The organism is Armatimonadota bacterium, assembly GCA_031460175.1.
In the GTDB taxonomy this organism is placed as follows: domain Bacteria; phylum Sysuimicrobiota; class Sysuimicrobiia; order Sysuimicrobiales; family Sysuimicrobiaceae; genus Sysuimicrobium; species Sysuimicrobium tengchongense.
This window is the reverse complement of record JAVKGW010000001.1, coordinates 1-56664: the sequence shown is the minus strand read 5'-3', so window position 1 is coordinate 56664 and position 56664 is coordinate 1. Positions and strand designations below refer to the sequence as shown.

Genomic DNA, 56664 nt, shown 5'->3' with positions numbered 1-56664 from the left:
CGCTGCCACCCGGCTCCGAAGTAAGCGCTCAGCACTTCAGGACGGTCGAGGAGTTCCTCCCGAGTTCCGGAGAGCACGAGGGCGCCGCTTTCCAGCACGTATCCACGGTCCACCACGGGGAGGACCGCACGGGCATACTGCTCCGCCACCACCACGGACACGCCCTGCCCTCGGATGTCCCCGATGGTCCGGACGATCTCCCCCTGCAAGGCCGGGCTCAGACCCAGGAGGGGTTCGTCCAGCAGGAGCCAGCGGGGCCGGGCCACCAGCGCCATGCCGATCGCCACCATCTGCTGCTCCCCCCCGCTCAGCATGCCCGCGGGCTTCCGCCACAGCCTCCGCAGGGGGGGCATCAGTTCGCAGGCGAAGGCGATCCCCTCCTCCACCTCCCTGGCCGACCGGAGGTACCCGCCCATCCGGAGGTTCTCCCCCACGGTGAGATCCCGGAACACCGCGTGGCGTTCCCGGCACAGGACGAGACCTCTTCGTACCCGCTCGGGGACCTCCCACTCCGTGATGTCCTGTCCGTCCAGGCGCACTGAGCCCACCACCGTGACCCGAATCCCGCCCCGCCGCTGCTCCCGGCGCCCGTACACGAGGGTCAGGCCTGCCACGGTGCTCAGCAGGGTGGTCTTTCCCGCCCCGTTGGATCCGAAAACCCCCACCACCTCCCCGGGCCGGACTTCCAGGCTCACCTCGTTGAGCCCCAGGGCGTTCTCGTAGAACACCACCAGACGCTGGACCTCAAGCAGGGGCCGTCACCTCCCTTCCCAGGTAGGCCCGTCGAACCTCCTCGTGCACCATGATCTCTGCGGGAGACCCTTCCGCGATCTTCCGGCCGAAATCGAGGACCACCACCCTCCCGACCACCTGGAACAGCTCCGCAAGCCGGTGCTCCACGAGGACCAGGGAGCGTCCCTCCTCCGTGAGCCGGAGCAGCACGGGGACGAGGCTGCTGGCTTCCGCGGGACTCACACCGGAAAACAACTCGTCGAGCAAGAGGAGTTCCGGGTCCAATGCGAGGCACCGCGCCAGCTCGAGTCGCTTCAGGTACCCGTGGGGGAGCTCCACCGCGGGTTTGTACAGCAGCGCCGCGTCCCGCTCGAACCCCACCTCCTCCAGGAGATCCAGCGCCACCTCCTCCCGGCGCCCGTAGCCACTCCCCAGCCGCTCCCGGGCTCTCACCGAACAAAGCGGGATCACCGCGTTCTTGAAGGCGGGCAGATGGTAGAAAGGACGGGGCATCTGGAAGCTGCGGGCGATCCCCAGCCGCACGCGGGCCTCGGGAGGGAGCCGGGTGATGTCGCGGCCCCGGTAGAGGATCCGTCCGCGATCGGGCCGCCCGAAGCCGGTGATGAGGTTGATGAGGGTCGTCTTGCCGGACCCGTTGGGGCCGATGATCCCCACGGCTTCGCCGGGTAGTACCTCCAGGCTCACCCCATCCAGAGCCCGGACTCCGCCGAAGCGCTTGTGGAGGTCCTCTACGACGAGCACAGGCTCCATGAAGGCTTCAGATGGGCACCCATCGTTCGAACTGGTGATACCTCCTCCGCGCCAGGGCGAACACCCCCTCCGGGACTCCCACGAGGACCGCCACGAGCACAAGACAGTACGCCACCACCCGCAGGGTGCCGAAGGCACGCAGCACTTCCGAAAGGGGGACGATGAGCGCGGCTCCCACCGCTGCCCCTGCGACCATCTCACTTCCACCCAAGACCGCAGCGGTCAGGGGGAGGACGGAGTACTCCAGGGAGAAGGCGGACATCCCCACCACGTGGTAGTGCGTGGCCAGGACGCTGCCCGCGAAGGCCGCGGGCAGCGTCCCCACCAGGACGGCCCAGAACTTCCACCGGTCCACGGGGATTCCAGAGGCCCTCACCCCCACATCGTTGTCCCGGATGGCCCGGAGCACGAGCCCGTAGTCGCTGTCCAAGAGACGCTGGAAGGCAAAGGCGGTTCCCAGCAGGGCGAGGACCAGCAGATATTGCCGGGTGGGGAGAGCGCCCAGACCGGGCACTCCCGCGAACCCCTCCGTGCCCCCCAGGATCTTGGTGGCCTCGATGATCCGGGCGAAGAGGAGGGGCAGGGCGAAGGTCACGAGGCTGAAGTACACGCCCCGCAGTCGGAGAACGGGTGCCAGCAGCAACGCACAGGCGACAGCGCCTGCGACGGTGCCGAAGAGGACGGCGAAAAAGGAAGGGAGCCGGAGGTAGACCGCGCCGATGGCGGTGAGATACCCCCCCACGCCAAAGAAAAAACTCTGTCCCAGGGAGACGAGCCCCACCCGCTCCAGGAACGCCCAGCTGATGGCCAGGAGCATCATGGCCACCACGATGAGGAAGACCGTCTGCCAGTACGCTCCCGTCCAGGGTGCCAGCAGGGGAAACCCAAGGAGGGCGATCGTCGCCGCCAGCCGCGGGCCCGCGAGGTACAGCATCTCCCGCCCGGACACCAGCACGAAGACGTCGTCGGCCCGCACCTTGATGCCCCGATCCAGTCGTTCCCGACGGTAGCCCGATTGCCTCATACGCGCTCTTCCAGCTCCTTGAACCGCCCCAGGATCCCCGAGGGCCGCACCGCCAGGACCACCACGATGGCCAGGAGGTAAATCACCTCGCTCCAGTGGGGTCCCAGCACCATGCTGGCGATCACAGTCCCCATCCCCACGAGGAGGGCGGCTACGATCAGGCCCGCGGTCCGTTCCGTTCCTCCCACGACGGTGAGGGCGAGGGCGATGAGGATGGCATCATAGCCCAGGTTGATGGAGATGATGCCGAGCGGGAGCACCAACACCGCGGCTACCGCGGCCAGGGCGCTCCCGAGGGCCACGCTGATGGCCGCCATGCGGTCCTCCTTCACCCCCATGGCCAGGGCCGTGTACTCCTCCTGGGCCAGGGCCCGCAGTGCGAGCCCCGTGCGGGTGGCGCGGCCAAACCACCAGAGGGACACGCCCAGACCCGCCGCGGCGCCCACGATCACCAACCGGTGGCGATCCATGGTGACTCCACCGATGGTCAGGGATCCGGGAAGGATGGGGGGGGAGGTTGAACTCGTATGTGACGAGACCCATCCACCGGAAGAGCTCGAGGAACGCGACGCCCACCGCGAAGGTCGCCAACACCTCCGCGAGGGTCAGGCGCCGCACCGGCCGGATCACCAGCCAGTACAGCAGCGCCCCGAGGGCGGCCGCGAGGATCACGGTGGCGATCACGGCCGCCGGGTAGGGCCATCCCGCTACGCGCAGGAGGTACCAGCAGGCAAACCCCGAGAGGATGTAGATCCCCCCGTGGGCGAAGTTGGGGATCCCGGAAATACCAAAGGTCACGCTGAAGCCCAGCGCGATGAGCAGGAGCACCGCGGACTGGACGAGGCCGTAAAGCAACACACTTAAAACTTCGAACATAGAAGGCCCGCGACCTCCGGGCGATGAGCGTGCCTATCGCTTCAATTCCGCCGGCAGGCGGATTTCGTCCTCCGCGGCGATCTCCGGCCACACCACCACCCGTCGACCCGGAGCTCGCCACTGGAAGGCCAGGCTGATGGCGGTCTGGTGAGGTAAGCCCCCGTACACCACCTGGTGGCGATCGTTGAACCGGATCCTCCCGATCACCCCCTCCATATCCGTCCTGCGGATCTCCTCCGCCACCCGGTCCGGATCCAGGGTGCCGGCCCGCTCGATGGCTTGGGCCACCACGTACACCGCGTCGTACGAAGGCCCGGGGCCGTGCCCACCGAGGCGGAGGCGGGCTTCCTCCCCGTACTTCTGACCGTACGCGCGGTTGAAGTGCACGGACTTCGGCAAGGCCTTCACGGCAATGGCCCCCGGCTCGTGCAGGAATTGCACGAATCCGTCCACGGCCCCTTCAAAGGTCTGCCAGGCAGTTCCCGGGACCACGGGGACCACGTACCCCACCATCAGGACGGGGAGTCGGGTGGTTTTCACCTGCTTGACCAGGATTCCGGCCTGAGGCATGTCGAACACGGGCACGATGATCTGCGCACGGCCACTCTGTGCCCGGACCACGGTGGCGGAGAAGTCCGTAGCGCCGGTGGGATACGCGTCGCTGCCCACCACGGCCCAGCCCGATTGCCGGGCCCAGGTCTCCAAGATGCTCACGGTCCCCTTGGCCCACAGCACGTCCTGGTAGGCGAAGTGGACCCGGGAAAGTCCATACCGCGACTTGACGAATCCCAGCACCCGGGCCAGGTTGCCCGCGAAGTACTCGCTCTGCAGGCCCATGCGGAACAGGTACCGGTACTTCCCTGGATCGCTCGCGATGCGCTGCTCAAAGAGAGGGGTCATGGCGATGGTGACGATGTAGGGGATCCGGTAACGGGCGATCACGTCCATGGCCGCCAGCAGCACCTCGGACCGGAAGGCGCCCACCACGATGGCGTGGGGTCGTCGTTCCGTGATGAGCTTCTCCAGGGCCGCAAGGGCATCGTGGATGGGGATCCCGGGCTCGTGCTCCCGGGTGTCGATGGAGACCACCTGGAGGGGACGTCGCACGCCGGCTACCCGCACGCCCCCGCGGGCGTTGATCTCCTCCACGGCCAGCTGCACCGCCCGCAGGGAATCCGCACCGTCGGAGTGTCCCAGGGCGGTAGGGACCCCCAGGACGATGGGCTCCACAGGGCCTCCCAGGGCGGAGGGGATTCCCACCAGGACCGCAAGGACGAATCCCCAAAGCATGAGCCCCGCTCGAGGACAAGTCATCCCCGCACCTCCCGGATCCGGTCAGAACTGCAAACACCGACCTCCAGGCGCCCGCCGTGCCAGTTCCAGCCAAGGACGGCCCTTACTCCTCCGTCAATCCGCCGTTTGCACGGGTTCGGTTGGGCCCCCTGGCCGGGGATCCCCGCGGCTGGAAATTCTGGGTCCGGTTGCGCGGCAGGGCCGGAGGTGGTTTGCTAGGCACGGGATGGAGGGTGCCGTGCTCCCGCAGCTGCTCGCCACGGCGGTGGCCCTTCTGGTGGCGGCCACCGCGCACGAGTATGCCCATGCCTCCGTGGCCGTGCGGTTGGGGGACCCCACGCCCAAACGCCTGGGCCGCCTCACCCTGAATCCCCTCGCGCACCTGGACCCCTGGGGGACCCTCCTCCTGTTGCTGGTCGGGTTCGGGTGGGCAAAGCCCGTTCCCGTAAACCCGGTCTACTTTTCTGATCCCAGACGGGGGATGCTGCTCGTGGCCGCGGCCGGTCCTGTGGCCAACCTGACCCTGCTGGTGACCCTGGGATCGCTCTCCCGGGTGGGCCTCTCCCCGGAGCCCGGGTGGATCTGGGAGCTGTGGCTTCGCCTGCTCTACGTGAACGCGGTGCTGGCGGTCTTCAATCTCCTTCCCGTGCCACCCCTAGACGGCTCCCGCATCCTGTGGGCGTTCCTTCGCGGCGGAGGGGAAGCCCTCTATCTGCGCCTCCAGCCCTACGGCCCGCTGGTGCTCCTCGGGCTCGTCCTCCTGGGATGGCTCGATCCCGTGATCCGGGCGCCGGTCCTGTGGCTTGTCCGCTGGGCCGCGGGCGGGGGATGACCTAGGCCCACAGGGCGAGGAGCGCGGTGAGGGTCGCGAAGCTCCCGAGGGTGGAGACCACCACCGCGCTCGCCACGAATCCGGGGTCGCACCGGAACTCCGAGGCGTACAGGAACGCGTTCACCGCGGAGGGCATGGCCGCTTGGAGGATGGCCACCCGGCGGGCAAGGCCTTCCAGGCCCATCGCGTGCGCGAGGCCCGTGGCAAGGAGGGGTGAGGCCACCAGGCGCAGGAACACGGCGAGCCCCAGCGGCCAGGACCACCGGAGGGCGCGGGTCTGCGCGAGCTGGATGCCGAGGGTGACGATGAGGAGGGGAATGGCGCCGGAGGCGAGCACCCGGACGGCGCGCTGGATGGGCTCCGGGGGGGTCCATCGGAAGAGCAGGGCCAGGAGGGCTCCCGTGGCCGCGTACACCACGGGGAGCTCCAGCACGCTTCGGATGGCGCGGCGCATCTCCCCGTTCGCCCCCCAGGCGGCCACGAGACCTCCCAGGAACGTCCCCACGGTGCCCGTGGTGACGAACACCACGAGGGCGAGACGCAGTCCTTCTTCCCCGAAGGTCAGGAGGTTCAGAGGGAGACCGTAGTTGCCCGCGTTGTACATCACCACGGGAAGGAGGAACGCGCTCTTCTGCACCCTTTCCAGCCGCAGGAGCCGGGCCGCGGTAGCTCCCACGAGGAGGAGGGTGAGGAGGTGGAGGACCACGGTCACAAAGAGGGGGAGGGCATGGCTCGCCAGGGAGCTGGACCGCAGCAGGGAGTCGAAGACGAGGGCCGGGCTGAAGAGGTACATGGAGACCGCGGAGAGGGATCGGACGTCCACGGGCCGGCGCCGCCCAAGCCAGGCGCCGAGGCCCGTGAGCAGGGCCACGGGGAGGACCACCTGGAGGAGCATGGGCCGCCCTACGGGGAAGCCGGGGCGTTCGCGGGACGGGCGCCTTTCCTGCGCTTCCGGGCCCGGGCTTTCTCTCCGGGGGAGCCGTTGCCCGGGGGTGGCAGTTCCTCCTCCCAGGTGACGATGCTGTGGAAATACACGTGGTCCCCCTCGTCCAGTCCGCGGGTGACCTCCGTGATGTGCACGTTCTTCGCCCCGAACTCCCGGAGGGCGTACTTCACCGCCTCCTCGGGCTGGGCGGTATCCCCGCAGGTGAAGATGTCCAGGGCCACGTATCCCACCTCCGGCCAGGTGTGGACGGAGAGATGGGACTCCGAGATGACCACGACCCCGCTGACCCCCGTGGGCGTGAACCGGTGGAAGGAGATGGCCCAGATCTGTACCCGGGCCACCTGGGCCGCCCGGGTGAGGATCTGTTCTACCCGATCCACCCGGCTGATGACCTCGGGATCACAGCCGGAGGCCTCCACAATGTAGTGGTGTCCCACGGTGTCCACCACGGGCGTTCCTCCCCTGCCCACGGGTTCCCTCCTTCACCGGTTGCGGGTCCGTCTCGGTCTCAACCCCCTAACCTGGGCCTTTGCGGCTCCAAAACACACAGAACCCCGGGTGCCCACGCACCCAGGGGAATCCACGGCCGGAGCACCCCGCAGCGCGCCGCGGGGTGCCCTCACCGCGAACATGCTACGGGATGGGGGGAGGGGGGTCAAGCCCTACCGGAGGAGCCGCAGGCCCTCCACCGCCCCGCTGGAAACCGCGGTCACCGCAAGACCCGCGGTGGCTACCCCGATCGCGATGGCCGCCCAGGCCTTGCCCCGGGGAAGCCCCAGAAGCCAGGCGAGGAGGGTTCCCGCGTAGGCGCCCGTGCCGGGAAGGGGCACGGCCACGAACAGGGCGAGGCCCAGGAGCTCGTACCGGTGCACGTAAGGGGTTCCCTTTTGACGGACCCGGTCCACCTGCCGCTGGACCCATCCGAACCGGGAGAAAAACCGGTGGTAGCAGAGGTCCAAGGCGAGCCATCCGGGGACGATGGCCAGGAGATTCGCGAGGGTGCAGAAAAGGAAGGTCTTGAACGGCGGATGTCCCTGGGCGAGGGCCATGGGGATGGAGCCGCGCAGCTCCACCCACGGAACCAGGCTTAGGGCCGAGATCCACCAAAGGCTCATCTCCGGAGCTCCCGGCGTCGCGGGCGCCGTGTGCGTGATGCCATGGTGGCCGTCCGCCTCAACGGGCGTTCCGGGCCGAACCGGCCGCGGCCTCCAACGGGCTCCACGGCCGGTACCAGGAGGTGATGGGAAGCCGGCGATCCCGCCCGAAGGCCTTGGGCGTGATCTTCACGCCGGGCGGCGCTTGGCGGCGCTTGTACTCACTGCGGTCCACCATCCGAACCACCTTCGCCACGGTCTCCGGATCGAATCCCGCCCGTACGATGTCCTCCGGGGGCGTGTCCTGCTCCACGTAGAGCTCCAGGATGGGATCGAGTACCTCGTAGGGCGGGAGCTTCTCCTGGTCCGTCTGTCCCGGCCGCAGCTCCGCGGTGGGCGGGCGCAGGAACACCCCCTCCGGGATGACGGGGTGCTTGGCGTTGCGGTGGCGGGCCAGGGCGTACACCAGCGTCTTCGGCACGTCCTTCAGCACCGCGAACCCGCCCGCCATGTCCCCGTACAGGGTGGCGTAGCCCACGCTGAGTTCGCTCTTGTTGCCCGTGGTGAGCACGATGCCCCCGAACTTGTTGGTGAGGGCCATGAGGAGGTTACCGCGAATGCGGGCCTGGATGTTCTCCTCCGCCTCGTTGGGCTGGGTTCCCGCGAAAGGCCCCGCGAGGGCCTCCAGGTAGCCCCGGAAGATGTCCCCGATGGGGAGCACCACGAGGCGGATCCCCAGGTTGCGGGCCAGCTCCTCCGCGTACCGCATGCTCTCCCCGGAGGTGTACGGGGAGGGCATGGACACGCCCCAGACGTTCTCCGGGCCCAGGGCGTCCGCGGCGATAACGGCCACGAGGGAGGAGTCGATCCCGCCCGAAAGCCCCACCACCACCTGCTGGAACCCGTTCTTCCGCACGTAGTCCCGGGTCCCCAACACCAGGGCCCGGTACACCTCCTCCAGGTCCGGCAGGGGCTCCGCCAGGAAGGGTTCCACGGGGGGGCGGGGACGGTCCTGTACCCGCTCCACCTCCACCACGGAGACGGGCGGGGCCTGCAGCGGAAACCGGTCGCTCTCCTCCACCCCCGTGCGGCGGGCCCGGAGGCGGCGGGCCCGCGCCACGTCTACGTCGCACACCACCAGAGCCTCCTCGAACTGTGGGCCCCGGGCCAGCACCCGGCCCTCCTGATCCACCACCACGCTGCCGCCGTCGAAGACCAGTTCGTCCTGTCCGCCCACCACGTTCACGTAGCACAGCACCACCCCGTGATCCCGGGCCCGGGTGCGGAGCATCTCCTCCCGCTCCCGCCACTTCCCCCGGTGGTAGGGGGAGCCGTTGATGTTGAAGGCGACCAGGGCTCCGGCCCGGGCCTGCACCGCGAGGGGTCCGTCCGGAAACCAGATGTCCTCGCAGATGTTCACCGCCACAGGGAGGTCCCCCAGCCGGAAGATGGGGACGGATTCCCCGGGCGCGAAGTAGCGCTTCTCGTCGAAGACTCCGTAATTGGGGAGCAGCCGCTTGTGGTACACCCCCGCGATCCGGCCGCCCGCGCACACCGCCGCCGCGTTGTACAGGTAGGTGGCGCGGTCCACGAATCCCACCACCGCCACCAGGTCCGTGGCGTGGGCGGCAACCTCCTCCACCGCCCGCAGGTTTCCCTCCACGAAGTCGGGCTTGAGCACGAGATCCTCCGGAGGGTAACCGGTGACCGCGAGCTCCGGGAAGAGCACCACGTCCGCGCCGAGCTCCCGAGCCTGCCGCAACCGCTCCACCATGCGGCGGACGTTGCCCTCTAGATCCCCCACCACGGGGTTCATCTGCGCGAGGGCGACCCGCAGGGTTCGCACGCCTCTAGGATACGGTACCTCTCACAGGGGCGTCAGGGGCTCCGCCTGAGAAGTCCGGAGGGCCTCCCGGGCGTGGTGGAGGAACCGGATCACCGCCTCCACCCCACCCCACAGGAGGGGGAGTTCCACCTTCTCGTTGGGCGCGTGGAGGTTGTCGTCGGGGAGTCCGAAGCCGGTGACCACCACGGGCAATTTCAAGGTACGGGCCAGCAACTCCACCACGGGCACGGACCCGCCCTGGCGGATGAACCGCACCTCCGCCCCGTATGCCTCCCGCCACGCCCGGGCCGCGGCCTGCACCGCGGGCTGGTGCGGGGAGATGGCCCAGGGCCTCCCCGCGTACAGCTTCCGGATCTCGACCCGGTAAGCGGGATGGGTCTTGCGCAGGATGTACCGCTCGAAAGCCCGGTGGATCCGCTCGGGATCCTGGTCGGGCACCAGACGCATGCTCACCTTCGCGGTGCACCGGGCGGGGAGCACGGTCTTCGCTCCGGGCCCGGTGAACCCTCCGCCCAGCCCGTGGATCTCGAAGGTGGGCCTCACCCAAAGCCGCTCCAGCACCGAGAACCCTTCCTCGCCCACCAGGCCCCGGGCGCCGATCCGGTGCGAAAACTCCGCCTCGTCCAGGGGAAGCCCCTGCCAGGCGCGGCGCTCCTCGTCGCTCGGCGGTCGCACCCGGCGGTAGAAGCCCGGGATGCGCACGCGCCCCCGGCGATCCCAAAGACCTCCCAGCAGCCGCGCGGCCTCATGGAAGGGGTTGGGGGCGGCGCCGCCGTAGAGGCCGGAGTGGAGATCCGTCTGTGGCCCCTGCCAGGTCACCTCCTCGTACAGGATCCCCCGCAGCCCCACGGTGATGGCGGGGATCCCCCGGTCGAAGAACCCGGAGTCCATCACAAGGGCGCAATCCGCGGCGAGCGTTCGGCGGTGTCGGGGCACGTATGCGGAGACCTCTGCACCGCTGCTCTCCTCTTCTCCCTCCACCAGCAGCTTCACGTTCACGGGGAGGCCGTCCGTGGCGAGCAGGGCCTCCAGGGCGGCCACCACCGCGAAGACCTGCCCTTTGTCGTCCGAGGCGCCCCGGGCGTAGAGCCGGTCTCCCCGCACCGTGGGCTCAAAAGGGGGGGAGTCCCAAAGGTCCAGGGGATCCGGGGGCTGCACGTCGTAGTGACCGTATACGAGCACGGTGGGGGCGTCCGGAACGCCCAGCCACTCCGCGTACACGAGGGGGTGGTGCCGGGCAGAGGGGATCACCTCCACCCGCATCCCCACCCTTCGCAACCGCTCACCAAGCCACTGGGCGGCCCGCTCGCAATCCGCGTCGTGCTCCGGAAGGGCGCTGACGCTGGGGATCCGCAACCACTCCCCAAGCTCCTCCAGGTACCGTTCGCGATGCTGGCGGGCGTACGCGAAGGCGCGGTCCACGGTTCGCTTCCTCAGGGTAAGAGGTGTCCCCTCCCGCTATTCGCCGTTCCTCCTTTCTCCCCTGCCGCATGCGGTATGCTGGGATGCGGAACCGTGTCCGCTTTCCTGCACCGACTGGCGACCCCCGATGGCCGCCGCCGGGCCAACCGGTGGCTGGTCGTGGCCTGCGCGCTGGGCTTCGGGCTCTCCGGGGTCGCCTTCGGGTGGGACCGGTGGTTCTTTCTCCTGATGGTGTGGGGGGGAATCGTGTACGTCCCCCTGCGGCTCGCCCTGGAGTGGCTGGGTTCGAGGGGACGCCGGCAGCGCCAGCGGTACCGGGCAAGCCTGCCGGACCGGATCACCCCCAAGAACCTCCCCCTGGCCGTGCAGGCCTTGTGGGACCGGGAGGTGTTGCTCCCTCGCATCGTCCCCCCGCCCCTCGTGGAGAAAGCTCAGCTCGCGGTGGTGGCACTCGGCCGCTGGGCCCTTACCCGGGACCCTTCCGGGGAGGAGATCCGGAGAGCCGCGGTACGGCTCGCCGCGGCCGCGGACGGGTGGATGGCGGAGCTGAGCGCCACGTGGCCGGAGGAGGCGCAGAGCATCCAGGCCCGGTGGCGCGATGTACGCGGGCTGGCCGTCCTCATGGCCACGACCCGGGTCCTGGCCTGCCTCTACGAGGAGGTCGCCCGACAGCCCTTCTACGGGCCCGGGATCAGCGCGGAGGCGCTCCAGACCTTCGTGGACCGCTCCCTGGACTTCCTCGACCGGGCCGCGCTCGACCCCGAGCTGCCCCGCTGGCACGGGGAACTGCTCGGTCTGTGGACTTCCGAGGCGAGGGTCCTGCGGGAGCGGTGGGAGGCGTATTGCGAGGCACCGGGGCCCGCTCCCGGGCGCATGGAGGCCGTGCTGGAGGTGCTGGAGACGTGACCCCGCTGTGGCTCTCTGAGGAGGAGGTGGCCCGGCTGCTCCCGCTTTCGGAAGCCATCCGGGCCCTGGAGGAGGCCTTCCGGGCGAAGGCCGCAGGCGAGGCCGTGAACGTGCCCCGTACCCGGGTGGTGACCCCCGAGGGGGTGCTGCACGTGATGTCCGCGGGCTGGACCTCCGGGGGCGTGATGGGGCTGAAGGCGTACACCACTTCCCGGACCGGAGCGCGGTTCGTGGTCCTGCTGTACGCCACGGATGGGACGTTCCTCGCGGGGATGGAAGCGAACGTGCTGGGGCAGCGTCGCACGGGCGCTGCGAGCGGGCTCGCCACGCGGTACATGGCCCGCCCGGAGGCCTCCGTGGCCGCGGTGATCGGAAGCGGCTGGCAGGCTCGGACCCAGCTGGCGGCGGTGTGCGCGGTGCGCCCCATCCGGGAGGCCCGGGTCTACAGCCGCACGCCCCAGCGCCGCGAGGCCTTCGCGCGGGAGATGTCGGAGCAGCTGGGGATCCCCGTGCGGGCCGTCTCCTCCGCGGAGGAGGCGGTGGAGGGCGCGGAGGTGATCTGCACCATCACCACGGCCCGGGAGCCGGTCCTGTTGGGCCGGTGGCTCAGCCCCGGCGTGCACGTCAACGCCGCGGGCGTGAACTGGCCGGACCGCAGGGAGCTGGACGGGGAAGCGGTGCGGCGGGCCCACCGCATCGCGGTGGATGATCTCGCCCAGGCCCGGCTGGAGAGCGGGGACCTGGTGTGCGCGGAGCGGGAAGGGGTCTTCCGGTGGGAACGGGCGGTGGAGCTCGCGGACATCGTGGCGGGGAAGCTGCCCGGACGCGGGGACGCGCGGGAGATCACGCTCTTCGCCTCCCAGGGGATCGCCCTCGAGGACGTGGCCGTGGCGAAGCTCGTCTACGAGCGGGCCGTGACGGAGGGGATGGGCCGTCCGCTTCCGGGGTGGATGGAGAACAGGAGGGGAGGATGAGGGTCTCGCTCTCCAACGCCCGACCCGAGCAGGTGTCGTGCGATGCCCTCGCGGTCCTGCTGGACGAGGGAAACCTCGCGGGCGCCCTCGGGGAACTGGACCGGGCCCTGGAAGGGTGGGTCGGGGAGGCCATGCGCCTGAGCGGGTTCGAGGCCCAACGGGACCGGGTCCTGTGGCTGTTCACCCATGGAAAGATCCCCTCGCCCCGGGTGGTCCTGGTGGGCATGGGGAGCCCCGGAGACGGATACGCACGCGCGGAGGCCCTGCGCCGGGCCGCGGCGGTGGCGGTTCGGGAGGCGCGTGCCCAACGGGTACGCCGCCTCGGGGTATGGGTCCCGCAGCTGCCCCCGCAGGCCCTGGGGGCCGTGGTGGAGGGCCTGTACCTAGGCTCCTACCGGTACGAGGCCTACAAGACCTTCGAGGAGCCGCAGCTCGACGGCGTGCAGATCCTGGGCGGCACGGATCCCGAGCGGCGAAGGGCCCTGCGCCGGGGGCAGCTGCTGGCCGAGGCCACCTGCTTCGCCCGGGACCTCGTGAACGCCCCGCCCAACGAGGTCACGCCCCTGGCCCTGGCCCGCATCGCCCGGCAGATCGCCCGGGAGCGGGGTCTGGAGGCCCGGGTGTACGGCCCTGCGCAACTCCGGCGCATGGGGGCAGGCGCCATCCTCGCGGTGGGCCGCGGGAGCCGGCAGCCTCCGCAGCTCATCGTGCTGGAATACCGGCCACCCCGCGCCCGACGCACCGTGGTGATCGCGGGGAAGGGCGTCACCTTCGATGCGGGAGGACTTGACCTCAAGACCGCGGAGGGCATGGAGACCATGAAGTCCGACTGCGCGGGAGCCGCCGCGGTGCTGGCGACCATGCGGGTCCTTCCGGATCTCCGGGTGCCGCACCGGGTGGTGGGAATCGTGGGGGCGGTGGAGAACCTGCTCGGGGAATCCGCGATGAAGCCCGGGGACATCGTGCGGGCCATGAACGGCAAGACCATCGAGATCACCAACACGGACGCGGAGGGCCGGGTGGTCCTGGCGGACGCCCTCAGCTACGCGGCCCGGTACCGGCCGGACGCCATCGTGGATCTCGCCACCCTCACGGGCTCCGCCATCGTGGCCCTGGGGTACTACGCGGCCGCCATCCTGGGGAACGACCGGGCCCTCATTCGGGAGCTCATCCGGGCCGGAGAAGCGGCCGGAGAGCGGCTGTGGGAGCTGCCGCTCTACGAGGAGTTCCGGGAAGCCGTGCGCAGCGAGGTGGCGGACCTGCGGAACTCCGCGGGCCGGTACGGCGGCGCCCAGAAGGGCGCGGCCTTCATCGCGGAGTTCGTGGCAGGCTCCCCGTGGGCACACCTCGACATCGCAGGGGTGGCCTTCCTCGATAAGTCCGAGGGTCAGGCCCCGCACCTGCCCAAGGGCGCCACGGGGTTCGGCGTGCGCACCCTCCTCAACTGGCTCGCGCCGCCGGAGGAGGCGTGAGGACTACGCCTTCCACTCCATCACCCAGACCTCTTGGGTGGCGGGCAGCTCCTTGACCTCCACCGTGTGGCCCACCCGCCGCACGTTCTGCTTGTTGGCCAGGAAGGGATCCAGGGGGGAGATGGGCCAGTTCTGGTTCACCTCCGTCCGGTAGTGCATGGGGATCACCACCCGCGGGCGGAGCTGCTCGATCACCCGATCCGCGGCGGCCGCGTCGATGGTGTAGTAGCCTCCCACGGGGACCAGGAAGATGTCCGGGTTCTGGGCCTGCGCCGCGGCTTGCGGATCCAGGACGTGGCCGAGGTCGCCCGCGTGGAGGAGGCGAAGCCCGTCCGCCACCACCCAGAACATGGCGTTCTTGCCCCGCTGGGAGCCCTGGGTCTCATCGTGGTAGGTGCGCACCGTGGACACCTCGATCCCGTCCACCACCTCCCGGACGTCCGCCCAGTCCCTGCCCTCGTCCCGCAGACCCCGGATCACCCGCGGGGATCCGCTGGCCAGGGCCACGTGGTTGTGGTCGAAGTGCTCGTGGCTGACGAGCACGAGGTCCGCGGGCACGGGCTGCATGGGGTAGCCCACCTGGTCGTTGTAGGGGTCCAGGAGGATGCGCTTGCCCGCTTGCGTCTCCAACAGAAAGCACGCGTGTCCCAGATACGTGATCTTCATCCCCTTCCCTCCTCTCTCGTTGACCCGAGGACTTCCACGTGATAGTTTAGCCTAGAAAGCACCTTTAAGTCGGTCCCGTGAGGCCGGCAAGGGGCGCAACAAGATGGGTTCCAGACGCCTTCTTGTCGGCGGCAAGAAGGCGTTTCGCTTGCCGCCGAACCGGCGCCCCGCGACGAAGGGAGGGGGTGTCGGATGAAGATCCTCCACAAGGACCTGCTCGACCTCCGGAGCCTCACCGCCGGGCAGGTCCAGTCTCTGCTCGATCTCTCCCACGTGGCGCTCCAAGGGAGGCTTCCCGCGGATGCCCTTCAGGGCCGTGTGGTGGCCTTGGCCTTCTTCGAGCCCAGCACCCGCACCCGCACCTCCTTCGAACTGGCCGCCCGTCGGCTGGGCGCGGAGGTCTTGAGGTTCGATGTGGCCCACAGCTCCGTGCAGAAGGGGGAATCCCTGCTGGATACGGCCCGCACCCTGGAGGCGATGGGGGCGGATGCCCTCGTGCTGCGTCACAGCGCCTCCGGGGCCCCGCACTTCGTCGCGCGGCACGTCCGCTGCAGCGTGGTGAACGCGGGGGATGGGATGCACGAGCACCCCACCCAGGGTCTGCTGGACCTCCTCACCATCCGGGAGGCCAAGGGCCGCCTCGCGGGGCTACGGGTGGTCATCCTGGGCGACATCCTCCACAGCCGGGTGGCCCGGTCTACCGCGTACGGGCTGGGGCTGTTGGGCGCCCGGGTGGTGCTGTGCGGTCCAGCCACCCTGCTGCCCTCCTCCCTGGACATCCCGAACGCCGTCTGGACCACGCGGGTCGAGGAGGCCCTGGAGGACGCGGATGTGGTGATGCCCCTGCGGATGCAGGTGGAGCGTGCGGCCGCGGCCTTCGTGCCTTCCCTGGGCGAGTTCGCACGGCTGTACGCCCTGACGCCGGAGCGCCTGCGCCGCACCCGCCCGGACGCCATCGTGATGCACCCCGGCCCCATGAACCTGGGGGTGGAGATCACGCCCGAGGTGGCCTACGGACCGCGTTCCGTGATCCTGCGCCAGGTGACGCACGGCGTGGCGGTGCGGATGGCGGTCCTGTATGACCTCCTGAGGCATCCCACCGTCCATCCGGAGCTGCGGCCCGTGGCGCAGCGGGTGACCGCGGGGGTAACCTAGGAGGGATCCGTGGAGCGCCTGTGGATCCGGGGAGGGCGCGTCTTGGATCCCGCCTCCGGGCGGGACGAGGTGGCGGACGTCCTGATCGAGGGCGGCCGCGTCGTCGCCGTGGCACGGGGGATGCGGCCCGAGGGAGCGGGGATCCTCGAGGCGGGGGGTCTGGTGGTGGCCCCGGGACTCGTGGACCTCCACGTGCACCTCCGGGAACCCGGACAGACCCACAAGGAGGACATCGCCTCCGGCACCCGGGCCGCGGCCCGGGGCGGGGTCACAAGCGTGGTGTGCATGGCCAATACCCAGCCCCCTGTGGACGACCCCGTGGTGGTGGAGTTCATCCGCAGCCGGGCCGAGAAGGTGGGCGTGGTGCGGGTGTACCCGGTGGGCGCCGTCACGAGGGGGCTGGAGGGCAAGGAGCTGAGCCCCATCGGGGCCCTCGCAGCCGTGGGGGTGGTGGGCCTCTCGGACGACGGCCGCAGCGTGCCCAGCGCGGGACTGCTGCGCCGGGCCATGCTCTACGCCCGGATGTTCGGGCTTCCCATCCTCGAGCACTGCGAGGACCCCTCCCTCTCCGCGGGCGGGGTGATGCACGAGGGGACGGTGAGCGCCCGGCTGGGTCTGCGCGGAATCCCCCGCAGCGCGGAGGAGGTGGTGGTGGCGCGGGATCTCCTGCTCGCAGAGGAGACCGGGGCCCACGTGCACATCCAGCACGTGAGCAGCCGGGGATCCGTGCGCCTCATCCGGGAGGCCAAGGCACGGGGGGTACAGGTCACCGCGGAGGTCACCCCCCATCACCTCACCCTCACGGACGAGAGCGTGGAGGGCTACGACCCCAATTTCAAGGTGAATCCGCCCCTCCGGACCGCGGAGGACATGGAGGCCCTGCTGGAGGGCCTGTGGGACGGAACCCTGGACTGCATCGCCACAGATCATGCCCCGCACGCACCCGCGGAGAAACTGGTGGAGTACGACGCGGCGCCCTTCGGGGTCATCGGGTTGGAGACGCTGCTCGGCGTGGTGCTCACCCGGCTCGTGTGGCAGGAGGGTTGGCCGCTCATCCGGGCCCTGGCCCTGGTCACGGATCGGCCCGCCCGGATCCTGGGACTCCCCGGCGGCAGGCTGCAGCCGGGTGATCCCGCGGACCTCGTGCTCCTCGATCCCGAGCGGGAGTGGGTGGTGGATCCGGAGCGGTTCCACAGCAAATCCCGCAACACGCCCTTCGCGGGATGGACCCTGCGCGGAAAGGTCCTGGCGACCCTGGTGGGGGGCCGGATTGTGTGGATGGAGGAGGACCTCGGGTCCCGATTGCTCCCCGTGGGAGCGGGTGCGGGATGACCGTGGACCTCTCCGTGGAGATCGCGGGGGTGCGGTTCGCGAACCCCGTGCTCTGCGCCGCGGGGCCTCTGGGGCACGGCCGGGAGTTCGCGCAAGTGGTGGATCTCCGAGCCTTCGGGGGATTCGTGACCAAGTCCATCACCCTCCACCCCCGGGCGGGGAACCCGCGGCCGGATCTGGTGGAGGTGGACGGCGGGTTTCTGAACTCCGTGGGGCTGCGCAACCCGGGCCTGGCCGCTTTCCTCACCAAGGACCTCCCGTTCCTGCGCACCCTGGGCATCCCCATCATCGCCAGCCTCGCGGGACACTCCATCGCGGAGTTCCGGGAGCTCGCCACCTGGCTCGGGGAGGCGGAAGGGATCGCGGCGTTGGAGCTCAACGTGAGCTGTCCCAACGTGGAGAGCGGGCTCGTGTTCGGCACGGATCCGGAGCTCCTCCGGGAGCTGGTGCGGACCGTGCGGGAGGCCGTGCCCCGGCCCCTGTTCGTGAAGCTCACCCCCAACGTCACGGACATCGTCCCTGTGGCCCGGGCCGCGGTGGGAGCGGGGGCGGACGCCCTCAGCCTCGTCAACACCCTCCTCGGGATGGCCATTGACGTACGCACCCGACGGCCCAAGCTGGGCGGGGTCACCGGGGGACTCTCGGGGCCCGCCATCCGGCCCGTGGCGGTGCGCATGGTGTTCGAGGTGCACCGGTCGATCTCCGTTCCCCTCATCGGGATGGGCGGCATCGAGACCGCGGAGCACGCGGCGGAATTCTTCCTGGCCGGAGCGTCCGCGGTCGCCGTCGCCTCCGCGACCCTGAAGAATCCGGGCGTTGCCCGCGAGATCGTGGAAGGGTTGCGGGCGTACCTCCTCAGCCAGGGGATGCGGTCCATCCGGGAACTGGTGGGAGCCCTGGAGCTTCCGCATGCCGCGTGCCCCTGAACTCATCGTGGCCCTGGACGTCTCGGAGCTCCGGGAGGCGGAGCGGCTCGTGCGGCTGTTGCGCCCCGCGGTGGATTTCTTCAAGGTCGGGTCGGCGTTGTTCACCGCCTGCGGTCCCGACGCGGTGCGTATGGTCCGCCACCACGGCGCCCGGGTGTTCCTGGACCTGAAGTTCTTCGACATCCCGCAGGTGGTGGCCGCGGCGGTGCGCCACGCGGCCCGGTTGGGGGTCTCCATGCTCACCGTCCACATCCTGGGTGGGGAGCGGATGCTCCGGGCGGCGGCGCAGGTGGTGGAGGAGGCGGAGAGCCCGCCGCGCCTGATCGGGGTCACCCTGCTCACCAGCCTGGACGAGGAGGAGGTGCGGTCCGTAGGGATCACGGACGGGCTGGCGGAGGCCGTCCTGCGCTTGGGAGCCCTGGCCCGGAAGGCGGGGCTGGACGGCGCGGTGTGCGGGGTGCAGGAGGTGGCCACCCTGAAGCAGCACCTGGGCACAGACTTCCTCACGGTGGTGCCGGGCGTCCGGCCGCGGCCGGTGGAGGGCGACGACCAGGCCCGCACTGGGGATTTCGAGAGCGCGGTGGCCGCGGGCGCGGACTACGTGGTGGTGGGCCGTCCCGTGCTCCGATCTCCAGATCCCCTCGCCGCGGCCCGGACCCTGGTGGAAGCCCTGACCTCGGGAAGACCATGACCTCCGGTCCCGCCGAGCAGGAGGTCCTGGAAATTTTCCGGAAGGTGGGGGCGCTGCTCGAGGGCCACTTCCTGCTCACCAGCGGCCTGCACAGCCCCGCTTACGTGCAGTGCGCCCTGCTGCTGCAGTACCCACACCTCGCGGCCCGCGTGGTGGCCCCCCTGGCGGAGGAATTCCGCGCGGGGGGCGTGGAGGTGGTGGTGGGGCCGGCCTTGGGAGCGATCCCCCTCGTCTACGAGCTCGCGCGCCAGCTCGGGGCCCGCGCCATCTGGGCAGAACGCGCGGATGGCCGCCTGGTCCTTCGGCGGTCCTTCACCGTCGTCCGGAACGAACGGGTGCTGGTGGCGGAGGACGTGGTGACCACCGGCGGGTCCGTGCGGGAGGTGCTGGGCCTGGTGCGGGCGGTGGGGGCGGAGGTGGTGGGCGTGGCGGCCCTGGTGGACCGTACCGGGGGCCATGACCCGGGGTTCGAGGTGCCGTTTGCGGCCGTGCTGCACCTGGACCTCCAGACCTACCCTCCAGAGGCTTGCCCCCTGTGTCGGCAGGGAGTACCGGTAGAGAAGCCGGGAAGCAGGGTGTTCACGAAACCCGAACGATCCGGCTCAGAAGGCTGAGAATCCACGAAGAATCCGGGACCGAACTTGACGCGACCGCGGTGGTTGACTCCCGTTTTCCGTCCCTCTACAATCTCCCGCAAAGGAGCCGCACCGTGGGGCTGCTGGACGACGTGGCGGAGGTGCTGATTCCGGAGGAGGCCCTACAGGCCCGGGTGCGGGAGTTGGGCCGCCGGATCTCGGAGGACTACGAGGGAAAGGAGCCGCTCCTGGTGGGGATCCTCACGGGTGCGGTGTTCTTCGTGTGCGATCTCATGCGGTCCATCACCATTCCCGTGCACCTGGATTTCATGGCCACCAGCGCCTACGGCCGGGGCACGGAGAGCACGGGGGTGGTGCGGATCCTCAAGGATCTCAACGAGAGCATCGAGGGACGGCACGTGATCATCGTGGACGACATCGTGGACACCGGGCTCACCATGGACTACCTGCTCACCACCCTGAAGGCCCGGTATCCCGCGAGCCTGGCCGTGTGCGTGCTCCTGGACAAGGCGGAACGTCGCATTCGGGAGGTTCCCCTGCGGTACGTGGGCTTCCGGATCCCCAACCGGTTCGTGGTGGGATACGGTTTGGACTACGCGGGGCTGTACCGAAACCTGCCGTTTGTGTGCGTGCTGAAGCCGGAGGTGTACCAATGAGGACGCAGACCCCAGAACGGGTCCCGCTGCCGGGAGAGCGGGCGCTCCCGGCGGGAGAAAGCCTCGGGATCGGCCGGTGGGCGCGCCGGGCCTACGGGTACGACGACATCGCCCTGGTCCCTGCCGCGAGTACCCTGGACCCCGAGGACGTGGACACCTCGTGGGAGGTGGGCGGGTTTCGCTTCCGGATCCCCGTGCTCGCCGCGGCCATGGACAGCGTGACGGACGTGCGGGTGGCGGCCCTCCTGCACGAGCTGGGCGGGGCCGCGGTGCTGAACCTGGAGGGGATTCAGACCCGATACGAGGATCCCACGGAGGCCATCGAGGCCATCGTCCAGGCTCCCCAGGAACGGTGCGTGGCGGTCCTGCAGGAGGTGTACCGGCGTCCGGTTCGGGAGGAGCTCGTGGCCCGTCGCGTCCAGGAGCTCAAGCGGGCGGGCGTGGTTGCCATGGCCTCCGTGACGCCCGGGAACGCTCCGCGGCTTGCGCCCATCGCCCGGGAGGCGGGGCTCGATGTCCTCGTGGTGCAGTCCACCGTGGTGACCGCGCAGCACCGCTCCAGCCGGGGCCGAGGGGTCTCCCTCCCCGACCTGGTGGATCGGATGGGGATCCCCGTGATGGCGGGGAACTGCGTCTCGTATGCCCAGGCCATGGGGCTGTTGGAGGCCGGCGTGGCGGGGGTATTCGTGGGCGTGGGGCCGGGGGCCGCGTGTACCAGCCGTCGGGTGCTGGGCGTGGGTGTCCCGCAGGTGACCGCCCTGTGCGACGTGGCCGCCGCGCGGGACGACTATTATGTCCGCACCGGCCGCTACGTCCCCGTGATCGCGGACGGCGGGCTCACGGTGGGGGGAGATCTCGCGAAGGCCATCGCGTGTGGGGCGGACGCGGTGATGCTGGGGAGCGCCCTCGCGAGGGCGGAGGAAGCCCCCGGGCGTGGGTACCATTGGGGCATGGCCACCCCGCATCCCGCCCTTCCCCGGGGCACCCGCATCCACGTGGGGACCACGGGGACGTTGCGGCAGATCCTTCTGGGCCCCGCGCAGGTGGACGACGGGACTCAAAATCTCGTGGAGGCCCTGCGTACGGCCATGGGGATGTGCGGGGCCGCCACCATCCGGGAGATGCATCGGGTGGAGGTGGTGCTGGCTCCCGCCCTCGCCACGGAGGGCAAGGCGGTGCAGTTCGCCCAGCGGGTGGGTCAAGGCCGGACGTGATCGGGATGCAGGCCGAGGAACCTCCTCCTGAGCTCCGCCCGCCCACCTCGGAAATCGTTCTCGTCCTCGACTTCGGCGCCCAGTACACGCAGCTGATCGCCCGCCGGATCCGGGAGCTCCGGGTCTACAGCCTCATCCTTCCCTACGATGTGTCCCTCGCCCGCATCCGGGCCCTCCGGCCCAAAGGTATCGTGCTGTCCGGCGGACCCCGGAGCGTCTACGAGCCCGGCGCCCCGCAGGCAGACCCCGCCCTGCTCTCCCTCGGGATTCCCGTGCTGGGGATCTGCTACGGCATGCAGTGGATGGCCCACGTGCTGGGCGGCCGCACGGGCCCCAGCCCTCAGCGGGAGTACGGCCGCACCCGGCTGGTGATCGAGGAGCCGGGGGCGCTGTTCAGGGGGCTGGAGCGACGGCTCCTGTGCTGGATGAGCCACGGGGATGCGGTGCTGGACCTGCCGCCCGGCTTTGTCCGCCTTGCTCGTACGGACCAGGACGTGTGCGCGGCCATGGCCCATCCCGCCCGGCAGCTCTTTGGCGTGCAGTTCCATCCGGAGGTCTCCCACACCCCGTGGGGCCGGGAGGTCCTGCGGAACTTCCTGTTCGGGGTGTGCGGGTGCACCGGATCCTGGACCATGACCTCGTTCCTGGACCAGGCCATCGCCCGGGTCCGGGAGCAGGTGGGGAGGGGAAGGGTGCTGTGCGCCCTCTCGGGGGGGGTGGATTCCTCCGCGGCCGCGGCCCTCGTACACCGCGCGGTGGGGGAGCAGCTCAGCTGCGTGTTCGTGGACCACGGGTTTTTGCGCAAGGGTGAGGCGGATCAGGTGGTGCGAACCTTCCGCGACCACTTCCGCATCCCCCTGCTCCACGTGGATGCCTCCGCCCGCTTCCTGGAACGGCTGCGGGGCGTGGTGGATCCGGAGGAGAAGCGGCGGCGCATCGGGGAGGAGTTCGTGCGGGTCTTCGAGGAGCACGCGCGCCGGCTCGGGCGCATCGACTTCCTCGTGCAGGGCACCCTGTACCCGGACGTCATCGAGAGCGGCACCCGGACCGCGGCCCGCATCAAGACCCACCACAACGTGGGCGGCCTTCCGGAGCGCATGAGCTTTCAGCTCGTGGAGCCCTTCCGGGAGCTGTTCAAGGACGAGGTGCGGGAGCTGGCGAAGGCCCTGGGGCTTCCCGACGAGCTCATCTGGCGGCATCCCTTTCCGGGTCCGGGCCTCGCCATTCGGGTGGTGGGGGAGGTCACGGAGGAGAAGCTGCGCATCCTCCGGGAGGCGGACGCCATCGTGACGGAGGAGATCCGGCGGGCGGGCCTGAGCCGTTCCCTCTGGCAGGCCTTCTGCGTGCTGTTGCCCGTGCGGGCCGTGGGGGTGGCGGGCGATTCCCGCACGTACGGGTACGTGGCCGTGGTCCGCGCGGTGACCAGCGAGGATGGGATGACTGCGGACTGGGCACGTCTGCCACCGGAGCTGCTGGAGACCCTCGCGGCCCGCATTACCCGGGAGGTCCCGGAGATCACCCGGGTGGTCTATGACATCACCTCCAAGCCCCCCGCCACCATCGAGTGGGAGTAGAAGGGCGATTCCGGCCGCGGTCCGGGAGCCGGGGTTGGTATAGTAGTAGCAGCGCCCGGGCGATCCTGAACCCCTTAGAACGGACTGGAGCCTCGGTGCCGGAGCGGTGCGGATCGCGATGCGTTCCCCGGACCTCCTCGCGGACCTGAACCCCGCGCAGCGGGAGGCGGTCCTGTACGAGGGCGGGCCGCTGTTGATCCTGGCGGGCGCGGGCAGCGGCAAGACCCGGGTCCTGGCCTACCGGGTGGCCCACCTCATCGGAGGGCGTGGGGTGCCGCCGGACCGCATCCTCGCGGTGACGTTCACCAACAAGGCCGCGGGCGAGATGCGGGACCGCATCGGGCAGCTGGTGGGCGGGCGGATTGCGGAGCGGGTCTGGATCGGTACCTTCCACCGGGTCTGCGGCCGCCTCCTGCGGCGGTGGGGGGAACGCATCGGGCTCGCCCCGCGCTTTGTGATCTACGACGAGGAGGACCAGCGGGCCACCGTGCGGGAGGCCCTGCGGCGGCTGAACCTGGACGAACGGCGGATTCCACCCGGCGCGGTGCTCGCCGCCATCTCCGCGGCGAAGAACGAGGGCACGGACCTGCCGGATTACGAGCGGCGCGCCACGACCTACTTCGAGCAGGTGGTGGCGGCGGTGTGGCGGGAGTACCAGCGGATCCTCGCGGAGCACGACGCCCTGGACTTCGACGACATGCTCCTGGAAACCCTGCGGCTTTTCGCAGCCTGTCCGGATGTGCTGGCGGAGTGCCAGGAACGGTTCCTGCACATCCTGGTGGACGAGTACCAGGACACCAACCCCGTGCAGTTCCGCCTCCTCAGCGCCCTCGCGGCCCGGCACCGGAACCTGTGCGTGGTGGGAGACGTGGATCAGGCCATCTACGGATGGCGGGGCGCGGACATCCGCAACATCCTGGAGTTCGAGCGCGACTTCCCGGACGCCCGCGTCATCCCCCTGGAGCAGAACTACCGGTCCACGAGGACCATCCTGGAGGCCGCGGAACACCTCATCCGCCACAACCCCCACCGTTACCCCAAGCGCCTGTGGACAGAAAACCCCGCCGGGGAACCCCTCACCGTGTACGCGGCGTGGGACGAGCACGACGAGGCCCGGTTCGTGGTGGAGGAGATCCGGAGGCTGCAGGCGTGCGGGTATCCCCTGCGGGCGTGCGCGATCCTGTACCGGATCAATGCGCAATCCCGGCAGTTCGAGGAGGCCCTCCTGCGGGCGGGGATCCCCTACCAGGTGGTGGGGGCTCTCCGGTTCTACGAGCGGCGGGAGGTGAAGGATCTCCTGGCGTACCTGCGGGTGCTCGCGAATCCCCGGGATGTGCTGAGCCTGCGCCGGATCGTCAACGTCCCCCGCCGGGGCATCGGAGAGGGGACCCTGGCACGGATCGAGGCGGCCGCGGAGCGCCTCGGAATCCCGCCGGTACAGGCCATGCGATGCCCGGAGGTGCTCGGGAGCCTTCCCCCGCAGAGCCGGCGGGCGGTGGAGGGGTTCGGGGCGGTCCTGGAGGCGCTTCAGGAGGCCATGTCCCAATCCACGGTCTCCGAGCTCATCGCCCTTGCCATCGAGAGGACGGGGTACCGGGCAGCCCTGGAAGCGGAGGGCACGGAGGAGGCCGCGGCGCGCCTGGAGAACCTGCGGGAACTGGTAACCGTGGCGCAGGAATTCGAGCGGGCCAGCGGGGAGACTTCCGTGGAGGCCTTTTTGGAGCACGTGGCCCTCATGACGGACGTGGACGTCTACGACGAGACGCAGGACCGGGTGGCACTCCTGACCCTCCACGCGGCGAAGGGACTGGAGTTCTCCGTGGTGTTCCTGTGCGGGCTGGAAGAGGGACTCTTCCCCCACAGCCGCTCCGTGGAGGATCCCCGGCGGCTGGAGGAGGAACGGCGGCTCGCCTACGTGGGCATCACCCGGGCGAGGGAACGGGTGTACCTCACCTATGCCCAGCAGCGCACCCTCTTCGGGCGTACCTTCGCGAGCGTGCCCAGCCGGTTCCTGGAGGAGCTCCCCCGGGCGTGCCTGCGGGAGCTGCGCACTCCCCGCACGGAGGCGGGGGATTGGCCGGATCTCCCGAACCGGGAGGTGCCGGAACTCCGGGCAGGAGAATGGGTGCGGCACCGCCACTTCGGCCTGGGCCAGGTGGTGGGGATCGAGGGAGAGGGCAGCCGGGCGGTGGCCACCGTGCGGTTCCCGGGCGTGGGCACGAAGCGTCTCGCGCTGGGATATGCGCCCCTGGAGAAGGCCACGGACTAGAATGAGGAGGATGAGAACCGCGGTCGCCCCACGCGCGTGATCAGGGGGGTGGAGATCCATGCGGCGAGGCGTACATCAGGGCAGAGTCCTTGCGGGCGTGCTGGTGCTGGCCCTCCTGGGCGTGTCCGCGGCCGCAGCCCAGGGGCCGCGGGTCGGCGCGTGGGTGGACGCGGTGGTGGCGGTGGAGGAACCCAGCGAGGCGGCGGCGGTGCGCCGGATGGAGGCCGGAGACCTGCATGCCTGGTTCAGCGAGACGGCCATCCCGGAGGTGGCCAACCGCATCCGCCAGAGCCGGACCCTCGTCTCCACCACGAGCTACGGTCTCTATCACGAGCTCACCTTCAACCCCGTGGGTCCCGTCTTCCCCGGCACGAACCGTCTCAACCCCTTCGCGGTCCCCCGCATCCGGGAGGCGGTGAACTGGCTCGTGGACCGGCGGTACATCGCCCAGGAGCTCATGGGGGGGCTCGGAGAGCCCCGCTACCTTCCCATCAGCCGGGCGTTCCCCGATTACGCCCGCATCGCGGAGGTGGCGAGGCGGCTGGAGATCCGCTACGCGCACAACCCCGAGCGGGCCCGGGCGGTCCTCACGGAGGAGATGCGGAAGCTGGGGGCCACCCTGGTGGACGGGAAGTGGCACTTCCGGGGGACTCCCGTGGTGCTCACCTTCCTGATCCGCATCGAGGACGAGCGCCGGCAGATCGGGGATTACGTGGCGGGGCTCCTGGAGCAGGTGGGGTTCACCGTGGAGCGGCGGTACGGTCGGGCCCCGGAGCTGAGCCCCATCTGGAGCACAGGCGATCCCGCCCTGGGGCGCTGGCACCTCTACACGGGGGGGTGGATCAGCACGGTCATTGACCGGGACCAGGTGGACGTCTTCGATTTCTTCTACACCAAGCGCGGCCTCCCGAGTCCGCTCTGGCAGGCGTACCGGCCGAGCCCCGAGTTCGACCGGCTCGCAGAGCGGCTCGCGCAGCGCCGGTTCCGTTCCGTGCAGGAGCGCAACCGCTTGCTCGCGCGGGCCCTGGAGCTCGCCCTGCAGGACTCCGTGCGGGTGTGGCTGGTGGACCGGCTCCCCGTCCTGGCCTGGCGGTCGGAGGTGGAGGTGGTGAGCGATCTCGCGGGGGGGCTTGCGGGGTCGTTCCTCTGGCCCTACACCCTCCGGTACCGAGGTCGGACGGGCGGCGTGGTGCGCATCGGCCTGCGGAGCATCCTCGCGGAGCCGTGGAACCCCGTGGGCGGCTCCAACTGGATCTTCGACACCACCCTGATCCGCGCCACCCAGGACTACCCGCTCCTTCCGGATCCCTACACGGGGCTGCCGATCCCGCAGCGGGTCGAGAAGGTGGAGGTCACGGTCCAGCAGGGGCTACCGGTCACCAAGAGCGCGGACTGGGTGGAGTTGAAGTTCGCGCCCCAGATCCGGGTGCCGGAGGACGCCATCATCGGGTGGGATTCCCGGGCCCAGCGGTTCGTGACGGTGCGGGAGCGGTATCCCCAGGGCCTCACCGCGATCCGGAAGAGCGTGGTCTACTTTGACCGGGACCTCTTCCGGAAGGTGCAGTGGCACGACGGGAACCGCCTGAGCCTGGGCGACATCCTGCTCGCCTGGATCCTCACCTTCGAGCGGGCGGAGGAACATAGCCCCCTCTTCGACCGCTCTTACCTTCCCGCCTTCCGATCCTTCGTGGAGACCTTCCGGGGGTTCCGCATCGTCCGGGAGGATCCCCTGGTGGCGGAGTACTACAGCACGGACTGGACCCTGGAGGCGGAGCTCATGACCTCGGCAGGGGCCTTCTGGCCGGTGTACGGGTTCGGACCCGGGCCCTGGCATACCGTGGCGTTGGGCATTCGGGCAGAGACGAGTGGACGGGCGGCCTTCACGGCCGCGAAGGCCACGGAGAAGAGGGTGGAGCGGCTCAACTATGTGGCGGGCCCCACCCTCGCCATCCTGGACGAGGAACTCCGGGCCGCCCAACGGGAGAACTACATCCCCTTCGAGCGGGCCCTGCGCCGGTGGATCTCCCCGGAGGAGGCGCGGCAGCGATGGCGGCTGCTTGCGGCGTGGCGGGCGGGCCGCGGGCACTACTGGGTGGGCATGGGGCCATTCCTGCTGCAGCGGGTCTCGCCCGTGGAGAAGATCGTGGAGCTGCGGCGGTTCGGCCGGTTTCCGGATCCCTCCACCAAGTGGTTGCGGTTCGGAGAACCTCGAATCCCTACCGCCTCCCTGAGTGGCCCCCGCACCGTGCGGGCCGGGCAGGAGGCCACGTACGAGGTACGCATCACCCACCGCGGGAGGCCCTATCCGCCCGGGGACATCGAGGCGGTGCGCTACCTCCTGTTCGATGCCCGCAACGAGCTCGCCCACACGGGTCGGGCGCAGCGTGCCGGGGAGAGCTGGCGGGTGGTCCTCTCCCCGCAGGCGACTTCCCGTCTGAGACCCGGCGCCTCGCGGCTGGAGGTCATCGTGATCTCCCGCGTGGTGAGCATTCCCGGATTCGCCTCCTTGACCTTTACGGCCTTGCCCCCGCAGTAGCCGCCGTGTCCCAGATCGCCTCCCCCGATCTGCCCCGTCCCCGGGCGACCTCCACCCTGGCCCGGGTGGCCATCTACACCGCGACCCGGGGGATGGCCCTGTTCTTCACCACCGTGGTGGGCATCTACCTCACCATCCTGGTGGCCAACATGGGGGGGTATGTGGATCAGATCAAGCGGGCGGAGATCCGGGAGCAGGTGGCCCTCGCGGCCTCCCTGAACGAACAGATCCGGCGGCTCCCGCCGGAGGTGCGGGAGCGGGTGGTGGCGGAGATGATCCGGGTGGAGGAGCGGCGTCTGGGCCTTGACCGCCCCTTCCTTGTCCGATCCCTGATCTACCTGCGGGATGCGCTCCTGCTGCGGTTGGGGTTCGCGGAGCGCATGACCAGCGATGTCGGCTCTCGGCTGGTGCGCCAGATCCTTCTGGACCGCCTGGGCCCCACCCTCCTGCTGTTCGCCACCACCTCAATCTTCCTCTTCTTCGTCTCCGTGGCGATGGCCCTGCGTCTCTCCCGGAGGTACGGGAGCCCCCTGGACCGCCTGGTGGTGGCCCTGGCCCCCCTCTCCACCCCACCCGCCTGGTTCTACGGGATCTTTCTAATCCTGATCTTTGCCGCGTGGCTGCGCTGGCTGCCCTTCGGCGGCATGGTGGACGCCCCTCCTCCGGAGGGGAGGTGGGCGTACGCGGCGAGCGTCCTCAAGCACATGATCCTGCCCGCGGGGGCCATCGTCCTCACCTCCCTCCCCCTGGCCGTCTATTCCTGGCGCACCTTCTTCCTGCTGTTCAGCAGCGAGGACTACGTGGATCTGGCCCGGGCAAAAGGACTCCCGGGGCCGCTGTTGGAGCGCCGGTACATCCTCCGTCCGGCCCTTCCCACCCTCCTCACCAACTTTGCCCTGGGACTCATCGGTACGTGGACGGGGGCCATCGTGCTGGAGACGGTGTTCAACTGGCCGGGCCTGGGCCGCACCCTCTACCAGGCGGTGGGACTCGCGGACACACCCGTGATCGTGGGCGCCACCATCCTCTACGCGTACCTGTTGGCCATCACCGTGTTCCTGTTGGACGTGGCGTACGCCATCGTGGATCCCCGGGTGCGGGTGGGGGGATAGAGGATGCGGCGGGTGCTCGGGGAGCTCGTGCGATACCGGTCTGCGGTGAGCGGCCTCGTCATCATCGGGTTTTTCACGGCCCTCTCCGTGTACGCGGTGATCGCGGTCCCCTATCCGGAAGCCATCCGCCTGTGGCGGGGTGGGGAGGAGCTGTGGCAGTACAACCCTCGGGCGGCCCGGCCCGAGTGGGTGAACTGGTTTTTGCGGGAGGATCTCCCCCGCACCCTGGTGGTGGAAGGGACCAGTGAGGTCTGGTCCGCACGGCCGTTGGGTGGGGAGGTCCGGGAGGCGATGGGTGTGCTTTCGTTCGCGTACCCCTACCGGCGCCCTCCCAGCGAGCTGGGGGTCTTCCTGGAGGCCGACTACCGGGAGCGGATGCCCCAGGTGGAGCTGAGCTGGGTCGCCCCGGGTGGGCCGGAGGTCCGGATCGCGGAGTTCGCCGTCCGCAGGCGGGAAGTCTACCGCCTGAGTTCTGATCCGCGGCTCCAGCAGGAGCTGGGAGGGCGTCCGGAGGTGGTCCTGTTCTCCCCTCCAGACCGTCCGGAGGAGGCGGTGCAGGGGCAGTACGCGCTGCGGGTGCGGGCGTACCTCTTCGAGCCGGACTCGGAGGTGCGGGTGCGGCTGGTGGTGTATGGGGAGGTGCACGGCCTCGCGGGCACGGACCACCTGCGGCGTGACCTCAGCCTGGCGCTTCTCTGGGGGACGCCCGTGGCCATGGCGTTCGGGCTGGTGGCATCGGTGGGGAGCAGCGTGAGCACCTTGGTGATCGCGGCCCTGGGCGCGTGGTACGGGGGGTGGGTGGACGGGCTCATCCAGCGCATCACGGAGGTGAACCTCATCCTGCCGGGCCTCCCCATCCTCATCATGATCGCCACCCTGTACTCCCGGAGTCTCCCGGTCATGGTGGGCGTGGTGATCCTGCTGGGGATCTTCGGAGGTGGGATCAAGACCTACCGGGCCCTGTTCCTGCAGGTGAAGGAATCCCCGTACATCGAGGCGGCCCGAGCATACGGGGCGAGCGGACTGCGCATCGTGTTCCTCTACATGGTGCCCCGAGCGGTTCCCATCCTGGTGCCGCAGTTCGTCACGCTCATTCCGGGCTTCGTGTTCCTGGAGGCCACCTTGAGCGTCCTGGGACTCGGAGATCCGCTCCTGCCCACCTGGGGGAAGGTGATCGAGGACGCGTACCGGGCCGGGGCCCTCTACGTGGGGCAGTACTACTGGGTGCTGGAGCCCGCGTCCCTCCTGATGCTCGCCGGCTTGGGGTTCACCCTGCTCGGGTTCGCCCTGGATCGCATCTTCAACCCGCGTCTGCGGGAGCTGTAGCGTGCTGCGGGTGGAGGACCTGCGCCTTTACTTCCGCACCTCCCAGGGACCCGTGCAGGCCGTGGATGGGGTGTGCTTCGAGCTCCGGCGCGGTCGGACCCTGGTGGTGGCGGGGGAGAGCGGGTGCGGGAAGAGCTCCCTTGCCCGGGCCATCCTGCGGCTGCTGCCCCGCAACGTGCACACCTACTCCGGCCGGGTGTACCTGGACGGGCTGGAGCTGCTGCAGATGCCGGAGGAGCGGTTTCGCCGGGAGGTGCGTTGGCGTCGGGTGAGCCTGGTGCCGCAGGCGGCCCAGAACGCCCTCAACCCCGTACTCCGGGTGGGGGACCAGGTGGCGGAGCCCCTTCTCCTGCACGGGCTCGCGGGGAAGGCCACGGAGGCGCGGCCTCTGGTGGAGGAGGCGTTCCGGCTGGTGGGCTTGCCCCTGGACTTCGTGGACCGCTATCCCTTCGAGCTCAGCGGCGGCATGCGACAACGGGTCGCCCTAGCCCAGGCTCTGGTGCTCCGGCCGGATCTGGTGATCCTCGACGAGCCCACGAGTGCTCTGGACGTGCTCACCCAGGCGGCACTCCTGAACGTCCTGAAAACCATCAAGTGGGAGCTGGGAACGAGTTTCCTCTTCATCACCCACGACCTTGCCACCGCGAGCGAGCTCGCGGACGAGGTGGTGCTGATGTACGCGGGACAGGTGGTGGAGCGGTGCTCCGCCTCGCAGTTCTTCACCGCACCCCTCCACCCCTACGCCCGGGCGCTGCTGGGGAGCGTGCCCACTCTCCGGGGAGATCGGCCTCTCGCACCCATCCCGGGCCGGCCGCCGAGCCTCATCCGGCCGCCCGCGGGCTGCCGGTTCGCGGACCGTTGCCCAGCCCGCTTTGACCGGTGCGCGGTGGACCCTCCCGGGTTTTGGGTGGACGGGGACCGGTGGGTAAAGTGTTGGCTGTGGGAGGGGAGTCGTGGGGGATGACGTCCTCCAGGTGCGGGACCTGCATACCTGGTTCGAGCTGCGGCGATGGGGATTCGTGCACGTGGGGTGGGTGCGGGCCGTGGATGGGGTGACCTTCGCGCTGCGGCGGGGGGAGGCGGTGGCGGTGGTGGGGGAGAGCGGGTGCGGGAAGAGCACCCTCGCGAAGACCCTGCTGGGGCTCGTGCCTCCCACCCGGGGAGAGATCCTCTTCGAGGGAAGACCCCTGCGCCGGCATCTCCGCTGGGCACGTTCGCGCATGGGATACGTGCAGCAGGATCCCTACGGAGCCCTGGCCCCCTTCTTGACCGTGCGGCGCATCCTGGAAGAACCCCTCCGCATCCACGGCGTTCCCGCTCGGGAGCGGATCCACAGAATCCGGTCGGTGCTGGAAGAAGTCGGGCTTGTGCCCGTAGAGGAGTTCTTGCCCCGGTATCCCCACATGCTGAGCGGCGGGCAGCAGCAGCGGCTGGTGATCGCCCGGGCCCAGATCCTCAATCCCAGACTCCTGATCGCGGACGAGCCCGTCTCCATGCTGGACGCCTCCGTGCGGGTGGAGATCCTGCAGCTGTTGCGGGCCCTGCAGCGGGTCCACCAGCTCACCATCCTCTACATCACCCATGACCTCTCCACGGTGCGGTACTTCTGCGACCGGGTCTTCGTGATGTACGCGGGCCGGATCGTGGAGCAGGCCCCGGTAGAGGAACTCCTGCGCAACCCCCGGCACCCCTACACCCAGGCACTCCTCGCGGCGATCCCCGATCCGGATCCCCGAAACGCCCAGCGGCTGCGCCCGGTCCCGCCCGGGGAACCCCCGAGCCTCCTGCGACCCCCTAACGGATGTCGGTTCCACCCCCGCTGCCCGGCCCGGATTCCCGGGATGTGCGACCGGCTCGTCCCGCCCGAGTTTGAGGCCTCTCCCGGCCACCTGGCCCAATGCTGGCTGCTGAGCGAGGAGAGGCAGCCCGAGCCCGCCTCCCGAAGCGGTCCGTGAATCGCTCCCTGCGGCTCGTGGCCCTCGGCCTGGGGATCCTGCTCGCTTCCTGGTCTCTGCTCTTCCTCACCACCCTCCGGCTGATCCCCCAAAACCTCCTCCTCTCCCTCTCCGCCTACGCCGCCTCCCTCGCCGGACTCTTTTTGGGTCTGGTGGGCCTCGCGGAGTACCTCCGCACCCACCGGCTCCCTTAACCATAGACGCCTGCCCAGCACACCTAGGGAGGACCTTGTTCCAGGGTCTATGCATGGCCCGGAGACTTTGTTAGAATCTTTCGCAGTTCAGACAAAACTCCCCGGGCGAAGGTCGGGCGATGCGGAAGGGAGCGTGGGTGGTTCTGTGCCTATGCCTGCTGGTCCTCGGATTCCCTGATACCTCTCGCGGGGCGACCCCCGGCCGGGTTCCCCCACTCGTCCATATCGTCAGGCCCGGGGATACCCTTTGGGATCTTGCCCGGCGCTACGGGGTCACGGTGGAGGCCATCGCTGCGGCGAACGGGATGAAGCCGACCCAGGTTCTCCGGATCGGCCAGGTCCTGCGGATTCCGGGGAGGGGCATTTCGCAGCCCGCCGTGTTCCCCTCTCACCCCCCTGCCCCGCCGGGAGGGCAGGAGGGCTTGCGGGTGTACACCGTGCGGCCCGGGGATAGCCTGTGGCTCATCGCCCGGCGCTACGGAGTCACGGTTCAAGCCCTGATGGACGCCAACGGCCTTCGAAGCGACCGGCTGCGGACGGGGCAGCGCCTGCGTATCCCCGCTTCCGGGACTTCCACGCAGATTTCCGTCGTGCGGCGGAGGGTCGGGTTTTTGTGGCCCGCGCGGGGGGTGATCACGAGCCGGTTCGGCAGACGCTGGCGCCGCCACCACGACGGCATTGACATCTCGGCCCCTCGGGGAACGCCCATTCACGCAGCCCGCTCGGGCCGGGTGCGCCATGCGGGGTGGTACGGAGGCTACGGGCTCCTGGTGGTCCTGGATCATGGAGGGGGTCTAGAGACCTTCTACGGACACGCCTCCCGGCTCTTCGTGCGGCCGGGCCAGTGGGTGCAGCAGGGCCAGCGAATCGCCGCGGTGGGATGCACCGGTGCCTGTACGGGGTCCCACCTGCACTTCGAGGTGCGGGTCCGGGGTCAACCCGTGGATCCCCTCCGCTACCTCCGATAAGGGATCCCACTGCCTGCCCCGCGGGTGTTAGGATGCTACGGGATGCGGGGATCCGTGCGCCTGATGATCGGCGGGCAGGCGGTGCTGGAAGGGGTCATGATGCGGGGCCCCAGCTGGGTGAGCACCGCGGTGCGGGCGCCGGAGGGCCGGATCGTGGAGGAGGTCTACCACCGTCCGAGCCTGTTGGTGCGGAGCCGCTGGGCCAGGCTCCCCGTGGTGCGCGGGGTGGTGGTGCTGTACGAGGCCCTCAGCCTCGGCATCCGGGCCCTCCTGTACTCCGCGAACCAGGTCGTCTCCGAGCAGGCCGGCCGGGAACTTTCCGGTCGGGAGGTCGCCCTGAGCCTGGCGGGAGGGCTGGGGGTCGCGGTGGGGCTCTTCTTCGTGACGCCCACCGTGTTGGTCCGGTGGGTGGGCCACGACCTTCCCCCCGTGGCCTTTAACCTCGCGGAGGGATGCATCCGGGTGGCGATCCTCGTTCTGTACATCGGGCTCGTGGGCCTGCTCCCGGACCTGCGCCGGGTGTACATGTATCACGGGGCGGAGCACAAGGCGGTAAACGCATGGGAGCGCGGTGTGCCCCTCGTGGTCTCGGAGGTCCAGAAGCAGAGCCGGTTCCACCCCCGCTGCGGCACCTCCTTCCTGCTGGTGGTGATGGGGGTGGCGGTGATGGTCTTCTCCCTCCTGGGCAAGCCGCCGCTGTGGGAGCGGATCGCCTCCCGGGTGCTGCTCCTGCCCCTCGTGGCGGGGCTGAGCTACGAGGTGATCCGGGCAGGGGCCCGTTCCCGGTGGGTCCGGCCCCTGATTTGGCCGGGACTTTGGTTACAGCACCTCACCACCCGGGAGCCGGACGATGCCCAGGTGGAGGTGGCCATCCGGGCCCTGGAGAACGTCCTCCTCCGGGAGGAGGGAGTGCTGGAGCGGACGGTGGTGTAGGGAATGCTGGACTGGAGACATCTGGAGACATACGAAGCCCGTTACGAGGCCCTGACCGAGCGGCTGAGCGACCCTGCGGTGTTCTCCGATCCGGCCCGGTACCGGGAGCTGGCGAAGGAGCACGCGGAGCTGGAAGAGCTCGTGGCCCTCATCCGAGAGCTGCGCCGCATCCGGCGGGAGATGGAAGGAGCGGAGACCCTGCGACGCGATGCGGATCCGGAGGTGCGGGAGCTCGCGGAGGCGGAGCTGGAGCGGCTGCGCCGTGAGGAGACGGAGGTGCGGGCCCGCCTGGAAGAGCGCCTGGCGCCCCGCGACCCGTACGACGACCGGAACGTGATCTTGGAGATCCGGCCCGGAACCGGCGGGGAGGAAGCGGCCCTGTTTGCGGGGGATCTGATGCGGATGTACACCCGGTACGCGGAGCGCAAGGGGTGGAAGGTGGAGATCCTGGACCTGCAACCCAGCGACCTGGGCGGGGTGAAGTCCGCCACCCTGGGGATCGCGGGGAAGGGAGCGTACAGCCGGCTCAAGCACGAAAGCGGGGTGCACCGGGTACAGCGGGTGCCGGTCACGGAGGCCTCAGGCCGCATCCACACCTCCACGGCCACGGTGGCGGTGCTCCCGGAGGCGGAGGAGGTGGAGGTGGAGATCCGGCCGGAGGAGATCGAGCTCGAGACCTTCCGGGCGGGCGGGGCAGGCGGGCAGCACGTGAACAAGGTGGAGACCGCGGTCCGGGTGCGCCACCTGCCCACGGGGATCGTGGTCACCTGCCAGGACGAACGCAGCCAGTACCAGAACCGGGAGAAGGCCCTGCGCATCCTCCGGTCGCACCTGCTGGAACGCCGCCAGCGGGAGCAGCAGGAGCAGATCGCGGCCCAGCGGCGCCAGCAGGTGGGCACCGGCGAGCGCAGCGAGAAGATCCGCACGTACAACTTCCCGCAGAACCGGGTCACGGACCACCGCATCGGCCTCACCCTGTACCGGCTGGAGGAAGTCCTGGACGGAGATCTCGATGAGCTCGTGGAGGCCCTTCTGGCCCGCGAGCGGGCCGCGAAGCTGGCGGAGGCCCGGGCGGCCGCGGGCGCCCCGTGAGCGGGGCAGCGCCATGGCGGTGATCCCCGTTCCCGCGAGCCTCCGCGAGGCCTACCTCCTGGGTCGGGAGCACCTGGCGTCCTGTGGAGTAGAGAACCCGGAGCTGGAAGCGGAGGTGCTGCTGCGTCACGCGGCCGGACTCGACCGGGCATGCCTCTACGTCCGGTGGACGCGGCCGCCCGCTCCGGAAGTCTGGGCCCGGTACGTGCGGCTCCTGGAAGCGAGGGGCGCGGGAAGACCGACCGCCTACCTGCTCGGGGAGCGGGAGTTCTACGGGCTTCCGTTCCTCGTGGACGAACGGGTCCTCATCCCCCGACCCGAGACGGAGTTGCTGGTGGACCTCGCCCTGGAAGCGATCCGTGGGGTCCCCGAACCCGTGGTGGTGGAGGTGGGGACGGGAAGCGGGGCGGTGGCGGTCGCCATCGCGGTCCACCGCAGGGAAGCGGTGGTGTACGCCACGGAGATCTCCCCCGGAGCCCTCGAGGTGGCCCAGGGGAACGCCCGACGCCACGGGGTAGAGGGGCGCGTGCGGTTCCTGTTGGGGGATGCGCTGGCGCCCGCGGAGGAACGGGGGGTGCGGGCGCACGCGGTGGTCAGCAACCCTCCCTACGTCCCCCCACAGGCCCGGGCGGAGCTTCCCCGGGAGGTGCTCGCGGAGCCCCCCATCGCCCTCTTCGCGCCGGGGCCCACGGGAACCGAGGTGCACGCCCGCATCCTTGCGCAGGCCCCGCGGGTTCTGTACCCGGGAGGGTTCCTGGCCCTGGAGGTGAGTCCGAAGTGGGATCAGCCCGGCCGTGTGGCCCGCATGATGGGCGAGGCGGGCTTTGAGGGGGTCCGGGTGGAGCGAGACCTCGCGGGACTGGAGCGGGTGGTGGCGGGATGGTGGCCCGGCGGGCGCAGGAACCCCTAGACGCCGCGGCGAAGGAGCGGACAGGATGCGGATCGCCATCGCCAGCGACCACGCGGGATACGCCCTGAAGGAGATCCTGAAGGCGGACCTCACCGCCCTGGGCCACGAGGTGGTGGACTTCGGGGCGTTCGGAGAGGACCCCGTGGATTACCCGGACTTCGTGGTGCCCGCCGCGGAGGCGGTGGCCCGGGGGGAGTGCGACCGGGGCATCGTCATCGGCGGGAGCGGCAACGGGGAGGCCATGGCCGCCAACAAGGTGCCCGGCATCCGATGCGCCCTGTGCTGGGAAGCGTACACCGCCCGCATGAGCCGGGCCCACAACGATGCCAACGTGCTCTCCCTGGGCGCCCGGGTCGTGGGGGTGGAGCTGGCGCGGGAAATCGTGCAGACGTGGCTTCGCACGGAGTTCGAGGGGGGCCGTCACGTGCCGCGACTGGAGAAGATCCGGCGGTTGGAAGAGAAGTACATGCGGAGGGGTTGAGGTGCTTCGGTACCTGCGGCGCAGCGATCCGGAAGTGGCGGACGCCATCCTGCACGACCTGGAGCGGCAACGGCTGCAGCTGAACCTCATCGCCTCGGAGAACTACACGAGCCGGGCGGTGCTGGAAGCCCAGGGGAGCGTGCTCACCAACAAGTACGCGGAGGGCTACCCCGGCCGGCGGTACTACGGAGGGTGCACGCACGTGGACCGGGCAGAGCGGCTGGCCCAGGAGCGGGCGAAGCGCCTCTTCGGAGCGGAGCACGCCAACGTCCAGCCGCACTCCGGCACCCAGGCCAACTTCGCCGCGTACTTCGCGGTGCTGCGGCCCGGCGATCGGATCCTGGCCATGGACCTCGCGCACGGCGGGCATCTCACTCACGGAAGCCCCGTGAACTTCAGCGGGCAGCTGTTCCACATCATCCCCTACGGGGTGGATCCCCGCACGGAGCGGATCGACTACGATCAGATCGCAAGGCTCGCCCGGGAACACCGCCCCCGGATGATCGTGGCGGGTGCCACCGCGTATCCCCGGGCCTACGATTTCCCCCGATTGCGGGAGATCGCGGACGAGGTTGGGGCGTACCTGATGGTGGACATGGCCCACTTCGCGGGGCTCGTGGCGGGCGGCGTGCACCCCAACCCCGTGCCGTACGCGGACCTCGTCACCTCCACCACCCACAAGACCCTGCGCGGACCCCGCGGAGGGCTCATCCTCTGCCGGGCGGAGCTCGCCCGGGAGGTGGACCGTGCGGTGTTCCCCTTCTCCCAGGGAGGGCCCCTCATGCACGTGATCGCGGCCAAGGCCGTGTGCTTCCATGAGGCTGCTCAGCCTGCCTTCCGGGCTTATGCCGCCCAGGTGGTGCGCAACGCACAGGTCCTGGCGGAGGAGCTCTTGCGGCGCGGGTGGCACATCACGAGCGGCGGAACCGACAACCACCTGCTCCTGGTGGACCTGCGCGACCGCAACCTCACGGGGAAAACGGCCGAGACAGCCCTGGGGGAGGCCCACATCATCGTGAACAAGAACATGGTGCCCGGTGATCCCCAGAAACCCACGGTCACGAGCGGCATCCGCATCGGAACGCCTGCGGTGACCACCCGGGGCATGAAGGAGGACGAGATGCGACAGATCGCCGCCTGGATCCACGCGGTGCTCTGCGCCCCCGGGGATCCGGAAGTGGCAGGCCGCGTACGGGCCGAGGTGCATGAGCTCTGTTCCACCTTCCCCGTCTACCCAGAGGACGTGCCGGAGGCGACCCAGGCCCTGGCCCTCCCGGGGAAGTAGGAGGCGCGGTGTCCAGCGTCCGCGTGGTGGATCATCCGCTCATCCAGCACAAGCTGTCCCTCCTGCGGGACCGGCGCACTCCTCCGAAGGAGTTCCGGGAGCTGGTGGAGGAGATCAGCATGCTTTTGGCCTTCGAGGCCACCCGGGACCTGCACACGCGGGAGGTCGAGGTCGAGACCCCCCTCATGCGCACGCGGGGGAGGAGCATTGCGGGTTCAGGGCTTGCCGTCGTCTCCATCCTCCGGGCAGGACTGGGGATGGAGCCCGGGATCGTGAAGCTCCTGCCCACCGCGCGCGTGGGCCACGTGGGCATCGAGCGGGATCCGGAGACTTTGCTCCCCGGGGTGTACTACGTGAAGCTCCCGGAGGACATGGCCCAGCGGGAGGCGCTGATCCTGGATCCCATGCTGGCCACGGGAGGGTCTGCCTCCGCGTGCGTGCACCTCCTCAAGGAGCAGGGGGCAAGGCGGTTCAAGTTCCTGTGCCTCATCGCGGCCCCCGAGGGGATCGCCCGGCTTCACACAGACCATCCCGAGGTGGAGATCTACGCCGCGGCGGTGGACGAGGGTCTGGACGCGCACGGGTACATCCTCCCGGGGCTGGGGGACGCAGGAGATCGGCTCTTCGGGACAAGATGACGCGGCCCAGCTGGGACGACTACTTCATGAGCATGGCGGTGCTCGCCAGCAGCCGCTCCACGTGTCTGCGCCGCCGGGTAGGGGCGGTGATCGTGCTGGACCGCATGGTGCTCTCCACGGGCTACAACGACACGCCACGGGGATTGCGGAACTGCGGAGAAGGAGGATGTCCCCGGTGCGCGGGAGAGGCCCCTTCCGGCACGGGCCACGACACGTGCCTGTGCATCCACGCGGAGCAGAACGCCATCCTCCAGGCCGCCCATCACGGGGTCGCCATCGCGGGCGCCACCCTCTACACCACGCACCAGCCGTGCCTTGTGTGCGCGAAGATGATCGCCAACGTGGGACTCGTGCGGGTGGTCTACGCGGGGGACTACCCGGACCCGGCCGCGGCCCGCCTGCTGGAGGAGGCCGGGGTGGAACTGGTGCACTACCCCGGTCCCCTCAGCGCCCTCCAGGTTCCCCCGCCGGTTCCGGGCTGAACCCCTCAGCGGCGGGGGTTCTAACCTCCCGAGCAGATTGAACCGCCATGCGCTCTGTGGGCACGGGAGGAGGGAGGTTCGGAACTTGATCTTCCGTTGACTCGCCCTTAGATGGCTCTTAACAAGGCCCATCGAGCGTTTGGATGAAGGCGGAAATCTCCGGAGGAGGTGAAAACCCCATGAGCATCAGGAAGCTCCTCGTGGCCGGTTTAGGACTCCTGATGTCCGTAAGCGGTGCCCCTTTCGGCCTCGCCCAGCAGCGGGCGGGGGGGACCACAAGTCCAGCCGGGACCATCGTGATTGACGGGTCCAGCACCGTCGCCCCTCTCACGAGCGCGGTGGCGGAGGAGTTCCGGAAGACCGTGCAGGGCCGGGGGATCCGGATCACGGTGGGGATCAGCGGGACCGGAGGGGGGTTCAAGAAGTTCTGCGCGGACAGCCCTCAGTCCCGCACGGACATCCAGGACGCGTCCCGTCCCATCCGGCCCGAGGAGGACGAGGCGTGCCGACGGAACCAGGTGAGTTACGTGGAAGTCCCCGTGGCCATCGACGGACTCAGCGTGGTGGTGCACCCCCGCAACACCTGGGCCACGTGCCTCACGCTGGGGGAGCTGAAGCGCATCTGGGAACCCGCAGCCGAGCGGCGGATCACCAGCTGGCGCCAGGTCCGCAGGACCTTCCCCGACCGGCCGCTGCGGCTGGCGGGTGCGGGAGCCGACTCGGGGACCTTCGACAGCTTCACGGAGATGGTCACCGGCCGCGCCAAGGCCAGCCGGGGCGACTACCAGGCCACCGAGGACGACAACGTGACGGTGCAGTTCGTGAGCCGGGACGAGGGGGCTTTGGGGTACTTCGGATTGGCGTACCTGGAGGAGAACCTGGGGCGCGTGAAGGGTGTGGCCATCGACCCGAGCGACCGGACAGACCTCGCGTCCAACGACCAGTGCCGGGGAATCGAACCCACCTTCGACAACACCAAGTCGGGCCGCTACCCGTTGACCCGGCCGCTTTTCATCTACCTGAACCGCACGAGCGCCCTCACCAAGCCCGAGGTGCGGCAGTTCGCCAGCTGGTACGTGGGCCAGAGGACGGGTGTGAACCTCCAGGTGGACGACCCCCGGCGGCCGGATAGGAAGACCAACCTCGTCCGGGCCGTGGGGTACGTGGAGTTCCCCGAGGCGGTGTACGCGGCCGCCCGGCAGTGCATCGCACGCCTCAAGGCCGGGACGGCCTTCCGGGAAGGCGGGAAGGCCGCGGGCCACGCCACCCTGGAACGGGTGAACCGGGAGTACGTGGCGCACTGCCGGTGAGGAGGCCCTGGGGCGGCGGCCTCGCCCTGCTCCCGTACCCCCCGGGAGCACCCCCACCCCGCCGCCCCATCTTCTTAACCCGGAATTAACACAGGCAGGGTGGGATATAGGGGGATGGGAGAGCGCAAGACCGATCGGTGGATCCGGGAGAGCGCCATCGGAGCGGGCCTGGCCCTGTGTGCCTGGCTCTCCCTGGGGGTCACGGTAGCCATCGCCGCGGTGCTCGCCTACGAGACCGTGGAGTTCTTCCGGCTTCCCGTGCACGCGGCGGATCCGCAGCTCGCGGCCCGTCGGCCGGACCTCCAGCGGTTTGTGGAGGCCCGACCGGATCTCGTGGGAAATCCGTGGCGGCTTTTGCGGGAGTTCTTCACGGAGACCACCTGGAGCCCGCTGTACAGCACCAAACGGTTCGGGGTGTTGCCCCTCTTGGCGGGGACGGTGCTCACCAGCCTCATCGCCCTCGCGGTGGCGGTCCCCCTCGGGCTGCTTGCCGCCGTGTACCTGAGCGAGTTCGCGCCGGAGGGCGTGCGCCGAAGGGTAAAGCCGGCCCTGGAGCTCCTCGCCGGGGTTCCCACCATCGTGTACGGGTACTTCGCCCTCACCTTCGTGACCCCCTTCCTCCAGGATCACGTCTTCGGGCAGGCCCTGGCGGGACAGAACGCGCTGAGTGCCGGGTTGGTGATGGGCATCATGATCCTGCCCCTCGTGTCTTCCCTCAGCGAGGACGTGATGCGGGCGGTCCCGGCCGAGCTCCGGCACGGGGCCTACGCCCTGGGCGCCACCCCCATGGAGGTCGCCCTGCGGGTGGTGATCCCCGCATCCCTTTCCGGGATCGCCGCGGCCTGCGTGCTGGCCCTTTCCCGCGCCATCGGGGAGACCATGATCGTGGCCCTGGCCGCGGGCCAGACCCCCAACTGGACCTTCAACCCCCTGGAGACCGTGGAGACCATCACCGCCTTCATCGTGCAGGTGAGCCTGGGGGACACCCCCTACGGGTCCGTGGAATACCGAACCCTCTTTGCCGCGGGTATGCTCCTGTTCGTTCTGACGCTCCTCATGAACCTGCTGAGCTTCCGGGTGGTCCAACGGTTCCGGGAGCGGTACCTGTGAGCGTGCTGGCCGCAGACCTCGACGGGCGCCGGCGACTGGAGCGGCGGAGACAGACGGCCCGGGTGTTCGTGGCGGCCTGCCAGGCGGCCACCCTGGTGGGGCTGGTGTTCCTGGGGATCCTGCTGGTGGACGTCACCCGGGACGGGGCACCTTACCTGCGGCCGGAGCTTCTTACCCATTTCCCCTCGCGCTTCCCTGCTCAGGCGGGCTATGCCAGCGCCCTGGTGGGGACCCTCTACGTGGTGGGCATCATGAGCCTCGTGGCCTTCCCGCTGGGCGTGCTCGCCGCGGTGTACCTGGAGGAGTACGCACATCCCTCTCCCCTCACCCGGGCCCTGGAGGTGAACGTCGCGAACCTTGCGAGCGTCCCCTCGATCCTGTACGGGCTCTTGGGGCTTGGAGTGTTCGTGGAGGGGATGCGGATGGGCAAAAGCGTCCTCGCGGGCGCGCTGACCCTCGCCCTCCTGGTGCTCCCTCTCGTGATCTTGGCCTCCCGGGAGGCCATCCGGGCCGTTCCTTTCTCCGTGCGGGAGGCGGCGTATGCCCTGGGGGCCACCCGGTGGCAGGTGGTGCGCCACCACGTGCTCCCGTATGCGGCCCCGGGAATCTTCACGGGCATCATCCTGAGCCTGTCCCGGGCCGTGGGGGAGACCGCGCCCCTCATCATGCTGGGAGCCCTGCAGTACGTACCGTTTCTGCCCCGAAGCGTCTGGGACTACTTCACCGTGCTCCCCATCCAGATCTTCAACTACGTCTCGCTCCCCAACCCGGAATTCCACCGGGTGGCCGCGGCGGGAATCCTGCTGTTGCTGGCCGTACTGCTCTTTCTGAACGGCACCGCCATCTGGCTGCGCAATCGAACGACCATCCAGGGGTAGGAGGAGCGGATGCAGCGGATCCTGGACACGCGACCCCAGATCCCCCACCGGGCGGTGACGGTCACGGAGCCCGTCCTCCAGATCCGGGACCTGCGGGTTCGGTACGGAGATCGGGTGGCCCTGCGGGGGGTGAGCCTGGACATCCCGGAGCGGCGGATCACCGCGATCATCGGACCTTCAGGCTGCGGCAAGAGCACCCTCATCCGGTCTCTGAACCGCATGAACGACCTCATTCCGGGTGCCCGGGTGGAAGGCCAGGTGCTCTTCCGGGGGCAAGACATCTACGCACCCGGAGTGGATCCCGTGGAGGTCCGGGTCCGGATCGGCATGGTGTTCCAGAAGCCCAACCCCTTCCCCAAGTCTGTCTACGAGAACGTGGCCTTCGGGCTGCGGCTGCACCGGAGGCTGAGCCGACGGGAGCTGGATGAACGGGTAGAGCGGGCCTTACGCCTGGCGGCCCTGTGGGACGAGGTGAAGGACGACCTGCACCGCAAAAGCGGCCTGGAGCTCTCGGGCGGCCAGCAGCAGCGGTTGTGCATCGCCCGGGCCCTGGCCGTGGAGCCGGAAGTGCTGCTCATGGACGAACCGTGCTCCGCCCTGGACCCAATCTCGACTGCCCGCATCGAGGATCTGATGGAGGACCTGAAGCAGAACTACACCATCGTCATCGTGACCCATAACATGCAGCAGGCGGCCCGGGTCTCGGACTTCACCGCGTTTCTGCTGGACGGGGAGCTGGTGGAGTTCGGACCTACGGAGGAAGTGTTCACCCGTCCCCGGGATCGCCGCACGGAGGACTACATCACGGGACGGTTCGGGTAAGGTGCGGGTCCTGGTTCTGTGCACGGGAAACTCCGCCCGGTCCCAGATGGCGGAGGGGCTCCTGCGGCACTTGGGAGGGGGACGGGTGGAGGTGGCGAGCGCGGGCACGGAGCCCCGCGGGGTGCACCCTTACGCGGTTCAGGTCATGGCGGAGGTCGGGATTGACCTCTCCCACCACACCAGCAAGTCCGTGGAAGGATTTGTCGGCCAGCGCTTCGACTGGGTGATCACCGTGTGCGACCGGGTCCGGGAGCGCTGCCCCGTCTTCCCCGGCGCCCGGACCCTGCACTGGTCCATTCCAGACCCCGCTGCCGCAGAAGGATCGGAAGAAGAGATCCTCGCCGCCTTCCGGGCGGTTCGGGAAGCGCTCCGACGGCGCGTCCGGAGGTTCCTGGACGAGGTGGAGGCTATGGAGTAGGCTCGAGGAGGGATGCAGTCGCGGACGGACTCCGAGCCCGCCCGGATCCTGGTGGTGGACGACGAGCGGCCCTTGGTGGAAGCCCTCCGGTTCGCCCTGGAGCGGGAGGGTTACCGGGTCATCGAGGCGTATGACGGGGCCTCGGCCCTTGAACGGGGCCTCCAGGAGCCCCTGGACCTCGTGATCCTGGACGTGATGCTGCCGGAGATGAGCGGGTTCGAGGTGTGCCGCCTGCTCCGGCGGGAGCGGGACATCCCCATCCTCCTGCTGACCGCCCGCACGGACGAGACGGACCGCGTGGTGGGGTTGGACCTGGGGGCGGACGACTACATCCCCAAGCCCTTCTCCATGCGGGAGCTCCTGGCGCGGGTACGGGCGGCCCTGCGGCGCTACCGCCGGGCTTCCTCGGAGTCCGTGCAGGTGGGAGATCTCGTGTTGGATCCCCGACGGCACGAGATCCGGTGCGGGGATCGGATGCTCCCTCTCGCGCCGAAGGAGTACGAGCTGTTGGCGCTTTTCATGCGGAACGCCGGCGCGGTCCTCTCCCGCGACCAGCTCATCGAGCGGGTGTGGGGCTACGACTACACGGGAGACGAGCGCACCGTGGACGTGCACGTCTCCTGGCTGCGGCGCAAGCTGCGGGAAGCGGGTTCTGGGGTGCGGCTCGTGGCGGTGCGGGGCGTGGGGTATCGGCTGGAGGCATAGGGGAGTCGTGCGGACGCTCTTCGTTCTTCTGGGTGCATCCCTGGTGGGGGTGGGGCTGTGGGCACTGGTGGCGGACCGGGTCCCGGGGTGGCTGCTGGCCCTCCTCGGGCTGGGGGGCGGAGCAGGACTCCTCCTTGCCGGCGTTCGGGAGCGGCGGCTACGAGATGCGTGTGCACGGCTCGCCCGGTACCTCCGATCCCTGCCTCCGGTGCCGGAGGCCCTGGAACCCGCCACCGGGGACGTGCTCGAGGAGCTCGCCGCAGCTGTGGACGCCACCGCGCGGCACTTCTCCGAGACCCTTTCCCGGGCGTGGAAGGAGTTCGAGCGGCTGCGGAAGGTGCTGGACACCATGGAGGAGGGCGTTCTGGTGTTTGACCGGAACCGGCGGCTCGTGCTCGCCAACGGAGCCGCGGAGCGGCTGCTGGGATTCCGGTTCGAGAGCTCCCGTGGCGCCTCCCCCATGGCGGTGTTCCGGCGACATGAGGTGGATGCCCTGCTGCGCCGGTGTGTGGAGGAAGGCGTGAGCCAGCGGTCGGAGATCGAGCTCGCGGTCCCGGACCGGAAGGTGGTGCGGGTGACCGCGGTGCCTCTGGGACCGGAAGAAGGCGTGGTGGTGGTCACGCAGGATCTCACCGACCTCCGGCGCGTGGAGGCGCTCCGGCGGGATTTCGTGGCCAACATCTCCCACGAGCTGCGCACGCCTCTCGCGTCCCTGCGGGCCATGGCGGAGGCGCTGCAGGATGGAGGATTGGAGGATCCCGAGCTCGCGCGAAGGTTCTTGGCACAGATGGTGCAGGAAGTGGATCGGTTGAGCCGGCTCGCGGAGGAACTCCTGGACCTCTCCGTGCTGGAGTCCGGGGCCGTCCGGTTGCGCCGGGAATCTTTGAGGGCCTGCGACCTGCTGAAGGAGGTGGTCGAGCGGTTCGGGCCGGCCGCGGACCGGAAGCGCATCCGCCTTCTGGTGGAAGGCGGGGACGTCCGGCTCACGGCTGACCGGGAGCGCGTGCTGCAGGCCCTCGCCAACCTCGTGGACAACGCCCTGAAGTTCACGCCTGAAGGGGGGAGCGTCCGGCTGCGCGCGGAGGGTCGGACAGGGGAGGTGGCCTTCGTGGTGGAGGACACGGGTCCGGGGATCCCTCCAGAGCACCTCCCCCGCATCTTCGAGCGGTTCTACCGCGCGGAACCCTCCCGCGCGCGGCAGTCCGGCGGGGCGGGCTTAGGCCTTGCCATCACCAAGCACATCGCCCTCGCGCATGGGGGCCGGGTGGAGGCCAGTAACCTCCCCGAGGGCGGGGCCCGGTTCACCCTGGTGCTGCCTGAGGGCGTTCTCCACACTGCGCATACGCCGCTTCTGGAAAGGAGCGGAAGGCACCCGGGCGCGGGGGAGGATTAACACGCCCTGGAATCCTCGGAGGTCCGGACGCCGCGGTTGCCCGCGGTGTGTGCGACCTGCTAGAATCCTCTTCGGCAAAATCTACGCGGCGATGGGGCTCGCCCATAACCGCCGCGACCTGCGGCTGATGGCTCCTACCGGAACCGGTAGGGGTTTTTTGTGTGAGGATGCGCTACGTTCTCGTCCTGTTCGGCGGCGCACTCGGAGCGCTCGCCCGTTACGTGGTGGACGGGTGGGTCGTGAGCCGCCTGGACACGGGGTTCCCCTTCGGGACCCTGGTGGTGAACCTGTCGGGCAGCTTCCTTCTGGGTGTGCTGTCGGTGGTCACCGTGGAGCGGCTGCTTCTGCCCGGAGAATGGCGGGTGTTGCTGGGCATCGGGTTTTTGGGCGCGTACACGACCTTCTCCACCTGGCAGTACGAAACCTTCCGGCTGCTGGAGGCGGGACAGTGGGGCGCGGGGTTGGTGAACCTGTTCGGCAGCGCGGTGGCGGGCTTCGCGGCGCTGGTTCTGGGCGTCCTCGTGGGCCGAGTTCTGTGAAGCTCAGCGCTTCGCAGGCTGCGGCCGGTGCCGGTACAGGATCACGCGGACTTTCTCGAGGGTGACCAGACCTTCACCGATCATCTCGTCCAGGACCGGCAGGAACCGCTCGATGCGCTCGGCCTCGTCCGCGATCTCGATGACCACCGGCAGGTCCTCCGAGAGGCGCAGGAGCTTTGCGGTGTGGATCCGGCTGCTGGCCCCGAAGCCTGCCAGTCCGCGCAGGACCGTGGCCCCCGCCAGCCCCATCTCCCGGGCCCGGAGCACGATGGCCTCGTACAGCGGCCGGTCGTGCCAGCGGTCGGACTCCCCCACGTAGATCCGCAGCAGCAGGCCTTCCTCGCTCAGCTTCACGGCTGCCTCCCGGTGGAGGAATTCGCCGCGCCTGCGTCCGGTCCTTTCGGCAACTTACCTTCGCCTCGGCAGCCAGGCGAACCGGAGCGCGGCCGCAACCTGTGTGGCCACCGCGAAGGCAACCAGGGCCCCGGGGTGCAGGTCGTACAGCAGGCCCAAAAGGGCGCTTCCACCGAACCACGCGACCCCGTACACCGTCTGGAACAGGCCGAAGGCAAAGGCGCGGCGGTCCGGCGGAGCCAGGCGGGCCACCGCGGCCCGCAGCACCGACTCCTGGAGCCCCACGCCCGCGCCCCACACGGCGGCACCCACCACCGCGCCCCCCGGGCCCCCGAAGATTGCCAGAGGGGCGAAGGCGGCGGAGGCTGCGCTGCCCACGGCAAGCACGGGCATCCCCCACCGGTCGAACCACCGGCCCAGGATCACCGCGGCCGCGGCGTCCGCGGCCATGGCCAGGGCGTACACCACGGGTACCGCGGCCGGCGGCAGCGCGGAGGTGCGGCTGAAGTGGTAGGCGAGGAGCGGGAAATCGACAAAGCCCGCCGCCACCAGGGCCACGCCCACGAGGTACGGCCGGAGAGCACGCGCCAGACCCCCGTCCGCGGGCGCGGCGGCCTCCTGCAAGCGGGAGGGTTCGGGGAACTCCCGGTACGCCCGGGCGAGCGCGGCCAGACACAGGACCGCGGGCAGCGCGAGCGCCGCGAACGCGTCCCGGTGACCCCACCCCGCAGCCAGGACCCCGCTCACCAGAAGAGGCCCCGCCACGGCACCGGCCTGATCCAGGGCCTCGTGCAGCCCGAACGCCCAGCCGGCTCCCAGGCGGCTGGCCGCGTACGACAGCATGGCATCCCGAGGAGGTGTGCGGAGGGCCTTCCCCGCGCGCTCGGTGAGAACCAGCAGCCCGGCCATCTCCCAGCGGCCCACCACGGCCAGAAGCGGTACCGACAGCAGGTTGACTGTGTAGCCGCCCGCGGTGAGGGCCCAGTAGCGGCGCGTGCGGTCCGCCACCTTTCCGGAGACGAGCCGTAGGACATAGCCCACCAGCTCCCCGAGGCCGCTGACGAACCCCACCGCCGTGGCGGTCGCCCCCAGGGCCAGCAGGTACGGCCCCAGAATGCTCCGCGCCCCTTCGTACGTGGCGTCCGCCAGCAGACTCACCACGCCGAGGAGGACCACGAACCGGACCGGCTGGGTGCGGCTCGGCGGGACGGGCGAAGTCATCGCTGGTCGGCCAGGTCGTGGCATACGCCTTCCGCCAGGTCCTGGCCCGCAAGCGTGAACGTAACCGTCCGCATGGTTCAGAACGAAAAGCCCCTACCGACGCTGGCAGTCTTCCAAGCGATGCCGTGGCCCACCCCTTAGGATGCCACAGGTGGAGCAGGGAAGGCGCCGGGGGCTGCTGCGAACGGCCCGTGGCCGTTCGGCGAGGCGGATCGGCTTGACCTTCCAGTCCGCTGGAAGTTGTAGGTTGGTCGAGGAGGTGATGACGGTGGCCGCGGCCAGGCTGCACCTGAAGCTGGGTGGCATGCACTGTTCCCTGTGCGTGGAGTCCGTCCGCCGGGCGGTGTTGAAGCTTCCCGGGGTCGAGTCCGTGCACGTCTCCATCGCGCACCAGGAGGCCCTGGTGGAGTACGACCCCGCCCGCCTGACCCCGGAGGCGGTCACCGCCACCCTTCAGGCGGTCGGGTTCACCGTCCACCCACCCGACGAGGCGGGCCGATCCGCGGAAGAGGAACGGGAGCTTGCGCACGCACGACGCCTCGCATGGACCGCGGCCGGGCTGTTCGTGGTCGCCTCCGCGCTCATGCTGACGTCCGCCTGGTGGGGGCCGAGCCGGGCACGGGCCCTGGCCATGGGTGTTCTGGCCGGCTTCGCCGCCTTGGGGCCGGCCCGGTGGGTCCTGCGCAACGCCTGGCAGTCCCTGCGCCGGGGCATCCTCAACCAGGACGTGCTGGCCGCATCCGCCGCGCTCGCCGGACTGGTGGGCGGAGCCGCCGGCCTCGTCGCCCCGGGCTTCCCTGCGGGCGAGTTCTTCGGCGCCACGGTGTACGTGCTGGCGTTCCACCTGGTGGGAGGGTACCTGTCCGTGCTGGTCCACGTGCGGGCGTCGCAGTCCGTGCGGGCGCTGTTGAGCCTGGCGCCCAAGACCGCGTGGAGGCTGCGCCCGGACGGAGCCGAGGAGGAAGTGCCCGTGGACCAGCTGCGACCGGGGGACTTGCTGCGGGTGCGGCCGGGGGAACGCATCCCCGCCGACGGCGTGGTGGTGGTAGGCAGTTCCGCGGTCGACGAGAGCCTGCTCACGGGCGAGCCCATCCCCGTGGACAAGCTTCCGGGAGACGAGGTGGTGGGCGGGTCGTTGAACCGGTGGGGTAGCCTCGTGATCCGCGTGGCCCGGGTTGGGCCGGAGAGCTTCCTGCAGTCCGTGGTGCGTCACGTGGCCGAGGCGCGGGCCCTCAAGCCCGGCGTCCTGCGGGTCGTGGACCGGGTCCTGCTGTGGTTCGTGCCCGGGGTGTTCGCCGCGGCGGCGGCGGGGTTCGTGCTGTGGACAGCCGGCGCGGCCGTGGCGGGCGGCAGGCCGGACGCCGCGCGAGCGGTGCTGGCGGCTCTCACCGTGCTCGTGATGGGATACCCGTGCGCCCTGGGCATGGCCACCCCGCTCGGCATCGTGCGGGCCTCCGGGGAGGCGGCCCGACGCGGGATCCTCATGCGATCCGGGGAAGCCTTTCAGCTCCTCGGTCGCGTGGACACCTTCGTCTTCGACAAGACGGGAACCCTCACGGAGGGAAGGCCACACCTGGTGGGATGCTGGACGCGCGGGATCCCGGAAGAGGATGCGTTGCAGCTTGCCGCGAGCGCGGAGCGGCCCTCCGAGCACCCGCTGGGCAGGGCCATCGTGGCCGGCGCCCAGGTGCGGGGGATCCCGTTGCTGGAGCCGGAGGAGTTCACCGCCCACCCCGGCCGCGGGGTGGCGGCGAAGGTCAGGGGACATCGGGTGCTGGTGGGCACCGAGCAGTTCCTCGTGGAAGGCGGGGTCGATCCTTCCCCGCTTCGGGCCGCGGCCGCCGAGTTTCGGGAGGTGGGCTGGACCGCGGTGCTCCTGGCCGTCGACGGCCAGGCGGTCGCGGTACTGGGGGTCGCGGACCGGCTCAAGCCCGACGCCGTGGGCACCGTCGCGGATCTGCGCAGGAGGGGCCTGCGGGTGGTCCTCCTCACCGGCGATGACCACCGCACCGCGCGGGCCGTGGCACAGGAGGCGGGCATCCCGGAGGTGTTGAGCGAGGTGCTCCCGGGGCAGAAGGCGGGGGTCGTCCGGGCGCTGCAGCGGGCAGGCCGGCGGGTCGCCATGGTGGGCGACGGGATCAACGACGCCCCGGCCCTCATGCAGGCGGACGTGGGGATCGCCGTCGGCGCGGGAGCCGACGTGGCGGTGGAGAGCGCGGACGTGGTGCTGGTGGGGGACCGGCTGGGAGCTGTGGTGGAAGCGCTAGAGCTCGCGGGGCGCAGCTACCACCTGACCGTGCAGAACGTGGTCCTGGCCCTGGCGTTCAACGGAGTGGGCGTGTTGGCGTCGGTGTCCGGGCTCGTCAGGCCGGTGTGGGCGATGCTGGCCATGGCGACGAGCGTGAGCCTGGTGCTGGTCCGATCCCTGGCGGGGAGGGTGACTCCACGCGTCGCAGCGGTGGGGACGTCGGATGTCGGGGCAGGAGGGGCGGGATGAACCAGAAGGAAGTCGGGGTTCCCCAGGCGGAGAGCGGAGTGCGCATCGGCGAGCTGGCCCGGGAGTTCGGGCTCAACCCGAGGACCCTGCGGTACTACGAGGCGGTGGGCCTGCTTCGACCCCATAGGACGCCCTCCGGGTACCGGGTGTACGTAGAGACGGACCGGGAGCGGTTGCGGTTCGTGCTGCGCGCAAAACGGGCAGGGTTCACGCTGCGCGAGATGCGGGAAGTCGTGGAGCTGAAGGACCGAGGGCAGGTCCCCTGCGAGCACGTCCGCCGCCAGGTCGAGCGGAAGCTGCGAGAGGTGGAAGCCCGGCTACAGGCGCTGCAGGCGTTGCAGGACGAGCTCCGGCGCCTGCGGCGGCGGGCCGGGCGTCGGACGAGCGGCATCCCGTGCGTCTGCCCGATCCTTGAGGGACCGCGGGACCGGGTAGAGCCGCGGAGGCCCCACGTTCCCGCTGGCCGCAATAAAGCGGGGAGCGGAGGTCGTCCTTTCCCGTAGGAGCCGGATACGAGAGGAAAGGGGAGGTGGGGGTCGTGGAGGGCAAGAAGAGCCTGAACGGGGTCGATGTGGGCCAGCTGGTGGAGACCGTGGAGGCCATCAAGGCGAACCCGGGCCTTGCACGGTTCACGTTCCGCGCGACCAGCGAGTGGGTGGGCGGCGGCCGATCCCGGACCAAGGTCCAGGGGTTCTACGGGGCCGGGCAGGAGGACACCTCGCGTACCGAGCCCTTCGTCCTGGAAGGGGATGAACCGCCCGTGCTGCTCGGCACGAACGCGGCGCCCAACGCGGTGGAAGCCGTGCTGCACGCCCTGGCGTCCTGCCTTGCGGTGGGGTTCGTCTACAACGCGGCCGCCCGAGGCATCCGGGTGGACAGCCTGGAGTTCACGCTGGACGGAGACGTGGACCTCCACGGCTTCCTGGGGCTATCGGACCAAGTGCGGCCCGGGTACCAGGGAATCCGGGTGGCGTACCGCGTGAAGGCGGACGCGCCCCGGGACGAGATCGTGGCGCTGTGCGAGTACGTCCAGAAGACCTCGCCGGTGCTGGACATCCTCCGGAATGCGGTTCCGGTGACGGTAAGGCTGGAGCCGTGAGCGCCGAGGGAGCCCGGGAGGCGGAGGTGGCGGCTGATTACGACCGAGTGGCCTCGAGCGTGAAGGTCGCGGCGTTTGCGAAGGCCCTGGGACGACGCAAGCTTCGTGAGGCTGGGCCGGATGCGCGTGCGTTGATGCACCGCTCGGGGAAGGGGCCTGGCGACACGCCGACCTCGATGGCCCGGATGGGGGTGAGGGGGATGATGGATCGACGGGAGTTTCTGAGGAAGGCGGCGGGAGCTTCTTCCACTTTCAGCCGGCTGCCAGCGCGCCGTTCCCTGTCGTGGCGTCCGGGACGTGGAAGGCCAGGCTGCTGTCGAGCTACCGGGAGATCGGCACCTACGGTGGTGCGGCGGCCGGGATTGGGGAGTTCGTCATCGACATCCATCGGCTTCGTCCATCTCCGGCAGTCTTCCGCGGGGCGTGCTGACCATCTACTGCAACCTGCCTCCGGCCGGACTGCAGACCGGGGAGATCGAAGGCTACACGCTCAGCATCCCCGGCACGGACTTCTCGGCGGGGGGAACACCCGGCCCGTTCCGCCAGATCCTGCCGGGCGGGACCGGATTGACCGTCTTCCAGCTGGCGGAGTCGCTCGGGTAAATCGAGGGCAACTAACCTCGTCGGGACGGTACTTCTGAAGGGCGTTGGGCTGGCAGTTCCCCGATTCGGCAGGGAAACTAGCTGGGACGGCGCAGGTCGTACCTCAAATTGGACGTAGGGGGTGAGGGAAGTGGGGTACGCGATCGAGGGCAAGTTGCTGGAGGCCTGTTCCTGCGCGGCGGTGTGCCCGTGCTGGGTGGGCGAGGATCCGGACGGGGGCGAGTGCGACGGATTGGTGGCCTATCACTATGAGCGGGGAGAGATCGACGGGGTCGACGTGTCCGGCTTGACCCTGGCCCTGGCGGTCCACATCCCCGGCAACGTGCTCAAGGGCGGGTGGAAGGTCGTGGCGTTCGTGGACAGCAAAGCCAGCCCCCGCCAGAAGGAGGCCATTCTGGCCGCCCATACCGGAGAGCTGGGTGGCCCCCTCGCGGACCTGGCGACGTTGGTGGGCGAGGTGCTCGGCGTGTATGACGTGCCCATCGAGTTCGCCATGACCGAGGGACGCGGGCACATCCGGGTGGGCGACGCGGTAGCCGGGGAGATGCAGCCCCTCACCGACCTCCAGGGCCGACCCACCTCGCTGGTGGACAGCGTCTTCAGCACCATTCCGGGCTCGCCGGCCATTGTGGGCAAGGCTCCAATGCTGAGGGCCCGCATTCCGCAGCACCGCATCGGGTGGGAGTTCAGCGGACGCAACGCCATCCTGGGAAGCTTCCGGTTCACCGCGTGAGAGAGCAACCGCCGATGCTGGCCACGCCTCGGACCTCGCAAGATCGCCTCTGGTACGGCGGTGCCGTGGCCGCTCTGATCGCGTCGGCGTGGGGGATCCTCGGGGTCTGGGGCGCGTCGCCCCACGCGGCCTGGCTGGGCCACCGAGGGGGCGGCGAAGCCTCGGTGCAGCTGTTGATCCACCTGGGGATCTTCGTTGTCGCCTGGACGCTCATGACGGTCGCGATGATGCTTCCCGGGAGCCTGCCGCTGGTGCGCCTGTTTGGGATCCTCGTCCGGGAGCGAGCCGGACATGGGCGCCTCGTGGCCGGCCTGGTCGCAGGGTACCTGCTCGTGTGGGCGGGGTTCGGTGTGGCCGCTTTCGTCGGTGACCTTCTGGTCCACGCCCTGATCGATCGCGTCCCTGGGATGGGAGGGTTCGTGTATCCCGCCGTGTTGCTCACGGCGGGCGCGTACCAGTTCACTTCCCTGAAGGACCGGTGCCTGACGCAGTGTCGGTCGCCCTACACCCAGATCGCCAGCCACTGGCGGGGCTTCCGGCCGATGCGCGAGGCGATGGCCCTGGGAGTCCGCCACGGGGAGTGGTGTGTCGGGTGTTGCTGGGTCCTCATGCTGGTGATGTTCGCTGCGGGAGTCGGCCACCTGGGGTGGATGCTGGCCCTGGGAGCGGTGATGGCGGCCGAGCGGGCCACCCCCTGGGGGCGGCGGGTGAGCAGGCCTGTGGGCTTGGTCCTGATGGTGTGGGCCATCGCCCTTCTGGCCGGCACGCCCAGCGTGCGACTTCTGGAATTGTAGAGGAACCTTGCGTACTGGAGGGTGACGGGCCAGCCGGGTTGGTGGGGACGAATGCGGCCCCAACACTTGAGGCAGTGAGGTTCGCCGACAACGCGGCCGCCCGGGGCCATCTGGGTGGACGGCGCTTTCCTGAATCCCGTTCGCACCCCGGCTCGAGCAGGACGACCGCTCTCCCCGTCGAGGGACGGGAGCCGGTTGGAGCCCGAGCCCCTCCCGTTTTGCAATCGGACGGGTGCGCCGTATCGTCTTTGTTGGTAGACGTCGGACGACCGGGAGCCGGGATGGCGGAGGCGGCAGGACCGGGCTTGGGCTACGAGGAGTGCGTCCGGCCCCACCTGGACTACCTCTACGGGGTAGCCCTCCGGTTGTGCGGGAACCGCACCGCTGCTGAAGACCTCCTTCAGGACGCCCTACTTCGGGCCTTCCGTGCGTTCAGGAGCCTGAGGGACCGGGAGCACCCCCGCCGGTGGCTCACCCGGGTGCTCACCAGCGCCTTCTACGACCGGGTTCGGATGGAGCTGAACGACGCCCTGCACCGTTCGGTGGAGGAAGACTTCGACCTGTTTGACAAGATCGCCGAGGAAGACCCGTTCCCCTACTCCGACCGGGTGCACCTGGACTTCCTGGAGCTGTTCGACGACGCGCGGATCCTGGAGGTCCTGCAGGGTCTGGCCCCGCAGCACCGGGTCGCGGTCATCCTGGCGTATGTGTACGGCTTCACGGCGCGGGAGATCGGCGAATTCACAGGCCGGCCTGTGGGGACGGTACTCAGCTGGCTGCACCGGGGACGGAAGCAGCTGGAACGGGAGCTGTGGGAGCACGCAGTGAGCCACCACCTCATTGACCGGGGGGCAGTCGGGAGATGATCAGTTGCCGGGAAGCCGTGGCGCGCCTGTGGGCGTACCTGGACCGCAACCTGGAGCGTTTGCAGGAACAGGAGCTGGAGGAGCACCTGGGGTTGTGCAGGCACTGTTGCGGGGAGCTGGAGTTCGCGCGTCACGTGCGGGCGCTGTTGCAGCGGCCGGGCGCGGCTGTGGAGCTGCCCACAGAGACCCGGGCGAAGCTGGAGGACTTCATCCGCCAGTTGGGAGGGGGGGCATGAGGGAGCACGCACACGCGGGTGCACAACCGCCCGAGGACCTGCTGGGCCAGGAGACGATCAAGGGGCTGGTGCGCGAGGCTTACCGGGCGGTAGTCGGGACGACCACGGGCGTGGCCGAGCGGCTGTACGACCCGGAGCAGCTGGCCCGGCTGCCCCGCGGCGCGGTGGAGCAGGCCCTCGGGGTGGGGAACCCGGTACGCGCCGCAGGCCTGCAGCCAGGAGAGGTGGTCCTGGACCTGGGGTGCGGTGGGGGCATCGACACCATCCTGGCGGCCCATGCGGTGGCGCCCGGCGGCAGGAGCATCGGCCTGGACATGCTGCCGGAGATGCTGGAGGTGGCGGCGCGCCACGCCGCGGAGGCCGGCGTGGCCAACGTCGAGTGGATGCTGGGGGAGATGGAGGCCATCCCCCTGCCCGAGGCGAGCGTGGACGTGGTCCTCAGCAACGGGGTGATCAACCTCTCGCCCCGCAAGTCCCGGGCCTTCGCGGAGATCTACCGGGTCCTGCGGCCGGGCGGGCGCATGGTGGTGGCGGACATTGTGGTGGACGAGGACCTCCCCCCGGAGATCCTGATGAGCGCCGCTGCCTGGGCCGGTTGACTCTCGGGGGCTTTGGCGGAGCGTGTCTTCGCCAGCAAAGTGCAGAAGGTCGGGTTTGTGGACATCCAGCGGGGAGAGGAGCTGCCCTTCGGGGTGGACGAGTGCGAACAGTACCCGCTGTTCACGCCGGAGCTGATTGCCCTGATGCGCCGGCTCATTCCGCCGGAACGGCAGGCGACGGTGGCCCGGTCCGTGATCTTCTCCGCACGGAAGCCTTGAGAGGAGGAATGGCTGTTCCAGGTGCCCAGAGGGAGGTGAACGGGATGGCGGCGGTGGAGAAGAAGAGTCTGGACCAGCCAGACGAGACGCAGACGCCTGAAAAGGCGAAGGTTCAGAGTGTGACGGTCCGGGGACTGAAGATCCAGCGGATCACGGTCGAGCCCGGCTGGCAATGGTCGAAACACCTGAAGCCTGTGGTGGGAACTGAAAGCTGCGAGAAGGACCACCTCATGTACATCCTTTCGGGGAAGGGTCGTGCCCGGATGAACGACGGAACGGAAGTGAGCTTTGGAGCGGGCGATGTGGTGGCCATACCTGCCGGTCATGATGGTTGGAACGCGGGAAGCGAGCCTCTGGTGTATATCGAGATCCTGCACTGAACCCCGCATACCGTGTGAGTGAGGTTCCGCATGGGAGGTGCGAGCGTTTTGATACTGCCGACGAAACACGCCGGCCGTTCGAGAAGGGGCGCATTGACGTCGTCACCGTGGGCGGGCTGACCTTCTACCGGGAGACGCTGGAACCGGGCTGGAAGTGGTCCGAGCATGTCAGGCCCGTGGTAGGCGGGGAGTTCTGCGAGCGGTTTCATGTGAAGATTTTCCTTTCGGGCCGTCAGCGGATTCGGATGCGGGATGGCACGGAGATGGAGTTCGGGCCCGGGGACGTGGCCATCATAGCGCCGGGCCACGACGCCTGGGTGGTGGGAAGCGAGCCCAACGTGCTCATCGAACTGGCCGACGCGGTGCGACGGGCGGGTCCTGAGTGAGTTCGTGGGGCGTCGCTCGTGAGGGGGTTCTGCGGCAGGCTTGTAGGCCGGTGGGTGATGTTCACGGCCCGTGAGCCGTAGGGGAGACTCCGCCGGGGAGGTGCGGACGTGGCGCGGAAGGGCGGCCAGGGTTCTGAGACTCCCGGCTCCCTTCACTATGAGCGGGGAGAGATCGACGGGGTCGACGTGTCCGGCCTGACCCTGGCCCTGGCGGTCCACATCCCCGGCAACGTGCTCAAGGGCGGGTGGAAGGTCGTGGCGTTCGTGGACAGCAAAGCCAGCCCCCGCCAGAAGGAGGCCATTCTGGCCGCCCATACCGGAGA

61 protein-coding genes and 1 riboswitch (1 of these 62 only partly in view) are annotated in these 56664 nt (G+C 69.8%); of the genes, 48 read left to right on the top strand and 13 right to left on the bottom strand.

The window, feature by feature from the left end; translation table 11 throughout:
• The 5 genes from QN206_00305 to QN206_00285 form a co-directional block, all read right to left on the bottom strand.
• Positions 1-731 carry the 5' portion of an ATP-binding cassette domain-containing protein gene (locus tag QN206_00305; GenBank protein ID MDR7613250.1) on the bottom strand. 4 nt of this gene lie to the left of the window's left edge, so only the first 731 of its 735 coding nucleotides appear in the window; it begins with the start codon at positions 729-731; the stop codon falls past the left edge of the window.
• A 13-nt stretch (positions 732-744) separates the two neighbouring features.
• Positions 745-1503, bottom strand: a complete 759-nt coding sequence (locus tag QN206_00300; protein ID MDR7613249.1) for an ATP-binding cassette domain-containing protein — start codon at positions 1501-1503, stop codon at positions 745-747.
• 7 nt (positions 1504-1510) lie between these two features.
• On the bottom strand, positions 1511-2527 hold the full coding sequence (locus QN206_00295; protein MDR7613248.1) for a branched-chain amino acid ABC transporter permease: 1017 nt from the start codon (positions 2525-2527) through the stop codon (positions 1511-1513).
• The gene (locus QN206_00290; GenBank protein MDR7613247.1) at positions 2524-2997 is read right to left on the bottom strand and encodes a hypothetical protein; all 474 of its coding nucleotides are present in this window, start codon (positions 2995-2997) and stop codon (positions 2524-2526) included. Before QN206_00290 ends, QN206_00295 begins: the two co-directional genes overlap by 4 nt.
• A gap of 439 nt (positions 2998-3436) precedes the next feature.
• Positions 3437-4717, bottom strand: coding sequence for an ABC transporter substrate-binding protein (locus QN206_00285; GenBank protein ID MDR7613246.1), 1281 nt, complete (start codon positions 4715-4717; stop codon positions 3437-3439).
• A gap of 555 nt (positions 4718-5272) precedes the next feature.
• Here QN206_00285 and QN206_00280 point away from each other — a divergent pair.
• A complete protein-coding gene (locus QN206_00280; GenBank protein ID MDR7613245.1) occupies positions 5273-5533 on the top strand; it encodes a hypothetical protein in 261 nt (86 codons plus the stop codon).
• Here QN206_00280 and QN206_00275 read toward each other — a convergent pair.
• From QN206_00275 to QN206_00255, 5 genes are all read right to left on the bottom strand, one after another.
• Positions 5530-6423, bottom strand: a complete 894-nt coding sequence (locus QN206_00275) for an AEC family transporter (GenBank protein ID MDR7613244.1) — start codon at positions 6421-6423, stop codon at positions 5530-5532. The genes QN206_00280 and QN206_00275 overlap by 4 nt on opposite strands.
• Before the next feature lie 8 nt (positions 6424-6431).
• The gene (speD, locus tag QN206_00270; protein ID MDR7613243.1) at positions 6432-6944 is read right to left on the bottom strand and encodes an adenosylmethionine decarboxylase; all 513 of its coding nucleotides are present in this window, start codon (positions 6942-6944) and stop codon (positions 6432-6434) included.
• Between the two features lie 192 nt (positions 6945-7136).
• Positions 7137-7589, bottom strand: coding sequence for a small multi-drug export protein (locus tag QN206_00265; protein ID MDR7613242.1), 453 nt, complete (start codon positions 7587-7589; stop codon positions 7137-7139).
• A gap of 58 nt (positions 7590-7647) precedes the next feature.
• A complete protein-coding gene (locus QN206_00260) occupies positions 7648-9414 on the bottom strand; it encodes an NAD+ synthase (protein ID MDR7613241.1) in 1767 nt (588 codons plus the stop codon).
• A 21-nt stretch (positions 9415-9435) separates the two neighbouring features.
• Positions 9436-10836, bottom strand: coding sequence for a dipeptidase (locus tag QN206_00255; protein MDR7613240.1), 1401 nt, complete (start codon positions 10834-10836; stop codon positions 9436-9438).
• A 93-nt stretch (positions 10837-10929) separates the two neighbouring features.
• Here QN206_00255 and QN206_00250 point away from each other — a divergent pair, with 93 nt between their 5' ends.
• The 3 genes from QN206_00250 to QN206_00240 are packed head-to-tail and all read left to right on the top strand — an operon-like array spanning position 10930 to position 14188.
• Positions 10930-11742: a hypothetical protein gene (locus QN206_00250; protein MDR7613239.1), complete on the top strand. Its 813-nt coding sequence runs from the start codon at positions 10930-10932 to the stop codon at positions 11740-11742.
• The gene (locus QN206_00245; protein MDR7613238.1) at positions 11739-12716 is read left to right on the top strand and encodes an ornithine cyclodeaminase family protein; all 978 of its coding nucleotides are present in this window, start codon (positions 11739-11741) and stop codon (positions 12714-12716) included. The genes QN206_00250 and QN206_00245 overlap by 4 nt, the downstream gene beginning before the upstream one ends.
• Positions 12713-14188 carry a leucyl aminopeptidase gene (locus tag QN206_00240; protein ID MDR7613237.1) on the top strand — a complete coding sequence of 492 codons (1476 nt, stop codon included), beginning with the start codon at positions 12713-12715 and terminating at the stop codon, positions 14186-14188. The genes QN206_00245 and QN206_00240 overlap by 4 nt, the downstream gene beginning before the upstream one ends.
• A 3-nt stretch (positions 14189-14191) precedes the next feature.
• Here QN206_00240 and QN206_00235 read toward each other — a convergent pair whose 3' ends face one another.
• The gene (locus QN206_00235; GenBank protein ID MDR7613236.1) at positions 14192-14854 is read right to left on the bottom strand and encodes an MBL fold metallo-hydrolase; all 663 of its coding nucleotides are present in this window, start codon (positions 14852-14854) and stop codon (positions 14192-14194) included.
• Positions 14855-15046: 192 nt separating this feature from the next.
• Between QN206_00235 and QN206_00230 the strand changes: the two genes are divergently transcribed.
• The 31 genes from QN206_00230 to crcB all read left to right on the top strand — a co-directional run bounded on the left by QN206_00230 (position 15047) and on the right by crcB (position 46354).
• Positions 15047-16009 (top strand): aspartate carbamoyltransferase catalytic subunit, encoded by a 963-nt coding sequence (locus QN206_00230; protein MDR7613235.1) that lies wholly within the window; start codon positions 15047-15049, stop codon positions 16007-16009.
• A gap of 9 nt (positions 16010-16018) precedes the next feature.
• A complete protein-coding gene (locus QN206_00225) occupies positions 16019-17341 on the top strand; it encodes a dihydroorotase (protein MDR7613234.1) in 1323 nt (440 codons plus the stop codon).
• The gene (locus QN206_00220) at positions 17338-18267 is read left to right on the top strand and encodes a dihydroorotate dehydrogenase (protein ID MDR7613233.1); all 930 of its coding nucleotides are present in this window, start codon (positions 17338-17340) and stop codon (positions 18265-18267) included. Before QN206_00225 ends, QN206_00220 begins: the two co-directional genes overlap by 4 nt.
• Entirely contained in the window at positions 18251-18958 is a 708-nt protein-coding gene (gene pyrF / locus QN206_00215; protein ID MDR7613232.1) for an orotidine-5'-phosphate decarboxylase, read from the top strand. The genes QN206_00220 and pyrF overlap by 17 nt, the downstream gene beginning before the upstream one ends.
• Complete coding sequence (gene pyrE, locus QN206_00210) at positions 18955-19572, top strand: orotate phosphoribosyltransferase (GenBank protein ID MDR7613231.1); 618 nt, start codon at positions 18955-18957, stop codon at positions 19570-19572. The genes pyrF and pyrE overlap by 4 nt, the downstream gene beginning before the upstream one ends.
• A 101-nt stretch (positions 19573-19673) precedes the next feature.
• On the top strand, positions 19674-20210 hold the full coding sequence (hpt, locus tag QN206_00205; protein MDR7613230.1) for a hypoxanthine phosphoribosyltransferase: 537 nt from the start codon (positions 19674-19676) through the stop codon (positions 20208-20210).
• Positions 20207-21424, top strand: coding sequence for a GuaB3 family IMP dehydrogenase-related protein (locus tag QN206_00200; GenBank protein ID MDR7613229.1), 1218 nt, complete (start codon positions 20207-20209; stop codon positions 21422-21424). The genes hpt and QN206_00200 overlap by 4 nt, the downstream gene beginning before the upstream one ends.
• Before the next feature lie 5 nt (positions 21425-21429).
• Entirely contained in the window at positions 21430-22998 is a 1569-nt protein-coding gene (gene guaA / locus QN206_00195) for a glutamine-hydrolyzing GMP synthase (GenBank protein ID MDR7613228.1), read from the top strand.
• A gap of 106 nt (positions 22999-23104) precedes the next feature.
• Positions 23105-25267 (top strand): UvrD-helicase domain-containing protein, encoded by a 2163-nt coding sequence (locus tag QN206_00190; GenBank protein MDR7613227.1) that lies wholly within the window; start codon positions 23105-23107, stop codon positions 25265-25267.
• 58 nt (positions 25268-25325) lie between these two features.
• Positions 25326-27803 carry an ABC transporter substrate-binding protein gene (locus QN206_00185; protein ID MDR7613226.1) on the top strand — a complete coding sequence of 826 codons (2478 nt, stop codon included), beginning with the start codon at positions 25326-25328 and terminating at the stop codon, positions 27801-27803.
• A gap of 92 nt (positions 27804-27895) precedes the next feature.
• Positions 27896-28915 (top strand): ABC transporter permease, encoded by a 1020-nt coding sequence (locus QN206_00180; protein MDR7613225.1) that lies wholly within the window; start codon positions 27896-27898, stop codon positions 28913-28915.
• Positions 28916-28918: 3 nt separating this feature from the next.
• On the top strand, positions 28919-30241 hold the full coding sequence (locus QN206_00175) for an ABC transporter permease (protein ID MDR7613224.1): 1323 nt from the start codon (positions 28919-28921) through the stop codon (positions 30239-30241).
• 1 nt (position 30242) lies between these two features.
• On the top strand, positions 30243-31205 hold the full coding sequence (locus QN206_00170; GenBank protein ID MDR7613223.1) for an ABC transporter ATP-binding protein: 963 nt from the start codon (positions 30243-30245) through the stop codon (positions 31203-31205).
• Complete coding sequence (locus QN206_00165; protein ID MDR7613222.1) at positions 31195-32196, top strand: ABC transporter ATP-binding protein; 1002 nt, start codon at positions 31195-31197, stop codon at positions 32194-32196. Before QN206_00170 ends, QN206_00165 begins: the two co-directional genes overlap by 11 nt.
• Positions 32193-32390, top strand: coding sequence for a hypothetical protein (locus QN206_00160; GenBank protein ID MDR7613221.1), 198 nt, complete (start codon positions 32193-32195; stop codon positions 32388-32390). The genes QN206_00165 and QN206_00160 overlap by 4 nt, the downstream gene beginning before the upstream one ends.
• Before the next feature lie 119 nt (positions 32391-32509).
• Positions 32510-33358: a M23 family metallopeptidase gene (locus QN206_00155; protein ID MDR7613220.1), complete on the top strand. Its 849-nt coding sequence runs from the start codon at positions 32510-32512 to the stop codon at positions 33356-33358.
• 42 nt (positions 33359-33400) lie between these two features.
• Positions 33401-34291, top strand: coding sequence for a DUF1385 domain-containing protein (locus tag QN206_00150; GenBank protein MDR7613219.1), 891 nt, complete (start codon positions 33401-33403; stop codon positions 34289-34291).
• Positions 34292-34294: 3 nt separating this feature from the next.
• Positions 34295-35383 (top strand): peptide chain release factor 1, encoded by a 1089-nt coding sequence (gene prfA, locus QN206_00145; GenBank protein ID MDR7613218.1) that lies wholly within the window; start codon positions 34295-34297, stop codon positions 35381-35383.
• Positions 35304-36293 (top strand): peptide chain release factor N(5)-glutamine methyltransferase, encoded by a 990-nt coding sequence (prmC, locus tag QN206_00140; protein MDR7613217.1) that lies wholly within the window; start codon positions 35304-35306, stop codon positions 36291-36293. Before prfA ends, prmC begins: the two co-directional genes overlap by 80 nt.
• Positions 36294-36318: 25 nt before the next feature.
• The gene (locus QN206_00135) at positions 36319-36774 is read left to right on the top strand and encodes a ribose-5-phosphate isomerase (GenBank protein ID MDR7613216.1); all 456 of its coding nucleotides are present in this window, start codon (positions 36319-36321) and stop codon (positions 36772-36774) included.
• A gap of 1 nt (position 36775) precedes the next feature.
• Positions 36776-38059, top strand: a complete 1284-nt coding sequence (glyA, locus tag QN206_00130; protein ID MDR7613215.1) for a serine hydroxymethyltransferase — start codon at positions 36776-36778, stop codon at positions 38057-38059.
• 8 nt (positions 38060-38067) lie between these two features.
• The gene (gene upp, locus QN206_00125) at positions 38068-38697 is read left to right on the top strand and encodes a uracil phosphoribosyltransferase (protein MDR7613214.1); all 630 of its coding nucleotides are present in this window, start codon (positions 38068-38070) and stop codon (positions 38695-38697) included.
• Positions 38694-39179: a cytidine/deoxycytidylate deaminase family protein gene (locus tag QN206_00120; GenBank protein ID MDR7613213.1), complete on the top strand. Its 486-nt coding sequence runs from the start codon at positions 38694-38696 to the stop codon at positions 39177-39179. The genes upp and QN206_00120 overlap by 4 nt, the downstream gene beginning before the upstream one ends.
• A 179-nt stretch (positions 39180-39358) precedes the next feature.
• Entirely contained in the window at positions 39359-40489 is a 1131-nt protein-coding gene (locus QN206_00115) for a PstS family phosphate ABC transporter substrate-binding protein (protein ID MDR7613212.1), read from the top strand.
• 114 nt (positions 40490-40603) lie between these two features.
• On the top strand, positions 40604-41599 hold the full coding sequence (gene pstC, locus QN206_00110) for a phosphate ABC transporter permease subunit PstC (GenBank protein ID MDR7613211.1): 996 nt from the start codon (positions 40604-40606) through the stop codon (positions 41597-41599).
• The gene (pstA, locus tag QN206_00105; protein MDR7613210.1) at positions 41596-42477 is read left to right on the top strand and encodes a phosphate ABC transporter permease PstA; all 882 of its coding nucleotides are present in this window, start codon (positions 41596-41598) and stop codon (positions 42475-42477) included. The genes pstC and pstA overlap by 4 nt, the downstream gene beginning before the upstream one ends.
• A 9-nt stretch (positions 42478-42486) precedes the next feature.
• A complete protein-coding gene (pstB, locus tag QN206_00100; protein ID MDR7613209.1) occupies positions 42487-43299 on the top strand; it encodes a phosphate ABC transporter ATP-binding protein PstB in 813 nt (270 codons plus the stop codon).
• A gap of 1 nt (position 43300) precedes the next feature.
• Positions 43301-43717 (top strand): arsenate reductase ArsC, encoded by a 417-nt coding sequence (locus QN206_00095; GenBank protein MDR7613208.1) that lies wholly within the window; start codon positions 43301-43303, stop codon positions 43715-43717.
• A gap of 12 nt (positions 43718-43729) precedes the next feature.
• Entirely contained in the window at positions 43730-44422 is a 693-nt protein-coding gene (locus QN206_00090; GenBank protein MDR7613207.1) for a response regulator transcription factor, read from the top strand.
• Between the two features lie 7 nt (positions 44423-44429).
• Positions 44430-45815: an ATP-binding protein gene (locus QN206_00085; protein ID MDR7613206.1), complete on the top strand. Its 1386-nt coding sequence runs from the start codon at positions 44430-44432 to the stop codon at positions 45813-45815.
• 78 nt (positions 45816-45893) lie between these two features.
• A riboswitch (Fluoride riboswitch) is annotated at positions 45894-45959 on the top strand.
• Between the two features lie 23 nt (positions 45960-45982).
• Positions 45983-46354 (top strand): fluoride efflux transporter CrcB, encoded by a 372-nt coding sequence (gene crcB / locus QN206_00080; GenBank protein ID MDR7613205.1) that lies wholly within the window; start codon positions 45983-45985, stop codon positions 46352-46354.
• A gap of 3 nt (positions 46355-46357) precedes the next feature.
• Here crcB and QN206_00075 read toward each other — a convergent pair whose 3' ends face one another.
• Complete coding sequence (locus QN206_00075) at positions 46358-46708, bottom strand: DUF190 domain-containing protein (protein ID MDR7613204.1); 351 nt, start codon at positions 46706-46708, stop codon at positions 46358-46360.
• 54 nt (positions 46709-46762) lie between these two features.
• Positions 46763-47929: an MFS transporter gene (locus tag QN206_00070; GenBank protein MDR7613203.1), complete on the bottom strand. Its 1167-nt coding sequence runs from the start codon at positions 47927-47929 to the stop codon at positions 46763-46765.
• 262 nt (positions 47930-48191) lie between these two features.
• Here QN206_00070 and QN206_00065 point away from each other — a divergent pair, with 262 nt between their 5' ends.
• The 13 genes from QN206_00065 to QN206_00005 form a co-directional block, all read left to right on the top strand.
• Positions 48192-50426, top strand: coding sequence for a cation-translocating P-type ATPase (locus tag QN206_00065; protein MDR7613202.1), 2235 nt, complete (start codon positions 48192-48194; stop codon positions 50424-50426).
• Positions 50423-50929 carry a heavy metal-responsive transcriptional regulator gene (locus QN206_00060; GenBank protein ID MDR7613201.1) on the top strand — a complete coding sequence of 169 codons (507 nt, stop codon included), beginning with the start codon at positions 50423-50425 and terminating at the stop codon, positions 50927-50929. The genes QN206_00065 and QN206_00060 overlap by 4 nt, the downstream gene beginning before the upstream one ends.
• A gap of 35 nt (positions 50930-50964) precedes the next feature.
• On the top strand, positions 50965-51525 hold the full coding sequence (locus QN206_00055; protein MDR7613200.1) for an OsmC family protein: 561 nt from the start codon (positions 50965-50967) through the stop codon (positions 51523-51525).
• A gap of 423 nt (positions 51526-51948) precedes the next feature.
• On the top strand, positions 51949-52128 hold the full coding sequence (locus QN206_00050) for a hypothetical protein (GenBank protein MDR7613199.1): 180 nt from the start codon (positions 51949-51951) through the stop codon (positions 52126-52128).
• Between the two features lie 121 nt (positions 52129-52249).
• Entirely contained in the window at positions 52250-52861 is a 612-nt protein-coding gene (locus QN206_00045; protein MDR7613198.1) for a DUF1326 domain-containing protein, read from the top strand.
• 14 nt (positions 52862-52875) lie between these two features.
• The gene (locus QN206_00040; GenBank protein ID MDR7613197.1) at positions 52876-53655 is read left to right on the top strand and encodes a DUF2182 domain-containing protein; all 780 of its coding nucleotides are present in this window, start codon (positions 52876-52878) and stop codon (positions 53653-53655) included.
• A 281-nt stretch (positions 53656-53936) separates the two neighbouring features.
• Complete coding sequence (locus QN206_00035; GenBank protein MDR7613196.1) at positions 53937-54521, top strand: RNA polymerase sigma factor; 585 nt, start codon at positions 53937-53939, stop codon at positions 54519-54521.
• Positions 54518-54757: a zf-HC2 domain-containing protein gene (locus QN206_00030; GenBank protein MDR7613195.1), complete on the top strand. Its 240-nt coding sequence runs from the start codon at positions 54518-54520 to the stop codon at positions 54755-54757. Before QN206_00035 ends, QN206_00030 begins: the two co-directional genes overlap by 4 nt.
• Positions 54754-55356 carry a methyltransferase domain-containing protein gene (locus QN206_00025; GenBank protein ID MDR7613194.1) on the top strand — a complete coding sequence of 201 codons (603 nt, stop codon included), beginning with the start codon at positions 54754-54756 and terminating at the stop codon, positions 55354-55356. Before QN206_00030 ends, QN206_00025 begins: the two co-directional genes overlap by 4 nt.
• 12 nt (positions 55357-55368) lie before the next feature.
• Positions 55369-55575: a hypothetical protein gene (locus tag QN206_00020; GenBank protein MDR7613193.1), complete on the top strand. Its 207-nt coding sequence runs from the start codon at positions 55369-55371 to the stop codon at positions 55573-55575.
• A gap of 44 nt (positions 55576-55619) precedes the next feature.
• Positions 55620-55955, top strand: a complete 336-nt coding sequence (locus tag QN206_00015; GenBank protein ID MDR7613192.1) for a cupin domain-containing protein — start codon at positions 55620-55622, stop codon at positions 55953-55955.
• A gap of 107 nt (positions 55956-56062) precedes the next feature.
• Positions 56063-56341: a cupin domain-containing protein gene (locus QN206_00010; GenBank protein MDR7613191.1), complete on the top strand. Its 279-nt coding sequence runs from the start codon at positions 56063-56065 to the stop codon at positions 56339-56341.
• A gap of 108 nt (positions 56342-56449) precedes the next feature.
• The coding region (locus tag QN206_00005) for a DUF1326 domain-containing protein (GenBank protein MDR7613190.1) at positions 56450-56664 on the top strand (215 nt) is incomplete at its 3' end.

Coding starts and splice junctions, on each gene's coding strand:
- QN206_00220 (MDR7613233.1), top strand. CDS start 17,338: ATGACCGTGGACCTCTCCGTGGAGATCGCGGGGGTGCGGTTCGCGAAC.
- prfA (MDR7613218.1), top strand. CDS start 34,295: ATGCTGGACTGGAGACATCTGGAGACATACGAAGCCCGTTACGAGGCC.
- QN206_00025 (MDR7613194.1), top strand. CDS start 54,754: ATGAGGGAGCACGCACACGCGGGTGCACAACCGCCCGAGGACCTGCTG.
- QN206_00070 (MDR7613203.1), bottom strand. CDS start 47,929: ATGACTTCGCCCGTCCCGCCGAGCCGCACCCAGCCGGTCCGGTTCGTG.
- QN206_00090 (MDR7613207.1), top strand. CDS start 43,730: ATGCAGTCGCGGACGGACTCCGAGCCCGCCCGGATCCTGGTGGTGGAC.
- QN206_00200 (MDR7613229.1), top strand. CDS start 20,207: ATGAGGACGCAGACCCCAGAACGGGTCCCGCTGCCGGGAGAGCGGGCG.
- QN206_00065 (MDR7613202.1), top strand. CDS start 48,192: ATGACGGTGGCCGCGGCCAGGCTGCACCTGAAGCTGGGTGGCATGCAC.
- QN206_00180 (MDR7613225.1), top strand. CDS start 27,896: ATGGCCCTGTTCTTCACCACCGTGGTGGGCATCTACCTCACCATCCTG.
- guaA (MDR7613228.1), top strand. CDS start 21,430: ATGCAGGCCGAGGAACCTCCTCCTGAGCTCCGCCCGCCCACCTCGGAA.
- pstB (MDR7613209.1), top strand. CDS start 42,487: ATGCAGCGGATCCTGGACACGCGACCCCAGATCCCCCACCGGGCGGTG.
- QN206_00040 (MDR7613197.1), top strand. CDS start 52,876: ATGCTGGCCACGCCTCGGACCTCGCAAGATCGCCTCTGGTACGGCGGT.
- pyrE (MDR7613231.1), top strand. CDS start 18,955: ATGACCTCCGGTCCCGCCGAGCAGGAGGTCCTGGAAATTTTCCGGAAG.
- QN206_00120 (MDR7613213.1), top strand. CDS start 38,694: ATGACGCGGCCCAGCTGGGACGACTACTTCATGAGCATGGCGGTGCTC.
- QN206_00155 (MDR7613220.1), top strand. CDS start 32,510: ATGCGGAAGGGAGCGTGGGTGGTTCTGTGCCTATGCCTGCTGGTCCTC.
- QN206_00115 (MDR7613212.1), top strand. CDS start 39,359: ATGAGCATCAGGAAGCTCCTCGTGGCCGGTTTAGGACTCCTGATGTCC.
- QN206_00265 (MDR7613242.1), bottom strand. CDS start 7,589: ATGAGCCTTTGGTGGATCTCGGCCCTAAGCCTGGTTCCGTGGGTGGAG.
- pstC (MDR7613211.1), top strand. CDS start 40,604: ATGGGAGAGCGCAAGACCGATCGGTGGATCCGGGAGAGCGCCATCGGA.
- prmC (MDR7613217.1), top strand. CDS start 35,304: ATGAGCTCGTGGAGGCCCTTCTGGCCCGCGAGCGGGCCGCGAAGCTGG.
- QN206_00295 (MDR7613248.1), bottom strand. CDS start 2,527: ATGAGGCAATCGGGCTACCGTCGGGAACGACTGGATCGGGGCATCAAG.
- QN206_00035 (MDR7613196.1), top strand. CDS start 53,937: ATGGCGGAGGCGGCAGGACCGGGCTTGGGCTACGAGGAGTGCGTCCGG.
- QN206_00150 (MDR7613219.1), top strand. CDS start 33,401: ATGCGGGGATCCGTGCGCCTGATGATCGGCGGGCAGGCGGTGCTGGAA.
- QN206_00300 (MDR7613249.1), bottom strand. CDS start 1,503: ATGGAGCCTGTGCTCGTCGTAGAGGACCTCCACAAGCGCTTCGGCGGA.
- QN206_00290 (MDR7613247.1), bottom strand. CDS start 2,997: ATGGATCGCCACCGGTTGGTGATCGTGGGCGCCGCGGCGGGTCTGGGC.
- QN206_00285 (MDR7613246.1), bottom strand. CDS start 4,717: ATGACTTGTCCTCGAGCGGGGCTCATGCTTTGGGGATTCGTCCTTGCG.
- QN206_00235 (MDR7613236.1), bottom strand. CDS start 14,854: ATGAAGATCACGTATCTGGGACACGCGTGCTTTCTGTTGGAGACGCAA.
- QN206_00185 (MDR7613226.1), top strand. CDS start 25,326: ATGCGGCGAGGCGTACATCAGGGCAGAGTCCTTGCGGGCGTGCTGGTG.
- QN206_00240 (MDR7613237.1), top strand. CDS start 12,713: ATGAGGGTCTCGCTCTCCAACGCCCGACCCGAGCAGGTGTCGTGCGAT.
- QN206_00015 (MDR7613192.1), top strand. CDS start 55,620: ATGGCGGCGGTGGAGAAGAAGAGTCTGGACCAGCCAGACGAGACGCAG.
- crcB (MDR7613205.1), top strand. CDS start 45,983: ATGCGCTACGTTCTCGTCCTGTTCGGCGGCGCACTCGGAGCGCTCGCC.
- QN206_00275 (MDR7613244.1), bottom strand. CDS start 6,423: ATGCTCCTCCAGGTGGTCCTCCCCGTGGCCCTGCTCACGGGCCTCGGC.
- QN206_00060 (MDR7613201.1), top strand. CDS start 50,423: ATGAACCAGAAGGAAGTCGGGGTTCCCCAGGCGGAGAGCGGAGTGCGC.
- QN206_00030 (MDR7613195.1), top strand. CDS start 54,518: ATGATCAGTTGCCGGGAAGCCGTGGCGCGCCTGTGGGCGTACCTGGAC.
- QN206_00175 (MDR7613224.1), top strand. CDS start 28,919: ATGCGGCGGGTGCTCGGGGAGCTCGTGCGATACCGGTCTGCGGTGAGC.
- QN206_00230 (MDR7613235.1), top strand. CDS start 15,047: ATGAAGATCCTCCACAAGGACCTGCTCGACCTCCGGAGCCTCACCGCC.
- pyrF (MDR7613232.1), top strand. CDS start 18,251: ATGCCGCGTGCCCCTGAACTCATCGTGGCCCTGGACGTCTCGGAGCTC.
- QN206_00135 (MDR7613216.1), top strand. CDS start 36,319: ATGCGGATCGCCATCGCCAGCGACCACGCGGGATACGCCCTGAAGGAG.